This window comes from Arthrobacter sp. UYP4 (assembly GCF_057291175.1).
This window is the reverse complement of sequence record NZ_JBXAVU010000001.1, coordinates 285,011-342,681: the sequence shown is the minus strand read 5'-3', so window position 1 is coordinate 342,681 and position 57,671 is coordinate 285,011. Positions and strand designations below refer to the sequence as shown.

Annotated in this window: 46 protein-coding genes and 1 tRNA gene (2 of these 47 running past the window's edge); 19 read left to right on the top strand and 28 right to left on the bottom strand. The window is 69.0% G+C overall.

Going from position 1 to position 57,671, the window contains the following annotated elements; genetic code table 11:
- The 9 genes from AC0Z9V_RS01530 to AC0Z9V_RS01490 form a co-directional block, all read right to left on the bottom strand.
- Window positions 1-33: the start of a superoxide dismutase gene (locus tag AC0Z9V_RS01530; protein WP_208741084.1), read on the bottom strand. Its footprint begins 597 nt before the window's first position; 33 of the gene's 630 nt are visible here — the first part of the coding sequence; the start codon lies at window positions 31-33; its stop codon lies off the left edge, out of view.
- Between the two features lie 118 nt (window positions 34-151).
- Window positions 152-1,132 (bottom strand): DNA-binding protein WhiA, encoded by a 981-nt coding sequence (gene whiA, locus AC0Z9V_RS01525; protein WP_133081873.1) that lies wholly within the window; start codon window positions 1,130-1,132, stop codon window positions 152-154.
- A gap of 10 nt (window positions 1,133-1,142) precedes the next feature.
- Window positions 1,143-2,168 carry a gluconeogenesis factor YvcK family protein gene (locus tag AC0Z9V_RS01520; protein WP_133081872.1) on the bottom strand — a complete coding sequence of 342 codons (1,026 nt, stop codon included), beginning with the start codon at window positions 2,166-2,168 and terminating at the stop codon, window positions 1,143-1,145.
- Window positions 2,168-3,067, bottom strand: coding sequence for an RNase adapter RapZ (gene rapZ / locus AC0Z9V_RS01515; protein WP_459267845.1), 900 nt, complete (start codon window positions 3,065-3,067; stop codon window positions 2,168-2,170). The genes AC0Z9V_RS01520 and rapZ overlap by 1 nt, the downstream gene beginning before the upstream one ends.
- A gap of 101 nt (window positions 3,068-3,168) precedes the next feature.
- Complete coding sequence (gene uvrC / locus AC0Z9V_RS01510; RefSeq protein WP_485140506.1) at window positions 3,169-5,211, bottom strand: excinuclease ABC subunit UvrC; 2,043 nt, start codon at window positions 5,209-5,211, stop codon at window positions 3,169-3,171.
- A 76-nt stretch (window positions 5,212-5,287) separates the two neighbouring features.
- Window positions 5,288-5,956 (bottom strand): lysophospholipid acyltransferase family protein, encoded by a 669-nt coding sequence (locus AC0Z9V_RS01505; RefSeq protein WP_485140505.1) that lies wholly within the window; start codon window positions 5,954-5,956, stop codon window positions 5,288-5,290.
- On the bottom strand, window positions 5,943-6,599 hold the full coding sequence (locus AC0Z9V_RS01500; protein ID WP_485140504.1) for an HAD hydrolase-like protein: 657 nt from the start codon (window positions 6,597-6,599) through the stop codon (window positions 5,943-5,945). Before AC0Z9V_RS01500 ends, AC0Z9V_RS01505 begins: the two co-directional genes overlap by 14 nt.
- 86 nt (window positions 6,600-6,685) lie before the next feature.
- On the bottom strand, window positions 6,686-9,595 hold the full coding sequence (gene uvrA, locus AC0Z9V_RS01495; RefSeq protein WP_133081867.1) for an excinuclease ABC subunit UvrA: 2,910 nt from the start codon (window positions 9,593-9,595) through the stop codon (window positions 6,686-6,688).
- Window positions 9,596-9,680: 85 nt separating this feature from the next.
- Window positions 9,681-10,058 (bottom strand): GntR family transcriptional regulator, encoded by a 378-nt coding sequence (locus tag AC0Z9V_RS01490; protein WP_485140503.1) that lies wholly within the window; start codon window positions 10,056-10,058, stop codon window positions 9,681-9,683.
- A 108-nt stretch (window positions 10,059-10,166) separates the two neighbouring features.
- Between AC0Z9V_RS01490 and AC0Z9V_RS01485 the strand changes: the two genes are divergently transcribed.
- The gene (locus tag AC0Z9V_RS01485; protein WP_133081866.1) at window positions 10,167-10,817 is read left to right on the top strand and encodes an MBL fold metallo-hydrolase; all 651 of its coding nucleotides are present in this window, start codon (window positions 10,167-10,169) and stop codon (window positions 10,815-10,817) included.
- Window positions 10,818-10,857: 40 nt separating this feature from the next.
- Here AC0Z9V_RS01485 and AC0Z9V_RS01480 read toward each other — a convergent pair whose 3' ends face one another.
- On the bottom strand, window positions 10,858-11,631 hold the full coding sequence (locus tag AC0Z9V_RS01480; RefSeq protein WP_485140502.1) for a trans-aconitate 2-methyltransferase: 774 nt from the start codon (window positions 11,629-11,631) through the stop codon (window positions 10,858-10,860).
- A 51-nt stretch (window positions 11,632-11,682) separates the two neighbouring features.
- Between AC0Z9V_RS01480 and AC0Z9V_RS01475 the strand changes: the two genes are divergently transcribed.
- From AC0Z9V_RS01475 to AC0Z9V_RS01465, 3 genes are all read left to right on the top strand, one after another.
- The gene (locus tag AC0Z9V_RS01475) at window positions 11,683-14,229 is read left to right on the top strand and encodes a DEAD/DEAH box helicase (protein ID WP_485140501.1); all 2,547 of its coding nucleotides are present in this window, start codon (window positions 11,683-11,685) and stop codon (window positions 14,227-14,229) included.
- A gap of 87 nt (window positions 14,230-14,316) precedes the next feature.
- Window positions 14,317-14,793: a GNAT family N-acetyltransferase gene (locus tag AC0Z9V_RS01470; RefSeq protein ID WP_485140500.1), complete on the top strand. Its 477-nt coding sequence runs from the start codon at window positions 14,317-14,319 to the stop codon at window positions 14,791-14,793.
- A 101-nt stretch (window positions 14,794-14,894) separates the two neighbouring features.
- The gene (locus AC0Z9V_RS01465; RefSeq protein ID WP_208741069.1) at window positions 14,895-16,160 is read left to right on the top strand and encodes an alpha/beta fold hydrolase; all 1,266 of its coding nucleotides are present in this window, start codon (window positions 14,895-14,897) and stop codon (window positions 16,158-16,160) included.
- Window positions 16,161-16,262: 102 nt separating this feature from the next.
- Here the strand turns inward: AC0Z9V_RS01465 and AC0Z9V_RS01460 are convergent, their stop codons facing one another.
- The 3 genes from AC0Z9V_RS01460 to coaE all read right to left on the bottom strand — a co-directional run bounded on the left by AC0Z9V_RS01460 (window position 16,263) and on the right by coaE (window position 20,734).
- Window positions 16,263-17,339: a TerC family protein gene (locus tag AC0Z9V_RS01460; protein WP_133081862.1), complete on the bottom strand. Its 1,077-nt coding sequence runs from the start codon at window positions 17,337-17,339 to the stop codon at window positions 16,263-16,265.
- 260 nt (window positions 17,340-17,599) lie between these two features.
- Complete coding sequence (uvrB, locus tag AC0Z9V_RS01455) at window positions 17,600-19,675, bottom strand: excinuclease ABC subunit UvrB (protein ID WP_133081861.1); 2,076 nt, start codon at window positions 19,673-19,675, stop codon at window positions 17,600-17,602.
- A gap of 81 nt (window positions 19,676-19,756) precedes the next feature.
- The gene (gene coaE / locus AC0Z9V_RS01450) at window positions 19,757-20,734 is read right to left on the bottom strand and encodes a dephospho-CoA kinase (protein WP_485140499.1); all 978 of its coding nucleotides are present in this window, start codon (window positions 20,732-20,734) and stop codon (window positions 19,757-19,759) included.
- A 119-nt stretch (window positions 20,735-20,853) separates the two neighbouring features.
- Between coaE and AC0Z9V_RS01445 the strand changes: the two genes are divergently transcribed.
- Window positions 20,854-22,518, top strand: a complete 1,665-nt coding sequence (locus tag AC0Z9V_RS01445; RefSeq protein ID WP_485140498.1) for a RecQ family ATP-dependent DNA helicase — start codon at window positions 20,854-20,856, stop codon at window positions 22,516-22,518.
- A gap of 71 nt (window positions 22,519-22,589) precedes the next feature.
- Here AC0Z9V_RS01445 and AC0Z9V_RS01440 read toward each other — a convergent pair whose 3' ends face one another.
- Entirely contained in the window at window positions 22,590-22,928 is a 339-nt protein-coding gene (locus AC0Z9V_RS01440) for a DUF8129 domain-containing protein (RefSeq protein ID WP_485140497.1), read from the bottom strand.
- Window positions 22,929-23,168: 240 nt separating this feature from the next.
- Between AC0Z9V_RS01440 and AC0Z9V_RS01435 the strand changes: the two genes are divergently transcribed.
- From AC0Z9V_RS01435 to AC0Z9V_RS01425, 3 genes are read left to right on the top strand one after another with little or no spacing between them, the layout of a single operon-like run.
- A complete protein-coding gene (locus AC0Z9V_RS01435; RefSeq protein ID WP_133081858.1) occupies window positions 23,169-23,870 on the top strand; it encodes a GAF domain-containing protein in 702 nt (233 codons plus the stop codon).
- Between the two features lie 10 nt (window positions 23,871-23,880).
- Window positions 23,881-24,294 carry a hypothetical protein gene (locus tag AC0Z9V_RS01430; RefSeq protein WP_347876227.1) on the top strand — a complete coding sequence of 138 codons (414 nt, stop codon included), beginning with the start codon at window positions 23,881-23,883 and terminating at the stop codon, window positions 24,292-24,294.
- Between the two features lie 20 nt (window positions 24,295-24,314).
- Window positions 24,315-25,463 carry a class I SAM-dependent methyltransferase gene (locus tag AC0Z9V_RS01425; RefSeq protein ID WP_485140496.1) on the top strand — a complete coding sequence of 383 codons (1,149 nt, stop codon included), beginning with the start codon at window positions 24,315-24,317 and terminating at the stop codon, window positions 25,461-25,463.
- Between the two features lie 143 nt (window positions 25,464-25,606).
- On the opposite strand, the gene rpsA is transcribed toward AC0Z9V_RS01425, so the two are convergent.
- Entirely contained in the window at window positions 25,607-27,079 is a 1,473-nt protein-coding gene (gene rpsA, locus AC0Z9V_RS01420) for a 30S ribosomal protein S1 (protein WP_133081856.1), read from the bottom strand.
- Window positions 27,080-27,458: 379 nt separating this feature from the next.
- Here rpsA and AC0Z9V_RS01415 point away from each other — a divergent pair, with 379 nt between their 5' ends.
- From AC0Z9V_RS01415 to AC0Z9V_RS01395, 5 genes are all read left to right on the top strand, one after another.
- Window positions 27,459-29,015: an ABC transporter substrate-binding protein gene (locus AC0Z9V_RS01415; protein ID WP_485140495.1), complete on the top strand. Its 1,557-nt coding sequence runs from the start codon at window positions 27,459-27,461 to the stop codon at window positions 29,013-29,015.
- 22 nt (window positions 29,016-29,037) lie between these two features.
- Entirely contained in the window at window positions 29,038-29,979 is a 942-nt protein-coding gene (locus AC0Z9V_RS01410; protein WP_485140494.1) for an ABC transporter permease, read from the top strand.
- Window positions 29,972-30,802 (top strand): ABC transporter permease, encoded by an 831-nt coding sequence (locus AC0Z9V_RS01405; protein WP_485140493.1) that lies wholly within the window; start codon window positions 29,972-29,974, stop codon window positions 30,800-30,802. Before AC0Z9V_RS01410 ends, AC0Z9V_RS01405 begins: the two co-directional genes overlap by 8 nt.
- Complete coding sequence (locus tag AC0Z9V_RS01400; protein WP_485140492.1) at window positions 30,799-32,442, top strand: ATP-binding cassette domain-containing protein; 1,644 nt, start codon at window positions 30,799-30,801, stop codon at window positions 32,440-32,442. The genes AC0Z9V_RS01405 and AC0Z9V_RS01400 overlap by 4 nt, the downstream gene beginning before the upstream one ends.
- 87 nt (window positions 32,443-32,529) lie before the next feature.
- On the top strand, window positions 32,530-33,762 hold the full coding sequence (locus AC0Z9V_RS01395; protein ID WP_485140491.1) for an MFS transporter: 1,233 nt from the start codon (window positions 32,530-32,532) through the stop codon (window positions 33,760-33,762).
- A 113-nt stretch (window positions 33,763-33,875) separates the two neighbouring features.
- Here AC0Z9V_RS01395 and AC0Z9V_RS01390 read toward each other — a convergent pair whose 3' ends face one another.
- A complete protein-coding gene (locus AC0Z9V_RS01390; RefSeq protein ID WP_485140490.1) occupies window positions 33,876-35,177 on the bottom strand; it encodes a GNAT family N-acetyltransferase in 1,302 nt (433 codons plus the stop codon).
- Between the two features lie 261 nt (window positions 35,178-35,438).
- Between AC0Z9V_RS01390 and AC0Z9V_RS01385 the strand changes: the two genes are divergently transcribed.
- A complete protein-coding gene (locus AC0Z9V_RS01385) occupies window positions 35,439-37,637 on the top strand; it encodes an HNH endonuclease signature motif containing protein (RefSeq protein WP_485140489.1) in 2,199 nt (732 codons plus the stop codon).
- A 262-nt stretch (window positions 37,638-37,899) separates the two neighbouring features.
- On the opposite strand, the gene polA is transcribed toward AC0Z9V_RS01385, so the two are convergent.
- A complete protein-coding gene (polA, locus tag AC0Z9V_RS01380) occupies window positions 37,900-40,548 on the bottom strand; it encodes a DNA polymerase I (protein WP_459267885.1) in 2,649 nt (882 codons plus the stop codon).
- A 172-nt stretch (window positions 40,549-40,720) separates the two neighbouring features.
- Here polA and AC0Z9V_RS01375 point away from each other — a divergent pair, with 172 nt between their 5' ends.
- The 3 genes from AC0Z9V_RS01375 (at window position 40,721) to AC0Z9V_RS01365 (ending at window position 42,160) form a co-directional block, all read left to right on the top strand.
- Window positions 40,721-41,209 (top strand): hotdog fold thioesterase, encoded by a 489-nt coding sequence (locus AC0Z9V_RS01375; RefSeq protein WP_133081848.1) that lies wholly within the window; start codon window positions 40,721-40,723, stop codon window positions 41,207-41,209.
- Window positions 41,210-41,462: 253 nt separating this feature from the next.
- Window positions 41,463-41,672, top strand: a complete 210-nt coding sequence (locus AC0Z9V_RS01370) for a hypothetical protein (protein WP_208741039.1) — start codon at window positions 41,463-41,465, stop codon at window positions 41,670-41,672.
- On the top strand, window positions 41,669-42,160 hold the full coding sequence (locus tag AC0Z9V_RS01365) for a hypothetical protein (RefSeq protein WP_485140488.1): 492 nt from the start codon (window positions 41,669-41,671) through the stop codon (window positions 42,158-42,160). Before AC0Z9V_RS01370 ends, AC0Z9V_RS01365 begins: the two co-directional genes overlap by 4 nt.
- A 23-nt stretch (window positions 42,161-42,183) precedes the next feature.
- Here AC0Z9V_RS01365 and AC0Z9V_RS01360 read toward each other — a convergent pair whose 3' ends face one another.
- The 3 genes from AC0Z9V_RS01360 to ligD all read right to left on the bottom strand — a co-directional run bounded on the left by AC0Z9V_RS01360 (window position 42,184) and on the right by ligD (window position 44,397).
- Window positions 42,184-42,567, bottom strand: a complete 384-nt coding sequence (locus AC0Z9V_RS01360) for a response regulator transcription factor (RefSeq protein WP_133081847.1) — start codon at window positions 42,565-42,567, stop codon at window positions 42,184-42,186.
- Between the two features lie 48 nt (window positions 42,568-42,615).
- The gene (locus tag AC0Z9V_RS01355) at window positions 42,616-43,236 is read right to left on the bottom strand and encodes a hypothetical protein (RefSeq protein WP_485140487.1); all 621 of its coding nucleotides are present in this window, start codon (window positions 43,234-43,236) and stop codon (window positions 42,616-42,618) included.
- Between the two features lie 138 nt (window positions 43,237-43,374).
- Window positions 43,375-44,397, bottom strand: coding sequence for a non-homologous end-joining DNA ligase (gene ligD / locus AC0Z9V_RS01350; protein WP_485140486.1), 1,023 nt, complete (start codon window positions 44,395-44,397; stop codon window positions 43,375-43,377).
- Between the two features lie 67 nt (window positions 44,398-44,464).
- Between ligD and arfB the strand changes: the two genes are divergently transcribed.
- Window positions 44,465-44,890 carry an alternative ribosome rescue aminoacyl-tRNA hydrolase ArfB gene (gene arfB / locus AC0Z9V_RS01345; protein WP_485140485.1) on the top strand — a complete coding sequence of 142 codons (426 nt, stop codon included), beginning with the start codon at window positions 44,465-44,467 and terminating at the stop codon, window positions 44,888-44,890.
- 25 nt (window positions 44,891-44,915) lie between these two features.
- On the opposite strand, the gene AC0Z9V_RS01340 is transcribed toward arfB, so the two are convergent.
- Window positions 44,916-44,997, bottom strand: a tRNA-Leu gene (locus AC0Z9V_RS01340).
- A 145-nt stretch (window positions 44,998-45,142) separates the two neighbouring features.
- Between AC0Z9V_RS01340 and AC0Z9V_RS01335 the strand changes: the two genes are divergently transcribed.
- On the top strand, window positions 45,143-45,745 hold the full coding sequence (locus tag AC0Z9V_RS01335) for an ANTAR domain-containing response regulator (RefSeq protein WP_208741031.1): 603 nt from the start codon (window positions 45,143-45,145) through the stop codon (window positions 45,743-45,745).
- An 86-nt stretch (window positions 45,746-45,831) separates the two neighbouring features.
- Here the strand turns inward: AC0Z9V_RS01335 and pyk are convergent, their stop codons facing one another.
- The 7 genes from pyk to trpC all read right to left on the bottom strand — a co-directional run.
- The gene (pyk, locus tag AC0Z9V_RS01330) at window positions 45,832-47,322 is read right to left on the bottom strand and encodes a pyruvate kinase (protein ID WP_133081842.1); all 1,491 of its coding nucleotides are present in this window, start codon (window positions 47,320-47,322) and stop codon (window positions 45,832-45,834) included.
- Between the two features lie 49 nt (window positions 47,323-47,371).
- Window positions 47,372-48,829 carry a glutamate synthase subunit beta gene (locus AC0Z9V_RS01325; RefSeq protein WP_133081841.1) on the bottom strand — a complete coding sequence of 486 codons (1,458 nt, stop codon included), beginning with the start codon at window positions 48,827-48,829 and terminating at the stop codon, window positions 47,372-47,374.
- Window positions 48,822-53,444, bottom strand: coding sequence for a glutamate synthase large subunit (gene gltB, locus AC0Z9V_RS01320; RefSeq protein ID WP_485140484.1), 4,623 nt, complete (start codon window positions 53,442-53,444; stop codon window positions 48,822-48,824). The genes AC0Z9V_RS01325 and gltB overlap by 8 nt, the downstream gene beginning before the upstream one ends.
- A gap of 319 nt (window positions 53,445-53,763) precedes the next feature.
- A complete protein-coding gene (lgt, locus tag AC0Z9V_RS01315) occupies window positions 53,764-55,062 on the bottom strand; it encodes a prolipoprotein diacylglyceryl transferase (RefSeq protein ID WP_485140483.1) in 1,299 nt (432 codons plus the stop codon).
- Window positions 55,059-55,928 (bottom strand): tryptophan synthase subunit alpha, encoded by an 870-nt coding sequence (trpA, locus tag AC0Z9V_RS01310; RefSeq protein ID WP_485140482.1) that lies wholly within the window; start codon window positions 55,926-55,928, stop codon window positions 55,059-55,061. The genes lgt and trpA overlap by 4 nt, the downstream gene beginning before the upstream one ends.
- Entirely contained in the window at window positions 55,928-57,292 is a 1,365-nt protein-coding gene (gene trpB, locus AC0Z9V_RS01305) for a tryptophan synthase subunit beta (RefSeq protein WP_208741023.1), read from the bottom strand. The genes trpA and trpB overlap by 1 nt, the downstream gene beginning before the upstream one ends.
- A 186-nt stretch (window positions 57,293-57,478) precedes the next feature.
- Window positions 57,479-57,671 carry the 3' portion of an indole-3-glycerol phosphate synthase TrpC gene (gene trpC, locus AC0Z9V_RS01300; RefSeq protein ID WP_208741021.1) on the bottom strand. The gene runs 632 nt beyond the window's last position, so the window shows 193 of its 825 coding nt (coding positions 633-825); the start codon falls outside the window, past its right edge; it ends in the stop codon at window positions 57,479-57,481.

Sequence of the window (57,671 nt, the reverse complement as noted above, 5' to 3'; positions counted from 1 at the left end):
GTAATCGAGATCCGGCAGTACGTATTCGCTCACGTAGTCCTCCATGTAGTGGTCCCAGGTGCCGGCGCGCCCGTCGGCTCCAGCGGGAGCCCGGACGGCAGGCGGCCCACCTGATCAGAAGCGGGCTTGTCGTTCCATCCTATGCACTTCTTCACTCGTCGAGCATGTCCGCGGTCACATTCGCATCGGTCCCCGGGATCCCGATGTCCGACGCCCTCTTGTCCGCCATGGCGAGCAGGCGCCGGATGCGGCCGGCGATGGCGTCCTTGGTCATGGGCGGGTCCGCCAGGCGGCCGAGTTCGTCCAGGCTCGCCTGCTTGTGGGCCACCCGCAGCTCCCCCGCGTAGCGCAGGTGTTCGGGCACCGTCTCGCCGAGGATCTCGAGGGCACGCTCGACGCGCGCGCCCGCGGCCACGGCGGCCTGTGCCGACCGGCGCAGGTTGGCGTCGTCGAAGTTCGCGAGGCGGTTCGCCGTGGCCCGCACCTCCTTGCGCATCCGGCGCTCCTCCCACACCATGAGCGCGTCGTGCGCGCCCATGCGCGTCAGGAGGGCGGCGATGGTGTCGCCGTCGCGGATGACCACGCGGTCGACGCCGCGCACCTCCCGCGCCTTCGCGGCGATGTCGAGCCGCCGTGCTGCCCCGACGAGTGCCAGGGCGGACTCCGGGCCGGGGCAGGTGACCTCGAGGGAGGAGGAGCGGCCGGGTTCCGTCAGCGAGCCGTGTGCGAGGAACGCGCCTCGCCAGACGGCCTCGGCGTCCGCCGTCGAGCCGTTGACGACGGCGGACGGCAATCCCCGGACGGGGCGGCCACGGCTGTCCAGGAGTCCGGTCTGGCGGGCGAGGGACTCCCCTTCGCGCACCACGCGCACCACATAGCGGTTGCCCCGCTTGAGGCCGCCGCCCGAGACGACGATGATCTCGCTGTTGTGCCCGTAGACCTCGGCGATGGTCGCCCGGAGCCTGCGCGCCGTCGAGGCGAGGTCCACCTCGGCCTCGATGACGATCCTGCCGGAGATGATGTGGAGGCCCCCGGCGAATCTCAGCAGCGCGGACACCTCGGCCTTGCGGACCGAGGACTTCTTGACGTCGAGGTGGGACAGCTCCTCTTTGACATCGGCGGTCAGGGCCACAGATACACTCCTAGTTCTCCCCGAACATGTCGTTGTAGGACGTCGCCAGCCGCAGGGGATCATGTACGGGCTTACCGGTCGAAACTCCCACTGTACCGAAGACCGCCCGTCCGCCCATTCCTGCGACGGCCCGCTCGAACTCCTCGCGGTCTGTTACCACCGCGGGGTCGGCGAGGACCACGTCGACGGTGAAATCCGGTGCGTAGCGGGAGATCACGCTGAGGTGGTCGACCGCGCTCATGCCCTGGGTCTCCTTGGTGTCGTTCGTGAGGTTCATGGTGAGGCACCGCTTGGCGGAGGTCCGGCACAGAGCGTCCCGGAGCTCGGGAAGCAGCAGGTGCGGCAGCACCGAGGTGTACCAGGACCCCGGCCCGAGGACCACCCAGTCGGCCAGCTCGATGGCTTCCAGGGCGTCCCTGCAGGCCGGTGCTGCTGCCGGGAGGAGGCGCACGTTGCTCACGTTGCCGGTGTCGGCGGCCACGGCCAGTCGGGCCTGTCCCGTCACGGTGGTCACGCGCAGGGACCCCTGCACCTCGCTGAGCAGGTCGCCCTCGATCGTCAGGGGCACGCTGGCCATCGGCAGGACCCTGCCCCGCGCGCCGAGCAGGGCGCCGGCCCACTGCAGGCCGGCGACCGGATCACCGAGGAGCTCCCACAGCGTGACGATCAGGAGGTTGCCCATGGCGTGGTCGTCGAGTGAGCCCTCGACGCCGTCCCGGGAGGTGAAGCGGTGCTGCATCACGTCACGCCACGTGCGCCCCCAGTCCGTGTCGTCGCAGAGCGCCGCGAGGGCCATCCGGAGGTCGCCCGGTGGCAGGACACCGAGTTCGCGGCGCAGCCGCCCCGAGGACCCGCCGTCGTCGGCAACGGTCACCACGGCGGTCAGTTCCTGGGTCAGGAGCCGCAGGGCGGACAGCGACGCCGACAGCCCGTGCCCGCCGCCGAGCGCGACGACGGACGGGCCGGGGCCCGGTCCGTCACCCTTCCTGCGGGCCGCGGGCGGGACGAGAGGGAGGGACCCGGAGAACAGGGCCACTACTCACGCCCGAGGTCTCGGTGGTGAGCAGCGACCTGCACGCCCGGCAGCTGGGCCAGGCGCTGTGCGATCTCCTCGGTCACGGCGACGGACCGGTGCTTGCCACCGGTGCAGCCGACCGCGATGGTGGCGTAGTGCTTGTTCTCGCGGCGGTAGCCGTCCAGGACCGGGACGAGGGCGTGGACGTACCGGTCGATGAAGTCACCGGCGCCCTGCGCGCCGAGCACGTAGTCGCGCACGGGCGCGTCGAGCCCGGTCTGGGGTCGCAGGACCGGCACCCAGTGCGGATTCGGGATGAAGCGGACGTCGGCCACGTAGTTGGCGTCCACCGGGAGGCCGTACTTGAAACCGAAGCTCATGACGTTGAGGCGGAGGACGATGGGGCCGGACTCGGAGAACAGCTCAGTCACACTCGTCGCGAGGGCGTGCACATTGAGCTCGCTCGTGTCGATCACGATGTCCGACGTGTGCTTCAGCTCCCTGAGCACGTCGCGCTCCGCCGCGATGCCGTCGAGGATCCGGCCGTCTGCCTGCAGCGGATGCGGCCGGCGACCCTGCTCGAACCGGCGCACCAGGACGGCGTCGTCGGCGTCGAGGAAGAGCACGCGGTAGCCGACCCCGGCCGCCCGCAGCCCGTCCAGCGATGCCTTGATGTCGTTGAAGAGCTCCTTGCCGCGGACGTCGATGACCACGGCGAGCTTGGGGATGGACTGCGGCGTCCGCGCCACGAGCTCCGTGAGCGTCGTGAGCATCTGCGGCGGGAGGTTCTCCACGACGTACCAGCCATGGTCCTCGAGCGCGTTCGCGGCCGTACTGCGTCCGGCCCCGGACATGCCGGTCACGACCAGCAGCTCGGACTGGGTGGGTTTGACCGGAGTCAGGCTCGTGGCCTCAGTCATCGTGGTGCGTCCGTTCCGGCTCGTCGGGGCAGCCCGGTATGGGGGCATGCCCTGGTGTGTGCGGTCTCAGCGGCGCGCCTGCGGCCGCGTCCTCAGCCTAGCTAATCTTCGATGATCTCGCCCGTGGTCATGTTCACGGCCGGGGCGGGAGCGTCGTCCGCGTCGACGGCGAGGGAGGTGCGGATGGTTTCGGCCAGGGCAGGGCCGATGCCCGGTACCTCCACGAGTTCCTCGATGCTCGCGGCCCGGATCTTCCTGACCGAGCCGAAGTGCTTGAGCAGCGCCTTGCGCTTGGCCGGGCCGAGGCCGGCGATGTCGTCGAGGGCCGAGGCCGTCATCGACTTCCCGCGCTTCTGGCGGTGGAACGTGATGGCGAAGCGGTGTGCCTCGTCGCGGATGCGTTGCAGAAGGAACAGTCCCTGCGACGCGCGGGGAAGGATGACGGGGAAATCGCTGTCCTGGATCCACACCTCCTCGAGCCGCTTGGCGAGACCGATGACGAAGACGTCGTCGATGCCGAGGTCCGCGAGGGCCCGGGACGCGGCCGCCACCTGGGGAGGTCCGCCGTCGACGACGACGAGGCTGGGCGGGTACGCGAACCGGCTGCGCGGGATCGCCGTCGTGGTGTCGCGGATCGGTGCGCCCTGCTCGTCGACGGCGGGGTGCTCGAGGACCGATGCCTCGTCGTCGACCGGCGCGCTCTCCGGGTCGGGGGCCGCGGCGTCCCGGGTGTCGCCGGCCTCGGATGCGAGGTAGTTGCGGAACCGCCGGTAGATGACGTCGTACATGGAGGCGGTGTCGTCCCGGGCGGCGTCGCCCGTGATGGAGAACTTGCGGTACTCGGACTTCCGGGGCAGGCCGTCCTCGACGACGACCATCGAGGCCACCACGTTGGTTCCCTGCACGTGCGAGATGTCGAAGCACTCGATGCGCATCAGCGGCTGGGGCAGGTCGAGGGCCTCCTGCAGTTCCTGCAGGGCGGCCGACCGGGTGGTGATGTCGCCGGCCCTGCGGCTCTTGTGGAGGCGCAGGGCGTCCGCGGCGTTCTGCTCCACGGTGCCCATGAGGGTGGCCTTGTCACCGCGCTGCGGGACCCGGACGTCGACCCGCGCGCCCCGGAGGCCGCGGAGCCATTCGAGCATCTGGTCGGAGTTGCTCGGCAGGACCGGGACGAGGACCTCTCGGGGGATCTGCTCGTTGCTGCTGTTGCCCTCGCCGTACACCTGCTGCAGCAGGTGCTCCACGAGGTCGGGTGTCTCCATGTCCTCGACCTTCTCGACGACCCAGCCGCGCTGGCCGCGGATGCGGCCTCCCCGGACGTGGAAGACCTGGGCGGCGGCCTCCAGTTCGTCCTCCTTCAGCGCGAAGATGTCGGCGTCGGTGTCCTCGCTGAGGACCACCGTGTTGCGTTCGAACACGCGGCGCAGGGCTGCGATGTCGTCGCGCAGGCGGGCAGCCGACTCGTAGTCGAGCTCGGCGACGGCCTCCGCCATCTTCTTCTCGAGTCCGGAGATGAACTTCTTCGCCTCGCCGGACATGAAGTCGCAGAAGTCCTCCGCGAGGGCCCTGTGGTCCTCGGGGGTGATCCGGCCCACGCACGGCGCCGAGCACTTGTCGATGTAGCCGAGCAGGCACGGCCTGCCGGTCCGTTCGGCGCGCTTGAAGACGCCGGCGCTGCAGGTCCGGACGGGGAAGACCCGGATCATGGTGTCGACCGTCTCGCGGATGGCCTTCGCCGGGTAGAACGGGCCGAAGTAGCGGGTGTCCTTCTTCTTGTCCCCCCGCAGGACCTGCACGCGCGGGTACTTCTCCCCCATGGTGACGGCCAGGTACGGGTACGACTTGTCGTCCCGGAACATGACGTTGAACCGTGGGTCGAACTCCTTGATCCACGTGTACTCGAGCTGGAGCGCCTCGAGCTCGCTGCCGACGACGGTCCATTCGACGCTCGCGGCCGTGAAGACCATGGTGCGGGTCTTCGCGAGCAGCCCCTGGGGGTTGGCGAAGTAGGAGTTCAGCCGCGACCTGAGGTTCTTGGCCTTGCCCACGTAGATGACCCGGCCGTGCTCGTCGCGGAAGCGGTACACACCGGGATCGAGCGGTATCTCGCCTGTCTTGGGCCGGTATGTCACTGGGTTCGCCACGCCATTCATCCTAGGGCTGGACGGTGACATGCCCCGACCCCGGAGCGTCCTTTCCGCTGACCGCTGACGGGCGGGCCTAGTCGGTCGCAGGGCTCTGGTTGTAGTGCGGGACGCGCTCCTGGCCGGTGAGGGCGGCGATGCTGTCCATGATCGTGTCCGTCGCGCTGCGGCGTGCGGGCAGGGGGTGTCCGGCCCCGGTCTTCGCGAACACCAGGGGCTCACCGATCCGCAGGGTGAAGTGCTGCGGGCGGACGCCCTTCTTCCCCGCCGGCTGCAGGGCGTCGGTGCCGAGGAGCCCGACCGGCACCACGGGCGCACCGGTGGTGAGCGCGAGCCAGCCGACGCCCGTCCTCCCCCGGTAGAGCCGGCCGTCGCGTGAGCGCGTGCCCTCGGGATAGATGCCGACACCGTCGCCCTGCTCCAGCAGGTCGAGGAGCGTCCGGAGCGCCTGCACGCTGGCGGCCTGCTGCCCGCGCTCCACGGGGATGGAGCCGACGCCCTCGAAGAACGACTTCATCAGGACGCCCTTCACGCCCGAGCCGGTGAAGTACTCCGCCTTGGCGAAGAACGCGACCGGTCGTGGCATCAGCGCCTGGACCAGCACGCTGTCGAGGAAGGACAGGTGGTTGGGTGCGACGATGAAAGGGCCGTCCTTCGGCACGTTGCCGAGTCCCTCGACGGTGGGCCGGCACAGCGTGCTGATCAGGCCGCGGGTCGTGCTGCGCGTCAGGTCATAGACCCCCACGGAGCACCTCCAGCAGGTCGTCGGCGGTGTGCACGACCGCGGCAGCTCCCGCGTCCTCCAGTTCGCCGGGTGCGGCGAAGCCCCACCCGACGCCGATGCAGGCGATCCCGTTGGCGGCCGCGCCCTCGACGTCGTGCCAGCGGTCGCCGACCATCACCGGCCGGAGGGCGTCGGACGCGTGTCGTTCGAGCGCCGCCCGGATGATCGGGGCCTTGCCGCCGACGGTCGCGGCCTCGTCGCGCGGGGATCCGTGGACGGAGGCGAAGAGATGCCGCAGGCCCTGCACATCGAGCAGTTCCTCGGCGAGCCACTCGGGCTTCTGGGTCGCCACGGCGACCACCGCTCCCGCGTCGGTCAGCGCCTCGACGCACCGTGCGATCCCCGGGTAGGGGCGGCTGCGTGCCATGCCGGTCGCGACGTAGCCCGCGCGGTAGGTCGCCATGACCTCCTGGACCCGGGACGCCGGGACCCCTGCGAGGGCGGTGAGGGAGTGGACGAGCGGCGGCCCGACCATGGCCTGGAGGGCGTCGTCGTCGGGCTCGGGGAACCCGTGGCTCACCAGGGCCGAGCTGATGCCTCCGGTGATGGCCCCTGCCGGGTCGACGAGGGTGCCGTCGAGGTCGAAGAGTATCAGCGAATGCATATTTGCCACCGGGCAAGCTTGCCATAGCACCGGGAGGGCATGCATCATGCATGCCCTCCCGGGTATATCAGGCGTGCGGCAGGGCCCTATCCGACCCTGTCGAAGATCTCCTTCAGGAACGTCCCCGTGTAGCTCCGCTCATTGGTCGCCACCTGCTCCGGCGTGCCCGTGGCGATGATCTGACCGCCGCCAGAGCCGCCGTCCGGGCCGAGGTCGATCACCCAGTCGGCGCTCTTGATGACGTCGAGGTTGTGCTCGATGGTGATGACCGTGTTGCCCTTGTCCACCAGGCCCTGGAGGACCAGCAGGAGCTTGCGGATGTCCTCGAAGTGCAGGCCCGTCGTCGGCTCGTCCAGGACGTAGATGCTGCGGCCGTTGGACCGCTTCTGCAGTTCGCTCGCGAGCTTGACGCGCTGCGCCTCGCCGCCGGACAGCGTGGTGGCCGGCTGGCCGAGGCGGACGTAGCCCAGTCCGACCTCCACGAGGGTGTTGAGGTGCCGCGCGATGGGGCTGAAGGCCGCGAAGAACTCGGCCCCCTCCTCGATGGGCATGTCGAGCACGTCCGCGATGGTCTTGCCCTTGTAGTGCACCTCGAGCGTCTCGCGGTTGTACCGGGCCCCGTGGCAGACCTCGCACGGGACGTAGACGTCCGGCAGGAAGTTCATCTCGATCTTCAGTGTGCCGTCACCGGAGCACGCCTCGCAGCGGCCGCCCTTGACGTTGAACGAGAACCTGCCCGGCAGGTATCCGCGGACCTTCGCCTCCGTGGTCTCCGCGAAGAGCTTCCGGATGTTGTCGAACACGCCGGTGTACGTCGCCGGGTTCGAGCGCGGAGTGCGGCCGATGGGGCTCTGGTCGACGTGGATGACCTTGTCCAGGTGCTCCAGCCCGTCGATCCGCTTGTGCCGCCCGGCCACCTGCTTGGCACCGTTCAGCTTGTTCGCCAGCACCTTGTAGAGGATGTCGTTGACGAGCGTGGACTTGCCGGATCCGCTCACACCGGTGACGGCGGTGAGCACGCCGAGCGGGATCGTCGCGTCGACGTTCGTGAGATTGTGCTCGCGAGCGCCGACGACCTTCAGCTGGCGGGAACGGTCGATCTTCCGGCGCTTCTTCGGGATCTCGATCCTGCGCCGTCCCGAGAGGTAGTCGCCGGTCAGGGACTTCTCGTTGGTGAGCAGGTCCTCGAGCAGGCCCGAGTGGACCACTTCGCCGCCGTGCTCGCCGGCACCCGGTCCGATGTCGACGATCCAGTCGGCCTCAGCGATGGTGTCCTCGTCGTGCTCGACGACGATGAGCGTGTTGCCGAGGTTGCGCAGCCGGGTGAGCGTCTCGATGAGGCGGCGGTTGTCACGCTGGTGCAGGCCGATCGACGGCTCGTCGAGCACGTAGAGGACGCCGACGAGACCGGACCCGATCTGGGTGGCGAGGCGGATGCGCTGGGCCTCGCCGCCGGAGAGGGTGCCCGAGGCGCGCTCGAGGTTGAGGTATTCGAGACCGACGTCGAGGAGGAACGTCAGGCGCGCCTGGATCTCCTTGAGCACCTGGTTGGCGATCTGGGCCTCGCGGCCGGTCAGCACGAGGTTGTCGAGGAACTCGGCGCAGTCGCGCATCGGCATGGCCGAGACCTCGGCGATGGAGCGCCCGTTGATCAGCACGGACAGCGACGCCGGGTTCAGGCGTGCCCCGCCGCAGGTGGGGCACGGGATCTCCCGCATGTACTCCTCGTAGCGGTCCCGCGCGTTGTCGGACTCGGTCTCCGCGTGCTTGCGCTGGATGTATTGGATGGCGCCCTCGAAGCCCGTGCTGTACTTGCGCTCCCGCCCGAAGCGGTTCTTGTACTGCACCACGACCTTGTGGTCCTTGCCGTACAGGGCGGCCTCGCGGGCACGGTCCGGGAGCTTGCGCCACGGCGTGGTGATGTCGAACGTCAGCTCGGACGCGAGCCCTTCGAGCAGGCGTGTCCAGTACTCGAGCGTCGCGGTACCGAGCGACCACGGCGCGATGGCGCCCTCCGCGAGGCTCAGGTCCGGATTGGGGACCACGAGCTCCTCGTCGACCTCGAGCTTCGTCCCGATCCCCGTGCAGGCCGGGCAGGCGCCGAAGGGGTTGTTGAACGAGAACGAGCGCGGCTCGATCTCGTCGATGGCGAGCGGGTGCTCGTTCGGGCAGGCGAGGTGCTCGGAGAAGGCGTGGAGGCGCTTCTCGTCGTCCTCCGGGAGGTCCACGAACTCAGCGAGCACGCGACCGTCGGCGAGCTTGAGGGCCGTCTCGACGGAGTCGGTGAGGCGCTGCTGGATGCCGCCCTTGACGACGAGGCGGTCGATGATGACCTCGATGGTGTGCTTGTACTGCTTGCCCAGCTTCGGCGGGTCGCTCAGCTGGATGAGCTTGCCGTCCACCCGGGCGCGCGAGTAGCCCTTCGCGGTGAGCTCCTGGAACAGGTCGACGAACTCGCCCTTGCGCGCCCGCACGACGGGAGCGAGGATCTGGAAGCGTGTGCCCTCGTCGAGCTCGAGCAGCTGGTCCACGATCTGCTGGGGGGTCTGCTTCGCCACCGGCTCGCCGCAGACCGGGCAGTGGGGGCGGCCGACACGCGCCCAGAGGAGCCGCATGTAGTCGTAGATCTCGGTGATGGTGCCGACGGTGGAACGCGGATTCTTGCTCGTGGACTTCTGGTCGATCGAGACGGCCGGCGAGAGCCCCTCGATGAAGTCGACGTCCGGCTTGTCCACCTGGCCGAGGAACTGGCGTGCGTAGGCGGAGAGGGATTCGACGTAGCGTCGCTGGCCCTCCGCGAAGATGGTGTCGAAGGCGAGGGAGGACTTGCCCGAGCCGGAGAGGCCGGTGAAGACGATCATGGCGTCGCGCGGGAGGTCCAGGTCGACGTTCCGCAGGTTGTGCTCGCGGGCGCCCTTGACGATCAGCCGGGACAGGTCCTGGGGAGCGGGCTCCGGATTGTGGGCGTGCTGCTCGAGGGAATTTGCTATAGACACTCATCCACTGTAGGGGAAAAGGGCTTCGAAGACATATTCGAATTCCCTGTTTTCCGCACGGTTGCCGCGGCCTGCGGCGTGCCGTTCACGCTCGGCGCAATGCCGCCCTCGCGATGGCGACCGCATCGGACTCGGACAGCCCGGCGGAGCGCACCACCGCGGCGAATACATCGGCGGCGGCACCCACCTTCTGTCGAGCGGCGTCGCCCCCGGCCGTGACGGTGGTCCCCGCCCGCCCCTTCGTCTCCACGACGCCGGCGTGCTCCAGCTCGCGGTAGGCACGGGCGACGGTGTTGGCGGCGACGCCGAGGTGCGCTGCGAGCGCTCGGACCGGTGGCAGTCTCGTGCCGACGGCGGCCTCGCCCGAGTTGGCCGCGGCCAGGATCGCCTGCTTGATCTGCTCGAACGGCGGCACCGCGCTCTGTGGGTCCAGCGCCAGCCACCCGGGGATGCCCTGCTCCACGCCCTGTTCCTTCCACGGTACGGTGCCGCGGGGAACGTCTCGCGGTGTACTCGAACCCTACCCGCCGTGTCCGCGCGCCCGGTACGTGCGGATGCCTACACTGTGCTCATGACCGGCCCCCTGCACGACCTCGACGCAATGACCATCCGCCGCATCTCCGTGTCGGAGATGGACAACAACGTGTACCTGCTGACGTCGAAGTCCAGCGGCGCACAGGTGCTCATCGATGCCGCCGACGACGTCCCGGCGATCCTCGGGCTCCTCGCGGACGCGCAGGAGGACACGGACGCCGAGGCCCGGGTGGCCCTGATCATCACCACCCACTCGCACTGGGACCACGTACGGGCGCTGGCAGAGGTCAAGGAGGCCACGAAGGCCCGCACGGCTGCCGGCGAAGCGGACGTCCCGGACATCGCGGTACCGACCGAGGTGCCCCTCAGGCAGGGCGACGTCGGGTCCTTCGAGGGGTTCGATCTCGAGGCGATCTCCCTGCGCGGGCACACGCCCGGGTCCGTCGCGCTGCTGTACCGGGACCCCACCGGGCCTGCGCACCTCTTCACCGGTGATTCGCTGTTCCCCGGCGGGGTCGGGAACACGCAGGGCGATCCGCAGCGGTTCGCGTCGCTGTACGACGACGTCGTGACCCGCATCTTCGACCGCCTGCCGGACGACACCATCGTGCACCCCGGCCATGGCGGCGGGACGACCCTCGGGGCCGAGCGGGGCTCGCTGGCGGAGTGGAAGCAGCGCGGCTGGTAGCCGGCGGCAGGACGAGGCGGAGGACGAGGCGGGCGGCCCGTCAGCCGGTCCTGTGCCCGACGGCGAAGATCCGCCGGAAGCCGAACACCGTGCCGTGCTCGCCCCGGGGGTAGGCCTCCCGCAGGAGCGCGCCGTACCCGGCCTCGAACCCGGCGGCCTCATCGTCGGACAGTGCGTCCAGCACGGGCCGCAGGGCCGTGCCGCGCACCCAGTCGAGGACGGCGTCCTCCCCCGGGAGCACCTGCTCGTACGTCGTCTCCCACACGTCCGCCTCGAGTCCGGCGGCCAGGAGGACGCCGAGGTAGTCGATCGGCTCGCCGACGGCGTCGTCGTGGCGGAGCACACCGCGCAGCCGTGACGCCCACTGCCCGCTGCCGGCATGGCTGCGCAGCAGGGCATGGGACGGCGCCGAGAAGTTACCGGGTACCTGCAGCGCGAGCCAGCCGCCGACCGGCAGCGCTGCGGCCCACCGGGCGAGAAGCCCCTGATGGCCCGGCACCCACTGGAGGGCGGCGTTCGTCACCAGGACGTCGTCGGCACCGGGTGCGTAGTTCCGCAGGTCGCCGAGCTGGAACCGCAGGTTCGGGAGCGCCGTCCTCTGCCGTGCGGCACCGACCATCTCCGCGCTGGAGTCGATCCCGACCACCTGCGCGGTGGGCCAGCGGCGTGCGAGGACCTCGGTCAGCTCCCCGGGCCCGCATCCGAGGTCGACGACGGAGCGTGGGGCCTCATGACCCACCCGCGCCAGGAGGTCGAGGAACGGCCGGCCGCGGTGGCCCGCATGCCGACCGTAGAGTCCCGGGTCCCAGCGCATGATCCACCCTAACTCCGCGGGCGACTCCCCCACCGGTAGGCTGAACGGATCATGAGGATCCAAGAGCACCTGCCCCGGCACGACGACGGCGACCTTCCCGCGGACGCGGTCTACGAGGCCTTCACGGGCTGGGCGACGGCGCGGGGCCTGACGCTCTACCCGGCGCAGGACGAGGCGGCGATGGAGCTCGTCTCGGGGAACAACGTCATCCTCGCGACGCCCACCGGCTCGGGGAAGTCCCTCGTCGCGATCGCAGCACACCTGAAGTCGTTCGCCGACGGGCGTACGAGTTACTACACGGCGCCGATCAAGGCGCTCGTCTCCGAGAAGTTCTTCGCGCTCTGTGACATCTTCGGCCCGGAGAACGTCGGGATGATCACGGGCGACTCCGGCGTGAACCAGGATGCCCCGATCATCTGCTGCACGGCCGAGATCCTCGCGAACCTCGCCCTGCGCGAGGGCGCGGCGGCCGACGTCGACACGGTGGTGATGGACGAGTTCCACTTCTACTCCGATCCCCAGCGCGGCTGGGCGTGGCAGGTGCCGCTGCTCGAACTGCCGCAGGCGCAGTTCCTCCTCATGTCCGCGACGCTCGGAGACGTCACGCGCTTCGAGAAGGACCTCACCGAGCGCACGGGGCGGGCGACGGCGACCGTGACCTCCGTCGAACGACCCATCCCGCTCCACTTCTACTATGTCGAGACGCCGGTGCAGGAGTCCCTCGAGGAACTGCTCTCGACCCGCCAGGCTCCGGTGTACGTGGTGCACTTCAGTCAGGCCGAAGCGATCGAGCGGGCGCAGAACCTGATGAGCGTCAACGTCTGCACGCGGGAGGAGAAGGACCGCATCGCCGAGCTGATCGCGACGTTCCGGTTCTCCGCCGGCTTCGGGAAGACACTCAACCGGCTCGTGCGCCACGGCATCGGCGTGCACCATGCCGGGATGCTGCCGAAGTATCGGCGCCTGGTCGAGCAACTCGCCCAGGCCGGCCTGCTGAAGGTGATCTGTGGGACGGACACCCTCGGGGTCGGCATCAACGTGCCGATCCGCACGGTCCTCCTGACGGCGCTCAGCAAGTACGACGGCGTGCGCACGCGCCTGCTCAACGCCCGCGAGTTCCACCAGATCTCGGGCCGTGCCGGGCGCGCGGGCTACGACACGGCGGGGACCGTGGTCGTCCAGGCACCCGAGCACGTGGTCGAGAACGCCAAGGCCATGGCGAAGGCCGTCTCGAAGTTCGGCGACGACCAGAAGAAGCTGCGCCAGGTGGTCCGGAAGAAGCCGCAGCAGGGCTTCGTCTCGTGGGGGAAACCCACCTACGAGCGGCTCGTCGAGAGCATCCCGGATCCCCTGACGTCGTCCTTCTCGGTGAGCCATTCGATGCTGCTGAACCTGCTCGAGCGACCCGGTGATCCCTTCACGGCGACCAAACGGCTGCTGACCGAGAACCACGAGACGCGCGCTTCGCAGCTGCGGCTGATGCGCCGCGCGATCGGCATCTACCGCGAGCTCGTCACGGCCGGCATCGTCGAGAGGCTGCCCGAACCCGAGCCTGACGGGCGCCAGGTGCGCCTGAAGGTGCACCTCCAGGCGAACTTCGCACTGAACCAGCCCCTTTCCCCGTTCGCCCTCGCGAGCCTGGAACTCCTCGACCCCGAGGCTCCGGGCTACGCGCTCGACGTCGTGTCCGTCATCGAGGCGACGCTCGAGAAGCCGCGCCAGGTCCTCAACGCGCAGGAGAAGAAGGCACGCGGCGAGGCGGTGGCGGCCATGAAGGCCGAGGGGATCGACTACGACGCCCGCATGGCGCGGCTCGAGGAGGTCACCTACCCGAAGCCGCTCGAGGAACTGCTGCAGCAGGCCTTCGACGTGTACCGGGCCTCGGCGCCCTGGCTCGGCGACTTCGAACTCGCGCCGAAGTCCGTGGTCCGCGACATGTACGAGAGGGCCATGAGCTTCGGCGAGTACGTCGCCTTCTACGCGCTCACGCGGTCGGAGGGCATCCTCCTGCGCTATCTCGCCGACTGCTACAAGGCCCTGCGTCACACCGTGCCGGTCGAGGCCCTCCGGGAGGACCTCAGCGACATCCTGGAGTGGCTCGGTGAACTGGTGCGCCAGGTGGACAGCAGCCTCCTCGACGAATGGACCCAGCTCGCCGCCGGGATCGACGCGGGTGCCGCTGCGGCTGCCGCCGTCGACCTGCCGGAGGAACCACCCTCGGTGACGTCCAACGAGCGGGCCTTCCGCGTCATGGTCCGCAACGAGATGTTCCAGCGCGTCAAGCTCTTCGCCGACGAGCAGGACGAGGCCCTCGCTGCGCTCGACGCCGACTCGGGCTGGACCGCGGACCGGTGGGCGGACGCCATGGACGGATACTTCGGGGACTACGAGGACATCGACGACGGCCCCGAGGCACGCGGCCCCGATCTGCTCCTCATCACGAAGGTCCCGGGCGCCTGGAAGGTGCGGCAGATCCTCAAGGACCCGGAGGGGAACAGGGACTGGGGCATCAATGCCGAGATCGACCTCGCGGCGTCCGACGAGGCCGGCAGCCCCGTGGTCCGGATCCTCGGTGTCGGGGCGCCCGTCGCTGCCTGACCCCGTTCTCGCCGCCCCGGTCCGCATCGCACAGCGGACACGATGGCCGCGGGCGGAGGGAGGCGGACGGATGGCTACGCTTGGAGCATGACTACCATTCGGGAGGCACGGCCGGCGGACGTCCCGGTCATCCTCCAGCTCATCCACGACCTCGCCCTCTACGAACGTGAGCCGGACGCGGTGAAGAACACGGCGGAATCCCTCGACGCCGCGCTGTTCGGGGACGCCCCCACGATCTACGCCCACGTCGCCGAGGCCCGGGGGGAGGTCCAGGGCTTCGCCCTCTGGTTCCTCAACTACTCCACGTGGGAGGGGGTCAACGGGATCTACCTCGAGGACCTCTACGTGCGGCCCGAGGCCCGGGGTGCCGGTCACGGCAAGGCCCTCCTCACTCATCTCGCGAAGCTCGCCGCGGAGCGGGGCTACGCTCGCGTCGAGTGGACGGTGCTGGACTGGAACGAGCCGTCCATCCGCTTCTACGAGAGCCTCGGCGCCCGGGTGCAATCGGGATGGAGCACCTTCCGGCTGACGGGCGACGCCCTCGCCGCGGTCGCCGCGTCATGAGCGGGCGCGCCCTGCTGCACGACGACGACCACCGGGCCGACCCTGCAGCCGGTCATGCGGCCGACCCTGCCGCCGGGCACACTGTCGGAAGGACGGCCGTCATGCGCGGGCTGCGCGCGACGGGCCACACATTCCGTGTGCCGCTCGACCACGCGGACCCGGCGTCGCCGTCCATCGAGGTGTTCGCGCGCGAGTACTCGTCCCTGGACCACGGCGACGACGAGGTCTCCCGTCTCCCCTGGCTGCTGTTCCTCCAGGGCGGACCCGGCGGGCGGGGGGTCCGCGCCACGCAACTGTCCGGGTGGCTGAAGTCCGCGGCCAGGGAGTTCCGGATCCTCATGCTGGACCAGCGGGGCACGGGGTTGTCCACCCCGGCCGACGCCATGACACTCGCGTCGCTGCCGACGCCCCAGGCCCGGGCGGACTACCTCACGCATTTCCGTGCCGACTCGATCGTGGCGGACGCCGAGCTGATCCGCCACCGCCTGGGCAGCCCGCCCTGGACGGTGTTCGGGCAGAGCTACGGGGGCTTCTGCACACTCACCTATCTGTCGATCGCTCCCGAGGGAATGCAGCGCGCGCTCATCACGGGAGGCCTCGCACCCCTGTCCGGAGCGCCCGACGAGGTCTACCGGGCGACGTTCCGGCGGGTCGAGGAACGCAATGCCGAGTACTTCTCCTGGTACCCCGGGGACCGGGACCTCGTGACGCGGATCGCCCGCCACCTCGACGCCGTCGAGGAACACCTGCCGAGCGGCGAGCGGCTCACGGCGCGGCGCTTCCAGATGGTCGGTTCGTTCCTCGGTGGCAACACGCGGGTCCACGGCCTCCACTACCTGCTCGAGGACGCCTTCACACAGACCCCGGACGGGCCCCGCCTGTCCGCGACCTTCCTCGAGCAGGTCTCCGGCATCGTGAGCAGGGCGTCCCAGCCGCTTTACGCCCTCCTGCACGAATCGATCTACTGCCAGGGCGCCGCCTCCTCCTGGGCCGCGCAGCGCGTCCTCGAGGAGTACCCGCAGTTCCGCGAGGACGCCGACGCCACCCTCCTCACAGGCGAGATGATCTACGACTGGTACTTCGAGGAGGATCCCGCGCTGCGGCCGCTGCAGGCCGTGGCCGGGATCCTCGCGGAGAAGGATGACTGGGGCAGGCTCTACGACGCCGACGTCCTGGCGACCAACACGATCCCGGCCGCGGCCGCGGTCTACCGGCACGACATCTACGTCGATCGGGAGCTCTCCCTGGCGACGGCAGCTGCCGTCCGGAACCTCGAGGTCTGGGAGACGGACGAGTTCCACCACGACGGGATCGCCGACGACGGCGAGGGCATCTTCGAGCGGCTGCTCTCGATGACCCGGCGGTAGCGCCGCCGGTCGACAACGAGCGACGCCGAACGACGAGGGACCCCGCACATCGTGCGGGGTCCCTCGTCGTCCGGAGGCTCGAGGAGCCTCCGTCAGGCGGTGCTAGTGGCGGGGGTTCTTGGTCCCTGCCTCGTCGGCTGCCTCGTCGAGTCCCTCGTCGACCGCGGGGGAGGACTCTTCCTCGACACCGTCGCGCGCTTCGTTGCCCTCGATGACCCTCGAGCGGATGAGGCTCGCGATCACGGCGATGATGATCGTGGCCACGATGACGGCCAGCGACACGAACGTCGGGATCTCGGGCGCCCACTCGATGTGCTCACCGTTGTTGATGAACGGCAGCTCGTTGACGTGCATGGCGTGCAGGATGAGCTTCACGCCGATGAAGGCGAGGATCACGGACAGTGCGTGCTTCAGGTAGATAAGGCGCGTCATCAGGCCGCCGAGCAGGAAGTAGAGCTGACGCAGGCCCATGAGGGCGAAGATGTTCGCCGTGAAGACGATGAACGCGCTCTGCGTGAGGCCGAAGATGGCGGGGATGGAGTCGACGGCGAAGAGCAGGTCGGTCAGTCCGATCGTCACGAAGACGATGAGCATCGGGGTGAAGACCTTCTTGCCGTCGACGACGGTGCGCACCTTGTTGCCGTCGTAGGACTCGGACATCGGGAGGACTGACTTGAGCTTCGAGATCAGCTTGTTGTCGCCCGCGTGCTCCTCGTCCTCGCCGGAGTCGGTGGCCTGCTTGTAGGCCGTGTACAGCAGGAAGGCGCCGAAGATGTAGAAGATCCAGCTGAAGTTCTCGATGACGGCCGCGCCCAGGGCGATGAAGATGCCGCGCAGGATCAGGGCGATGATGATGCCCACCATGAGCACTTCCTGCTGGTACTTCCTGGGTACGGAGAAGCGCGCCATGATGATGATGAAGACGAACAGGTTGTCGATACTCAGGCTGTACTCGGTGATCCAGCCGGCCACGAACTGGCCTCCGTACTCCGGCCCCGTGAAGACGAACATCAGCGCCGCGAACACGAGGGCGAGCCCCACGTAGAAGGCCACCCACAGTCCGGCCTCCTTCATGGAGGGCTCGTGCGGTCGCTTGACCACGAGCAGCAGATCGAACAGCAGGATGATCCCGAGCACGACGAACGTGCCGATCTCAAACCAGACGGGTAACGCGGGCATGGAGTGCCTTCCGGAGGGTGCGGTGAATGGCCGTAAGTCTCTCCGCCGCGGCTCGACGCCGACCGACCGCTACGCCCGGCCGAGCGACGATGCTCAGCGTGTTGACGTCCGTAGCGCTTGGGATACTCCCCTACGTTCGGTCCATGGTACCCGCGGAGCGGGAAAGCCGACGACTAATCACCACAGGATGACCACTCGCCGGCTTCCTTGACGTGCCTCCGCCGCTCGTCCAGCGCCGTCCCGCGCGACTGCCCGCAGGATCAGGCGTGGCCTGCGGACTGCATCTGACGGAGCTCCTTCTTCAGGTCACCCACCTCGTCGCGCAGGCGCCCGGCCAGTTCGAACTGCAGCTCGGCCGCAGCGGCATGCATCTGGTCGGTGAGCTGCTGGATCAGGTCCGTGAGGTCCTCGGCGGGGACCGAGGCCAGCCCCTCGTGGCGGCCCGCGCCCTTCTTCGGCTTCCGGTTCTTGCCCGCTTCCTCGAGCAGGGCGCGCGTATCGGCGTCCTCGCGGTTGATCGTGTCCGTGATGTCCGCGATCCGCTTCCGCAGCGGCGTCGGATCGATGCCGTGCTCGAGGTTGTGCGCGACCTGGATGGCCCGGCGCCGGTTCGTCTCGTCGATCGCGCGTTCCATGGAATCCGTGATGCGGTCGGCGTACATGTGGACCTCGCCGGACACGTTACGGGCAGCACGGCCGATGGTCTGGATCAGGGAGGTGGTGCTCCTCAGGAAGCCCTCCTTGTCGGCGTCGAGGATGCTCACGAGCGACACCTCCGGAAGATCGAGGCCTTCTCGGAGCAGATTGATGCCGACGAGGACGTCGAAGGTGCCCATGCGCAGTTCGCGCAGCAGTTCCACGCGCCGCAGGGTATCGACGTCGGAATGCAGGTACTCCACCTTCACTCCGTGCTCCAGGAGGTACCCGGTGAGGTCCTCGGCCATGCGCTTCGTGAGGGTGGTGACGAGCACGCGCTCGTTGATCTCGACGCGCTTGCGGATCTCGCCGAGCAGATCGTCGATCTGTCCCTTGGTCGGCTTGACCACCACCTCGGGATCCACGAGGCCGGTAGGACGGATGATCTGCTGCACGAAGCCATCGGCCTTGCCGAGCTCGTACTTGCCCGGGGTGGCGGACAGGTACACCGTCTGGCCGATGCGCTCCAGGAATTCGTCCCACTTCAAAGGCCGGTTGTCCATCGCCGACGGCAGGCGGAAGCCGTGATCGACGAGGGTCCGCTTGCGGGAGGAGTCGCCCTCGTACATGGCGCCGATCTGCGGGATGGTCACGTGCGACTCGTCGACGACCAGGAGGAAGTCGTCCGGGAAGTAGTCGAGCAGGCAGTGGGGCGCAGAGGCCGGGTCCCGGCCGTCGATGTGGCGCGAGTAGTTCTCGATGCCGTTGCAGAAGCCCATCTGCTGCATCATCTCGAGGTCGTAGGTGACGCGCATGCGGAGCCGCTGCGCCTCGACGAGCTTGTTCTGGGACTCGAGTTCCGCGAGCCGGACCTGCAGCTCGTCCTCGATGTCCTTGATGGCCCGCGTCATGCGGTCAGGGCCGGCGACGTAGTGCGAGGCGGGGAAGACGTACATCTCCTCCTCCTCGCGGATCACGTTGCCGGTCAGGGGATCGAGCGTGTAGATGTTCTCGACCTCGTCGCCGAAGAACTCGATCCGCAGCGCGTGCTCCTCGTACATCGGGATGATCTCGACCGTGTCGCCGCGCACCCGGAACGTGCCCCGGTGGAAGTCCATGTCGTTGCGCGTGTACTGCATGCCGACGAACTGCCGCAGCAGTTCGTCACGGTTCATCTGGTCGCCCCGGCGCAGCGTGACCATCTTGTTGATGTATTCCTCGGGCGTTCCCAGGCCGTAGATGCAGGAGACGGTCGCGACCACGATCACGTCGCGGCGCGTCAGTAGCGCGTTGGTGGCGGAGTGACGGAGGCGCTCCACCTCCTCGTTGATGGAGGAGTCCTTCTCGATGAAGGTGTCCGTCTGCGGGACGTAGGCCTCGGGCTGGTAGTAGTCGTAGTAGGAGACGAAGTACTCGACCGCGTTGTTGGGCAGGAGCTCCCGGAACTCGTTCGCGAGCTGTGCGGCGAGGGTCTTGTTCTGCACCATCACCAGCGTGGGGCGCTGCACCTGCTCGATGAGCCAGGCGGTGGTCGCACTCTTGCCGGTACCGGTGGCGCCGAGCAGGACGACGTCCTTCTCGCCCGCGTTGATGCGCTCGGCCAGTTCCCGGATGGCGGTGGGCTGGTCACCCGCCGGCTGGTACTCGCTGATGACCTCGAAGGGTGCCACGACACGCTTGATATCCTGCGCAAGACTCATGGCTTAACGGTAGCCCCTTGCTGTGACACTTCTCCTCGGATCTGCTCGCGGCTGAACCCCGCCGACGGCTGGGCCGGAGGCTCAGGCGGAAGCGGGAGGAGCGGTCACGACCACCGTGACGTCGGTGGCCGGATCGGCCCAGCGGTGTGTCGCGAACGGACCGCCCGCGCCCGGCGGGGCAGCCGCTCCGACTCGCGGGAAGCCGGCGGCGGCGATGGCGCCCGAGAGGGCGTCGAACTCCTCCCCCGCCCCTGGCAGCACGGACACGGCGGCGGCGGAGACGTCGTCGGGCGGGTGGCGGGCAGCGCCACGGCGGGATTCCACGATCGAGGCGGCGGACGAGGCCGGGAGCGCGGCCCGGAGCTTCGCCGCGATCCGGCGGCCGAGGCCGCTCGTGCCGGGCAGCCCCGCTTCCGCGGGCTGGACGTTCGCTCCGGGCTCATGTCCGCCGACGTCCAGGGTGTTCCGGAAGGGCAGGATGCGCTGGTGCCACAGGGTATCCGTGGCCGCGAGGAGGTCGGCGAGCCCGCGGTCGTTGGCCAGGACGGCGTCCGCCTCGCGGAGCCGGTCCGCGCGCGACACCTGCGCTGCCATGCGCTGTTCCGCGTCCTCGCGCCGCATGCCCCGCTGATCGACCATCCGCTGGAGGCGGAGCTCGTCCGGGGCGTCGACGACGACGACGAGGTGGAAGCGGGACGCCTGCCCCGTCTCCACGAGGAGCGGGATGTCCTCGACCACGACGGCACCGGCCGGCGCTCCGTCGATCAGCCTCGCCGCCCCCGCACGTACCCGCGGATGCACGATGGCATTGAGGCGTTCGCGCGCGCCGTCGTCGGCGAACACGAGGCGGCCCAGGGCGGGCCGGTCCAGTGCACCGTCGGGCGTCAGCAACCCCGTCCCGAAGGCGGCCACGATCTCGGCGAGGCCTTCGGAACCGGGTTCCACGGCAGCACGGGCGAGGAGGTCGGCGTCGACGACCACGGCGCCGAGCTCCGCGAAGCGGCGGGCCACCACGGATTTCCCCGCGGCGATGCCCCCTGTCAGTCCGATGCGCAGCATGAGGCAAGACTAGTCGTGCCTCTCCGCCCAGCTGTCAAGAAGCAGCGGCGCACGCTTCCGGGGCGGAAGTGTCAGTGCCCCGAAATACGCTAAGGGGACTTACCTTTTCGAGGAGGACCGTGACCGTCACCCTGCAGGATCTCAAGGAAACCGCTGCTTCCACCTTCGGCTGGGACCTTCGCCCCGGCCAGAAGCGGGCCATGGAGGCGGTGCTCGATGGGCACAGCATTCTCTGCGTGATGCCGACAGGGAGCGGCAAATCGGCCATCTACCAGGTTCCGGCGCTCGCGATGCCGGGCGTCGCCGTCGTGGTCTCCCCCCTGATCGCACTGCAGCACGACCAGGCGGACGCGATCAACGAGAGCGCCGGCGCCACCCGCGCCCACGTGATCAACTCGGGGAGAAAGAAGAGCGAGATCGAGGCGGCCTGGGCGGCAGCGGCGGACGACGACGAGTCCTCGCGGGCGAAGTTCCTCTTCCTCGCACCGGAGCAGGTCGCACGCGACGAGGTGGCCGCCCGACTGCGCTCGCTCGACGTCTCCCTCGTCGTCGTCGACGAGGCGCACTGCGTCTCGTCCTGGGGCCACGACTTCCGGCCCGACTATCTTCAACTCGGCCACCTCGTCCGGGACCTCGGTGTTCCCGTCGTCGCCCTGACCGCGACCGCCTCCCACCCCGTGCAGAGGGAGATCGTGGACAGGCTGCACCTGAAGGATCCGGTCGTCCTGGCGGAGGGGTTCGACCGCCCGAACCTCTTCCTCGACGTCGTGCACCACGTCGAGGGAGACGCCAAGCAGCGGGCCGTCCGCGATCAGGTCCTCGGGCTCGAGGGTCCGGGGCTCGTGTACGTCGCGACGAAGAAGGCCGCCGACAGGCTCTCCTCCGAGCTGCAGGAGCGAGGGCGGCGTGCGGACGTCTACCACGCCGGGCGGGTGAAGAAGGAGCGCGAAGCGGTGCACGAGGGATTCCTCGACGGGTCCGTCGACATCGTGGTGGCGACGACGGCCTTCGGGATGGGCATCGACAAACCCGACGTGCGCTTCGTCGTCCATGCGGACGTCTCGGATTCCCTGGACAGCTACTACCAGGAGATCGGCCGCGGCGGACGCGACGGACTCGACGCGCAGGCGACCCTGCACTACCGCCCGGAGGACCTGTCCCTGCGACGTTTCTTCGCCGCGAAGTCCGTCAACCGGAAGCAACTCCGGGAATTGTTCCTGCTCCTCGCCGCGCAGGAGAAGCCGGTGAAGATGAAGAAACTCAAAGAGCTGTCGGACCTGTCCCCCCGGAAACTCAGCGGGCTCCTCAACCTGCTCGAAGGGTCCGAAAGCATTCGGGACGGCGTCAAGGGCTATCGCGCCAGGAGGGTGCCCGCCGACGACGCCGTCAGGAGGGCCGTCGAGTATGCGGAGAACCGTGAGCGGATCGACGAGTCCCGCATCGAGATGGCCCGTCGCTATGCCGAGACGAAGGGGTGCCGCCGCCAGTTCCTGCTCTCCTATTTCGGGGAGGAACTCCCCGGGCCGTGCGGCAACTGCGGCAACTGCGCCCGGGAGGATCTCACGGCGGATCCGGCGTCCACCGGGGAGAAGCCGATGCCCGACGTGGACGTGCCGTTCGACGTCGACACTGACGTGGAGCATCCCGAATGGGGTCACGGGACGGTGATGGGTTACGAGGAGGGCATCATCACGGTGCTCTTCGACTCGGTGGGCTACAAGACCCTGTCGGTAGGGCTCGTGGAGGAGAAGGGCCTGCTGACCGCCGGACCGGCCGCCGGATGACGCGGACGGTCCGGCGGCAGCAGCACAGCCGCCGGCTGTGCAGGGCGGTGGAGCGCCCCGCAGGGCTGCGACTAGCGGGGCTGGGCGGGGTTCGTCGGATCGCCCTGTGAGGGCGGGTTGATCGGCGGGCCGGACGTCGCCGGACTGACCGGCGATCCGCCCGCCGTGCTGCTCACCTCGGGTGTCGAGGTGCCCGCTCCTTCGGACAGTTCGGCACCGCCCTGCACCGCCTCCAGGCGCTGCTGCAGGACGAGTTTCACGGGAAGGCGGTTCCCGTGCGCCTCCTCGTAGTCGATCAGCGCGCGCAGGCCTCCCTCGTCGAGGCCCGTGATGCGCGTGGGCAGGGTGCCGAGCGGGATGTGGTCGTAGTCGGGCAACGGTAGTGCGTCATGGCCTGATGATCCGGTCACGTCAACTCCTAGGCTCATTGGGAAGCATGCTTAGTAAAGCCACCCTAGGCACGGGAGCGACCGACGGGCAAGCAGCTCTTGGGTGCGCCGGAGCAGTGGCAGGACGCCGCCGGTCGTCCTCCCTACACCCTCCGCGGGCCAATGGAACAGCGCATGGAGACCGGGCCGCCGTGTGTATCCTGATACTTTGTATCCGATCCGAACGACTGTGGTGCCGAGGCTGGAACTGTGACTTCTCCGATGGAAGAGCTGACTGTGGTCTTCGCCAGACTCAAGGGCCTCCTGCTCACCGAAGGCAAGGCCGGACGAGCGGTCGAGGACCTTGCCGAGGCCGTGAAGAAGTCGATCCCGGGTTCGCTCGGTGCGGGTGTGTCCCTGATGGACGACCAGGGCCGCAAGCGCAGCACCGGCTACACCGACGACGTGGTGGCCGCCGCCGATGCCCTGCAGTACGAACTGGGCCAGGGCCCCTGCCTGACGGCGTGGGCCGCGGAGACGACCGTGCAGATCGACGACGTCGTATCCGATGACCGATGGCCGCTCTGGCGGAAGGCGGTCGCGGACCTCCCGTTGCGTTCGACCCTCAGCACCGCCCTCGTGCACGACGGCAGGAGCATCGGCGCCCTCAAGGTCTATTCACCCCTCCCGTCCGCCTTCTCGGTCCAGGACCGCAAGCAGCTGGCCCTCCTCGCCTCCCCGGTGGCCACGCTGCTGGGCAGCGCCCAACCGGACAGCGCACCCGCGGCAGCGAGCAGGGCGCTGCAGGCCGCGCTCGGCACCCGGGATCTCATCCACACCGCCCGGGGCATCCTGATGGAACGGCACGGACTGGACGCCGACTCGGCTCTGCGCCGCATGCTGTCGGAAGCATCGACCACGAAGGCGGACCTGCGGGCCGTAGCCCTCTCCGTCATCGACGGCACCGCCGGTAGCTCGCACTAAGGCGTAGCCCGTGGAGAACCATCCAGATCACGAATATCAGCGGATCCACCTCCTCCGGGCGATCCGCCATGCGCAGATCGAGGCCAGTGAGCTGTGGCTGCACTACTTCGGCCTGGGCGGAGACGCCGGCGAGTACGAGGTCGAGGCCTACCTCCACGGCTCCTTCACCCTGCCCCCGCTTCAGCGGGACCTCCTCGCCCACGCGGCCAACGAACTGATCGACCGCCTCCCTCCACCGCCCCGTGCCCCCTACAGCACCGATCCTGCCGAGGACGGGGAGCAGCCCGACGGAGACGCTCCCCTGCAGGCGGGCGGGGGTGGCCATGAGGGAACGGCTCTCGACTGGCTCTTCAAGCCGAGGGCCGGCACGGAACCGGAGGCGGACAGCAACGACTCCGACTCCGGTTCTGCCACCGAACCCTGAGCGCACCTAGGATGGTGCGGGTGACTCCGTTCAGCCCCGACCGCCTGCGCCGCCGCCCCGACATCGAGTCCGCGGAGCTGGTCGCCGTCGACGCGGCGGACCGTCTGCTGCTCGACACCGCTGCGGACCGTCTCGCGCTCGGGGGCGGCGTCGCGACGATCAACGACTCCTACGGGGCCCTCACCCTGGGTGCTGTCGGACTGTCGGGCGGAACGCCGATCCGGGTGTTCCAGGACGGCGTGGTCCACGAGCGGGCACTCGCCCTGAACGCCGCCGACGCCGGCATGGCGGACACCTACCGGCCCTGCCCCCTGGACGGCTCGCTGCTCGACGGCGTCGCGACCGTCCTCCTGCGCCTCCCGCGATCGCTCGACGAACTCGACGAGATCGCCTGGACCATCGCCACGCACGGAGCACCGGACGTACAGGTGATCGCCGGAGGCAGGCTCAAACACATGTCCGTCTCCATGAATGCCGTGCTCGGCCGGTACTTCGGGGACGTCACGGCCGGCCTGGCCCGCCAGAAGTCGCGTGTCCTCCGGGCAGCGGAGCCCCGCCCCACGTCCACGTCCACTTTCCCCCGGGCTGCGAGGTTCGACGTCGGCCTCGACCGTCCACTGGAACTGCGCGCCTACGGCGCGACCTTCGGTGGAGCCGCGCTGGACCCGGGGACCCAGCTCCTACTCCCCCACCTGCGCGGTCTGGCCGACGCCCTGCCGGAGGATCTCCACGCCGGGAAGGTCATCGATCTGGGCTGCGGGAACGGCGCCATCTCGGCCTACCTCGCCCTGACCCACCCGGACCTCGTGGTGCACGCCACGGACCAGTCGGCCTCGGCGACTGCCTCGACGGCCGCAACCGCGGCGGCCAACGGTGTGGCCGACCGGGTCGGGGTGAGCAGGGACGACGCGCTGTCCGCCCTGCCCGACGCCTCGGCGGGCGTGATCGTCCTCAACCCGCCGTTCCATACCGGCAGTACGGTGCATACCGGCGTCGCCCATCGCCTTTTCGACGCCTGCGCCCGTGTCCTGGTCCCGGGGGGCGAGCTGTGGACCGTGTGGAACAGCCATCTCCGCTACCGCCCCGTCCTCGAACGGACCGTCGGCCCGACCCGGCAACTCGACCGCTCCCCCCGCTTCACGGTCACCCGGTCGACGCGGAGGGCATGACCGGTCACCGGCGTGCGGATCTCCCGCGGCTGTCCACCGTCCCGCAACCTCCTGGCCGCCGCGGATGGGGGTGGCATGGGATGAAGGAAGGCCCCCGTCCGGTGGACGGGGGCCTTCCTCGGTCTCAGCTGTAGCGCGGCAGCTTACGCTCCGGTCAGCTTCTCACGCAGTGCTGCGAGTGCCTCGTCGGAGGCGAGCGTGCCGGATCCGGTGTCGGCGGCGACGGGCTCCGAGGAGTAGCTCGTCGCGTTCGACTCGACAGGCTCGTTCGCTGCAGCGGCGTCGTCGGACGCGTGCTGGACGACCTGCTTCTTGTGGGCCTCCCAGCGTGACTGGGCCTCCGCGTACTGGGCCTCCCAGGCCGCACGCTGCGTCTCGTAGCCCTCGAGCCATTCGTTCGACTCGGGGTCGAAGCCCTCGGGGTACTTGTAGTTGCCCTCTTCGTCGTACTCGGCGGCCATACCGTAGAGCGCCGGATCGAACTCGGTGCTGTCGGCGTCGACGCCCTCGTTGGCCTGCTTGAGGCTGAGGGAGATCCGGCGACGCTCGAGGTCGATGTCGATGACCTTGACGAAGAGCTCGTCGCCGACAGAGACGACCTGCTCGGCCAGTTCGACGTGGCGGACTGCGAGCTCCGAGATGTGTACGAGGCCTTCGATGCCGTCCTCGACGCGAACGAACGCACCGAAGGGAACGAGCTTGGTGACCTTGCCGGGAACGACCTGGCCCAGCGCGTGCGTACGGGCGAAGGTCTGCCAGGGATCTTCCTGCGTGGCCTTCAGCGAGAGTGAGACACGCTCGCGGTCCAGGTCGACCTCGAGGACCTCGACGGTGACTTCCTGGCCGACCTCGACAACCTCGGACGGGTGATCGATGTGCTTCCAGGAGAGCTCGGAGACGTGGACGAGACCGTCGACGCCGCCGAGGTCCACGAACGCACCGAAGTTGACGATCGAGGAGACGACGCCCGGACGGACCTGGCCCTTCTCGAGCTTGTTGAGGAACGTGGAACGGACCTCGGACTGGGTCTGCTCGAGCCAGGCACGACGCGACAGCACGACGTTGTTGCGGTTCTTATCGAGCTCGATGATCTTCGCTTCGATCTGCTGGCCGATGTACGGAGCCAGGTCGCGGACGCGACGCATCTCGACGAGGGACGCGGGCAGGAAGCCGCGCAGGCCGATGTCCAGGATGAGGCCACCCTTGACGACCTCGATGACGGTACCGGTGACGACGCCGTCTTCTTCCTTGACCTTCTCGATGTCGCCCCAGGCACGCTCGTACTGAGCGCGCTTCTTGGAGAGGATCAGGCGGCCTTCTTTGTCTTCCTTGGTGAGAACCAGAGCCTCGACCTGATCGCCCACGGAGACGACGTCCCCGGGATCGACGTCGTGCTTGATGGAAAGCTCGCGGGAAGGAATGACACCCTCGGTCTTGTAACCGATGTCGAGCAGGACCTCGTCGCGGTCGACCTTGACGACCGTACCCTCGACGAGATCTCCGTCGTTGAAGTACTTGATGGTGGCGTCGATCGCTGCGAGGAAGTCCTCAGCGGTGCCGATGTCGTTGATGGCGACGACGGGGGCACCTTGCTTCTCGGTGGTGGTGATGGTCATGTAGTTGGGGCTCCGTTGTGGATGTTTACTTGCTCCGGTCAGGACGGACACCGCGATTCCAGCTGGGCCGGGCGCGGGTTCCGATGTCCGGATGTGGACGAAATGGAAAGAACCTCGGAAGGTTCAGGAGAGGTAGCGCGCCGAATGGCCTCCGGCTCGCACCGGAAACCACGAGAGCGCACCACGCGCCTGTCCAGTCTAGCTTCGGGGTCCAACAGCGTCAAAGCAATGCGGTCGGGTCGGGGGTCTCCACCGATCGTCTGCGACCTCTTCAGTGCGAGGCGGAATACCTCGAGTTTCTATCGACCTCAGGTAAGGCTAACCTAAAGAGTCCCCGCTTCACTTCCTGCCTCCGGGCAGCCCTTCAAGGTGGTCACCCGTGCGTTCGTCCTTCCCGTCCCGTGTCCTCGTGGCCGCGGTGGCCGCCCTCTTCCTCACCGGCTGCGGATTCAGTGGCGGTTCGGATCCCTCCGATGGCAGCACCGCAGCGGCCGACACGAGCCAGCGCATCGTGGTCGACAACTTCCGGGCGCCGGTGGCCGACTGGGCGCTGGAATCCGATGCCGCCTACATCCTGTCGCTGTCCGGGTGCCTTGAGACGCTCACCCGGTACGACCAGCAGGAAGGGAAGGTCCAGCCCTTCCTCGCCACCGAGTGGAAGCAGGCTTCCCCCCTGGAGTGGGACTTCACCCTGCGCCAGGGAGTCTCCTTCCAGGACGGCACGGAACTGACCGCGGAGTCCGTGGTATCCGCGCTGAACCACGTCCTGGACGCCGATGTTCCGGCGCGGGCCTTCAACCGGACGGTGATCAGCTCCGTCAGCGCCGTCGACGCCGATACCGTCCGGGTGAGCACCCCGGAGGAGAATCCCCTGGTGCCGTACCGCCTGGCGAGCGTGAATACCGGCATCCTGGCTCCCGCGGCCTACGGGGACGGCCAGGTGGATCCGTTCGGGCACTGCACCGGCCCCTTCACGCCGGTGTCCGAGCAGCCCAAGCAGTCCCTGACGCTCGACCGCAACGAGACGTACTGGGGCGGGGACGTGCAGCTCGCCGGAGCGGAGATCCGCTTCATCACGAACGGTGCCACGCGGGCGGCACAGATCCAGACCGGGGAGGCGGACATCTCCCTGTCGATCCCCGTGTCCAGCCTGGCGACCCTGGAGGGCGCGCCCGGAGTCACCGTCCTCGAGGCGGACTCGCCGCGCACGGCGACGCTCTACCTGAACAACGGGCGCGCGCCGCTCGATGATGTGGACGTGCGCAGGGCGATACGGAAGAGCCTGGACCTGGACGCGCTCGCGGCCAGCGTGTACGAGGGTGCAGCCCTTCCGGCCACCGGTCCCTTCGCCTCCTCCGAGCCGTGGGCGGACGGCGTGGGCGAGGACCAGGAGCAGGACCTGGACGGGGCCCGCGATCTGCTCGCCGCCGCCGGTTACACCGCTGACCGACCCCTGGAGATCATCGCCATCGTGGAACGTGCGGAGTTCAGCGACGTCGCAGCCGTGATCCAGGAGAACCTGAAGAACATCGGCATACCGGTGACCATCGAGGCCAAGGAGTACGCAGCGGCGGAACCGGACGTCCTGGCCGGCGACTACGACATGCTGCTGAGCCAGCGCAACCGACTGATCGACATCGCCGATCCCATCGGCTTCCTCACGGCGGACTACACCTGCGAGGGCACGTACAACCTGAGCCATTTCTGCAGTGCGGAGTACGACGGCGTCATCGCCGAGGCGGCAGCGACCGTGGACCAGACCGAGCGCTACGCGTTGTACGCCGAGGCCGGCCGTATCCTCCAGGACGAGGCCGTCAACGCCTGGCTCGTGAACGAACAGGCCACCGACGCTGTCCGCTCCAACGTCCTCTCCTACTTCCAGGACCCGCTCTCCCGCTATGTCCTGACGGCGAAGACCGCCAAGACCGCACCCTAGCCCTCCAGCAGACAGCCCCTCCATGCTGCACTTCATCACCAAACGCATGGCCACCCTGGTGGCCGCCGTCGCGGTGTCCTCCTTCGCGGTGTTCCTCATCCCCTACCTCACCCCGGGGGACCCCGTGCGGAAGATCATCCGGTCACGGGTGGCCGGGGACGCGGTGGACGAGGCCACCGTCCAGGGCCTGGCCGAGAGCCTGGGCCTGAATGACCCCCTTCCTGCCCAGTACCTGCGGTGGGTGGGCGACGTCGCCGGCGGCAACATGGGGCTGTCCTATGTCAGCAGGACCCCGGTGGCGGAGCAGGTGCTGCCGGCACTGGCCGTCACCCTCAGCCTGGTGGTCCTGTCGCTCGGACTGGCGGTCTCGCTCGCCCTCCCGCTGGGCATCGTCTCCGGGCTCCGGCCGGGAAGTGCGGCGGACAAGGCCATCACCACTGTCACGCAGGCCCTCATCGCCATGCCCGAGTACTGGGTGGCGCCCGTGCTGGTCCTGGTCTTCGCCCTCGAACTGTCCGTGCTGCCCACCGCCGGCTGGAACGACCTGTCGTCCGCCGTGCTTCCCGCAGTGACACTGGCCCTGCGCCCCATCAGCTTCTTCACCTCGGCCGTCCGGGCAGGCATCATCGACAGCGCCGCGGCGGACCATGTCCTGGCCTCGCGTGCCCGGGGCCTGAGCCGGGCCCAGTCCGTGGTCCGCCATATCATCCCGAACGGGCTGGTCCCCCTGTCCACGCTCTTCGCCGTGTGGTTCGCGGGGCTCCTGGGTGGCTCCGTCATCGTGGAGGTCATCTTCGCCGTCCCGGGAATGGGTCGGCTCCTCTTCGATGCCGTCGTCAACGGCGATATCCCGCTCGCGCAGGGCGGAGTGGTGGTGGTCGTGGTCCTCGCGGTCGGCGTCACCACAGCGGCCGACCTCGTCCACCGGTTCCTGACCCCGGCGCTGGGAGCCTCCCTTGCGTAGCCGGATCACCGGAACGACGGTCGCCGCGTACGTACTCGTCCTCATCGTCCTCGTCGTCCTCTTCGCGCCGTGGCTCGCGCCCTATCCGCCCGCGGAGCAGAATCTGACCGAGCGCCTCGCTCCTCCGTCCGCCGGGCACTGGCTGGGCACCGACAACCTGGGCCGGGACACCCTGAGCCGCATCCTCGACGGCGGCCGCTTCTCCATGTCGGTGGCGGCGCTCGCCACCGTGTCGACCTGCCTGCTGGGGGTGGCCATCGGCGTCCTGAGTGCGCGGCGCCGGGGCTGGGTGGACGAGTTCCTGACCCGGACGAACGACGTCCTGCTCGCACTGCCGGAGATGGTGGTGGCGCTGTTCGTCGTGGCGGCGCTCGGGACGGGGTTCGGGCCGTTGCTGCTCGCCCTGACCGTCACGGGATGGACGCCCTTCGCACGGCTGGCACGAGCCCTCGCCTACGACGTCTCCGCCCGTGGCTTCGTCGAGGCAGCGCGCGTGGTGGGCTGCCGGTCGTCGTTCATCGTCCTCCGGCATGTCCTGCCGCACCTGGCAGCTCCCATCCTCGGTCAGGCGGCGCTGCGGTTCGGGCACCTGCTGATCAGTGTGGGAGCCCTGTCCTACCTCGGCCTGGGGGTGCAGCCCCCACAGGCCGACTGGGGGTCCATGATCGCTTCCGCCCAGCCCTTCGCGGACCGCGCTCCGATGGGGATCCTCGCCCCCGGCCTGGTCATCTTCACCGTGGCGCTCTGTGTGACCCTGCTGGGCCAGCGTGCGGCGCGCAGAACGGCACCTCCCCTGCTCCTTCCCGCCCGGGCCGACTCGTGACGGCGGGCCTGGTCCTGGACGGTCTCGACGTCCGCACCGACTCCTCCGGGAGCCGGGGTGCGCCACTGCTCGACGGCGTCTCCCTCTCGGTCGGTCCCGGTGAGTTCGTGGCGCTGGTCGGTGGGTCCGGCTCGGGGAAGACGCTCACCGCGATGTCCTGCCTGCGCCTGCTGCCGCCTCGGCTCGCCATCACCGGCGGGTCCATCCGGCTCGGTGACCTCGACCTGACCCGAGCCGCCGAGCAGGAACTGAACGGTGTGCGCGGCGGCAGGCTGGGGATGCTGTTCCAGCAACCCGGGCGCATGTTCAATCCGAACCGGACCGTCGGACACCACCTCAGGGAACCGTTGCGCCTGCATGCGGGCCTCCGGGGAGTAGGAGCGCGCAGCAGGGCCCTCGAGCTGCTCGCCGAGGTCGGGTTCCCGGATCCGGCCCGGGGCCTCAAGGCCTATCCGCACCAGCTCTCGGGCGGGATGGCCCAGCGCGCCATGACGGCCGTGGCGCTGGCGGGGCAACCGGAGATGCTCCTGGCCGACGAACCCACCTCCGCGCTGGACAAGGTCCTGGAACGGCAGATCCTCCAGTTGCTCGACCGGGAACGCCGGGAACGCGGACTGGGCATCCTGTACATCACCCACAACATCGCGTCCGTCGCCGCATACGCCGACCGCGTCCTGGTCATGAGTGCCGGATCCATCGTCGAGGAGGGCGCCACGGGCGAGCTGCTCGCCCGACCCCGGAACCCGTACACCCGGGAGCTGCTGACAGCCGCCCGCCTCGCGCCCGAGTCCCGACGCCGTCAGCCCTCCGCAGAACGCGAGATCCTGGTCCTTGACGGGGTGGGCAAGAGCTTTCCGGCACCCCGGGGAAAACGCCATACCGCCCTCGAGGACGTCTCCCTCTCACTCAGGCGCGGGGAGATTCTCGGGATCCTGGGCCAGTCGGGGTCGGGCAAGAGCACACTCGCGAAAGCCGTCGTGGGGCTCGAATCCGTCGATACCGGGTCCATCACCCGTTCTCCCGACGGCGCCGGTGGAGACCGGATCACCGCCGTGCAGCTCGTGTTCCAGGAGCCGCACAGCGCCTTCGACCCCCGCATGACCCTGCGGACCAGCCTCCGCGCACCGCTCCACGCACGCCGGGAACTGACGCCCAGGGAACGGGACGACCGGATCAGCGCTGCGATGGAGGAGGTGGACCTGGACGAGAGCCTGCTGGACCGGTACCCCGGCCAGTGCTCGGGCGGTCAGCTCCAGCGAGCCACCATCGCCCGGGCACTCCTCCTGGAGCCACGGATCCTGATCTGCGACGAGGCCACCTCGGCACTCGACGCGCTCTCGCAGCGCACCATCCTGAATCTGCTGCTCCGCCTGCAACGCGAGCACCACCTCTCCCTGGTCGTCATCTCCCATGACATGGACGTGGTGAGGTACATGTGCGACAGGGTCGCCGTCATCCTGCAGGGGCGGGTGGTCGAGGTGGCCAAGACCCGGGACTTCTTCGCCACGCCCCTGCACCCGCACAGCCGGACGCTCGTCGCCGCATCGATCCCCTGTCGCGCCGAAGGACTCTGGGCGGCTCTGCATGCTCCCGGGCTGGTCCGGGCGCCGGACGGAAAGGCATCCCGTGACGAGGCCTGACGCGCCGCTGCCGCGACCGGCTGCGCGCCCGACCCGTGCTCCGGATCACCCCGAGGTGACACGCTCCGCCTCCGGTGATCTCTCCCGATGATCACTGCTCCCTCGACGACCCAGGGCGGCGCATCGGTGCTCCTGTCCACCCAACTGGTCTTCAACATCGGCTTCTACGCCGTCGTCCCCTTCCTGGCGCTCGTCATGTCCGAGGACCTCGGGCTGGGTGCCGCCGCCATCGGCGTCGTCCTCGGTGTGAGGACCTTCGCCCAGCAGGGCCTGTTCCTGCTCGGAGGGGTGCTTGCCGACCGGTGGGGCCCTCGCCGCAGCATCCTGTCCGGTTGCGTGCTCCGGGCAGCGGGCTATTACGGATTGGCCGCGGCCGACAGCTTCTGGCCGTTCCTTCTGGGCGCCGTACTGACCGGCATGGGTGGCGCCCTCTTCTCGCCCGCCGTCGAGGGGCTCGTCGGCGCACTCGATCGAGCCCGCGCAGTGGACGGCAGCCGGCGCCGGAGTCTGTTCGCGTGGCTCGTCCTGTTCGGCGAAGTGGGCGCCGTCACCGGGCCCCTGGTCGGTACCGGCCTCCTGCCACTCGGCTTCCCGATCGTCGCCGGGTCCGCCGCCTGCCTCTTCCTCACGGTGGGAGTGGTCCTCTGGCTGATCATGCCGCGGGGGCTTCCGACGACGGCCCCCTCGCCCCGGGCAGCAGCCGGGGGCCATGACACCTGGGCCTGCCTGCGGGAGCGTCGCTTCCTCGCGTTCTGCGCGTTCTTCGGCATCAACCTCCTCGCGTACAACCAGCTGTACTTCACGCTCCCTCTCGAACTCCAGCAGAGCGGGGCGGGCGCCGGACTTCTGGGCATGCTGTTCACCATCGCCTCGATCCTGACGATCGCACTCCAACTACCGGCGTCGTCCGTGGCAGCGAGGATGGGGACGGTCGCGGCGCTACGGGCCGGGTTCTCGTGCATCGCCGTGGCCTTTCTGCTGATCACGCTGCTCGGTACCACCGGCATGCACCTCGTGCCCGGACTCCCGGCGGCCACTGGACCGGTGTGTCTCGTCGTCCTCCTCAGCCTCGGACGCATGCTCGTCGGGCCCGCCGGGCTGCAGCAGGTGCAAGGTTTCGCCGGGGCACGACCGCTGGGTGCCTACTACGGGCTCCTCGCCAGCTGCGGAGGCCTCGCCGTGGTCTGCGGCAACACGCTGATAGGTGCGCTCCGGGACACCGTGGGCAGCACCTCCGGTTGGGTGCTCCTGGTCCTCCTCAGCGGGGCTGCCGCTGTCTTCCTCCCCCGTTTCCTTCCCCTGCCGTCCACGGCGGCGTGACCTCCGACGGGCATCGGCTCACAACCCCTTCTTCCTGCACCCTCGGATCGGCCGTCGGCGGCGCGCTTCGCAGACACGCTCGGTCCGATCGGACGCTCCGCCTGTGTGCGGATCTAGAAATGCGTGATGCAGTACGGCTCCTCGGATCGTCCGAACAGCGTGTCGAGGAGCTCGACAGCGTCCTCGGCTGCAGCGTCGAGAGCGCCGGCCGCTGCGAGTGCTGAAGCCGACACTCCCCCGAGGTACAGCGAACCGAGCGCATTGATGGTGAGGGTGGCGTCGGGTGCCGCCGCGGCCTCGACGTGCTCCACCTGGGCGACGCCGTCCACGACGGTCAGGACGTAGGAGCCGCCGGCGAGCCCGAGCGCGTCCAGGACCTCCAGGACGATCGTGCCGCTCCCACGGAACGAGCGGCTGCCGAGCGCGGCCGGCACGTCGAGCAGGCGGACCCAGAGGACGTCCTCGGTCCCCTTCACGTCGTAGCAGCGCCGGTCCCGCAGCGCCCAGGGCAGCGGGTCGTCCCGCCGCGCTCCGTCCCAGGTGACGACCTGCACGAGGTCGAGCGATCCCAGGTACCGCCACAGTTCGAGGTAGGCAGAGGGCGTGGCTGCCACCAGATCCACGATCTTCATCGTGTAGGGCGTCGTGTCCCAGCCTGCGAAGCGGTAGGACACGTACCCTGCCGGCGTCCCCTCGGCGTCGTAGTGCACCGCCATCCGCACGTTGCGGTCCTCGACCGGCCGTTCCCTGCCCCACTCGCCCGAGGCGCGGCGCGGGTAGGCGTACTGCCGGTCCACGGAGCCGAAGGTCACGGCGTGGAAGCCTGCGAAGATCTGCTCGGCGAGGCGCACTGCGTGCTCCCGGGCCACCAGCGTCGTCGTACCGGTTCTCGGTGCCGTCACCTCGAACCGCTCGCGGACGTCCACCTCGACGGCCTGCGTGAACGTGGCGCAGCCGAATCCGAAGCGCCCGTAGATCGTCGCCTCCGACGCGGTCAGGATGGCCAGCGGGAGCCCCCGTTCCGCGGCCTCCCGAAGGTCCCTGGTCATCATGGAGCGCAGGATACCGTTACGCCGGTGGCTCGGCCGGACGGTGACAGCTGTGATCTGGTGGGCTTCGATCTGTCCCGCTCCGACGTTGAGCGGATGCACCATCGTGCCGTAGGTGGCCACCGGATGGTCCGCACCGAGGGCCTCGGCGGGCTGGGCACGATCGTGGACGCCCCACAGGACCCGCTGGTCCGCATGGTACGCCCCGAGGAATTTCGGGATGTCCTCCGGATCGAACGTGCCCTCGTGGAACCCGATCCCCTCCGCATCGAGCCACTTCGTGAAGCGGCCGTCCGCCGTGACGTCCTCGTCGGCGGCAGGGCTGAAGATCTCGGTGTGCAGGTCGGGTGCGGTGTTGTGGCTCACTCCACCACCCTAGCCGCGGCGGTCCGGCGTGGACCAGGGGCGCCGTCGGCGCCGACTTCAGGGGTGGCAGGACGACGCCCTCCGGCGGCGGGGCCGGGGCGCCTCTTAGCGCGCTCGCATCGGGAGGAGTACGACGACGGCGCCCCACCTCTGGTCTCGTGAGCGATCGCACCCCGATTCCATGAGAAATAGCGTCCTGTCGTTGTCCACATAGGCCGAGGAGCACGCTGAATAGTACGCGTGTTCGATAAAATTCAGGGTATGGCCATCGCCCCGCTCGAGTGTTCCGCGCAGACCCCGACTGCAGTGGGTCCGCTGAACTCGGCCTTCGCTGCGCTCACGGAGTGTGCCCGAGAGCTGGGCCGGCAAGGCCGTGTCCCGTCCCGGCCGGAGGCACTGCAGCTCATCATCGACATCGAACGTGTCTCGAGGGTCGTGGACCATCTGCAAGTCCTCGCCGCACGCCTCGCCCAGGAACACTACCGGGTCGACGAACCCGATCACGGCAGTACGTCCGGGAGTACGTCCGCACCCGGGTCGCTGCTGGCCCGGGCAGAACAGGCCATTCGCGCCGAGGCTCCGATTCCGGCCGCTTGCAGCACCACCTCCGCGGGTACCGCTTCCTCGAGCACCGCTTCGTGGGGTACCACGTCCTCGAGCACCGCTTCGTGGGGTACCGCGTCGTTGGGTGTCGGCAGCGCCACGGGATCCTTCTGGGGGTCGCGGGCGGGTGCAGCACCGGATGGATTCAGGGATTGCGCGGACTTCCTGCGCGGGACCTTGGGGATCAGCCGTGCCGAAGCCCGACGCCGGCTGGCCCTTGCGGACCTGGTGCTGTGCCGGATGTCGCCAACGGGTGCGGCGCTGCCTGCCCGGCTGGAGACCCTCAGTGCAGTGGTGGAGGCGGGCCTAGTTAGCGGTCGGGCCGCGACGATCGTGTCCCAGGCAGTACAACGGGTGCAGTCCTTCGCGACCCCGGAACAGCTTGAGTCGATGGAGGCCCACCTGACCCGGCAGGCGGTCGAGTCCGACGAGGACATCCTGCGGGTCGTGGCCCGCCGCTGGGAAGGAGTCCTCGATCAGGACGGGCAGGAACCCACCGACAAGGTGCTCCGGGCTCGCCAGGGCGTCTTCCTCAGGGGCCGCCGCCATGGCCTGCACGTCCTCGAGATCGGCGCCACCGACGAGCAGTTCGAACACCTCGCCACCGTCATGAACACCGCCACCAATCCGCGCATGCACGCCGACCGCGCCAGTACGGCCGGTGCCGCTGCCGACGGCCTCGGCCCTGCAGCCGAAGGCGCGGGTGAATCCGGCGCCTCCGGTGCTGCTGCCGAGAGCGAGCCAGGATCAGACATCGGCTACGGCGCATCCTCCGGAGCTGGCTCCGGTGCAGGCTCCGGTGCAGGCTCCGGCTGGGGTGGGGGATCAGATTCAGGCAGAAACACGGATTTGTACGGTGACCCGGAGGGAGCAACAAGGGCTCAGATGTTACTCGAAGGATTGGTCTCCGCGTGCAAGATCGCCCTGAGCACGACTGGTCTTCCCGCAACCGGCGGCCACCGACCTCAGGTGATGGTCACCATCGATTATCAGGACCTCATCGAACATACCCAGAACCTCACCCTGGACCTCCCCGGCAACCTCGCCAGGGGCCTCACCGGTCAGACGCAGCGGGCAGGGCAGCGGCCGGGTCACACGGTCTTCGCCGGCCAGGCCAGTGCCAGAACCATCCGGCGGATCGCCTGCGACGCAGACATCATCCCGATCATCCTCGGCGGTGCGGGTCAGGTCCTGGACCTCGGGAGAGCCCAACGCCTCTTCCCACCCCACCTGCGTCGAGCCCTGGTCGCCCGTGACAAGGGCTGTGCCTTCCCGGATTGCATCATCCCGGCGCCCTGGTGCGAAGCCCACCACATCGACCCCTGGTCCCGCGGCGGGAGAACGAGCATCGGCAACGGAGCGCTGCTGTGCGCACGACACCACCACCTCATCCACCAGGGCATGTGGAGGATAGAGCCCCGAAGCGGCATTCCCTGGTTCCACGCGCCCGGATACCCTGGCCGGGCAGGCGCTCTCCGGACCAACGCCTACTGGCACACCGGACGAATCGTTCGAGACGAACTACTGCACCACGAACAGCTGCACGACGAACCACACCACCAAGGACAACGGCCCCTCGAACCACTCCACGACATGACCGGGGACATCCCCGCCACCCTTGCCTGGAACAGGGCGGAGCAGACGAGGGCAGGCTGGAGCCAACCGGAACAGACGAGGCCTGGCTGGGACCGACCGGAACAGACGAGGCCTGGTTGGAACCGACCGGAACAGACTAGCTTTGGCCAAGACCGACCGGAGCAGACTACCCATGGCTGGAACAGACCGGAACAGACCACCCCTGGCTGCAACAGACTGGACCAGACCCACCCGGGCGGGAACAGAGAGGTACTGACCTGAACCGCTTTGGTCCGACCTGAACCGCCCGGATTGACCTGATCGACCTGATCGACCGAATTGACTCGATCGACTTGATCGACCGTAACGGACGTGAGCAGATCAGCCCTGCTTCGGAAGAACCGATACGGATCCGACAAGACCGTCACAGGCCAGAACGGACCGGACCGGAGCAGGGCAGGCCAGAACGGACCGGACCGGACCGGAGCACCGCAACACCTCGTTCTGGTCCGCGGGCGCTCAAGTCGTCCCCGGCGCACTACACCTAGTGGGCGGCGTCGTGCCAGCTTGCTCCTGTACCCACCGAGACGTCGAGCGGAACGGAGAGATCCGCCGCTGCGCCCATCTGCTGCCGCACAAGCGCCTCGACCTCCTCGGACTCACCCTCGGCGATCTCGAGCACGAGTTCGTCGTGCACCTGCAGCAGCATGCGCGACGCGAGGCCCCGCTGGGTCAGTGCGTCGTCGACGCCGAGCATGGCCTTCTTGATGATGTCCGCAGCCGAACCCTGGATGGGCGCGTTGAGGGCCGCCCGCTCTGCCATCTCGCGGAGCTGCCGGTTGTCGCTCGACAGGTCCGGCAGGTAGCGGCGCCGACCCTCGATGGTGGAGGTGAAGCCGTCCTTGCGGGCCTGCTCCACGATGCCGCGCAGGTAGTCACGCACCGCGCCGAAGCGCTCGAAGTAGTCACGCATGAGGGTGCGCGCCTCGTCGACTGAGATGTTGAGCTGCTTGGAGAGCCCGAACGAGCTCAGGCCGTAGACCAGCCCGTAGGACATCGCCTTCACCTTGGACCGCATGGCGCTGGTGACTTCCTCCGGCGCGACGCCGAAGATGTGCGAGCCGACGAAGCGGTGGAGGTCCTCTCCCTCCTGGAACGCCGAGATGAGTCCCTCGTCACCGGACAGGTGCGCCATGATGCGCATCTCGATCTGCGAGTAGTCGGCCGTCATCAGGCTCTCGAACTTCTCGCCGTTGCGTCCCTGCCCGACGACGAACACCTCGCGGATACGGCGGCCCTCGTCGGAACGGACGGGGATGTTCTGCAGGTTCGGATTGGTCGAGGAGAGCCGGCCTGTCGCCGCGATGGTCTGCAGGTACGTGGTGTGGATGCGGCCGTCGTCGTCCACCGCCTTGCGGAGCCCCTCGACCGTCTGGCGGAGCTTCAGTGCATCGCGGTAGGCGAGAAGCTGCTCGAGGAAGGGGTGCCCCGTCTTGGCGATCAGGTCCGTCAGGGCGTCGGCGTCGGTGGAATAGCCCGTCTTGATCTTCTTGGTCTTCGGCAGCTCGAGCTCGTCGAACAGGACGGTCTGCAGCTGCTTCGGCGAGCCGAGATTGATCTCCTTGCCGATGATCCGGTACGCCTCGGCTCCGGCGGCACTGATCGTCTTCGAGAAGTCGTCGAAGAGCCGGTCGAGCCCGTCGACGGAGACGGCCACGCCGGTGAGTTCCATGCGGGCGAGCACTTCCGCGAGCGGAAGCTCCAGCCCACCGAGCAGCTGGTTGGCCCCGCGCTCGACGAGCTGACCGGCGAAGTGCTCACTGAGGCGCAGTGCGGCATAGGCGGCGACCACGGCCGGCGATGCGACGTCGTTGCCGCCGAGGTCGAGCGCCTGCTGGCCCGACGAATCATTGGCAGACGCCGTGATGGACAGCCGCAGGTGGTACTGGGCGAGGTCGGCGAGATCGTAGCTCCGCCGGTCGGGCTGGATGAGGTACCCGGAGAGGGCTGTATCGTCGATCTCCCCCGCCAGCACGAGGCCCCGGGCGGACAGCAGCTTGAACACTGCCTTGAAGTCGTGGACGATCTTCGGCGCGTCGGTGTCGGACAGCCAGTCCCCCAGCACCTTCTCGGCCTCGGCATCGAGCGCTTCCAGCGGGATGAAGGCTGCGGAGAGCCCGGTGACCACGGCGACCCCGACGACGTCGGTCACCCCGGCTGTCGTCTCGGTGGCCAGCGCCACCGAGGCCTGCGCCTGGTTCGTGGCCCTGAACCATTGCTCGAGTCCGGCGGCGTCGTCGAGCAGCACGTGTGCGGGAGCACTCTGCTCATCGCCCTCGTCAGCGGTCTCCTCCTCGCCGAAGAGGTCGAACAGCCGTTTGCGCAGCGTGTTGAACTGCAGGGAATCGAAGAGGTCCTCGACCGCCGACCGGTCCGGGTGCTGCGAGACCATGGCGTCGAGGTCCACGGGTAGGTCCAGATCGGTGAGCAGCCGGTTCAGGCGCCGGTTCCGCTTGACGTCCTCGATGTTGGCGCGCAGCGAATCCCCGACCTTCCCGCCGATCTTGTCGAGGTTCTCGAGGATCCCCTCGAGGCCCCCGTACAGCTTGATCCACTTCGCCGCGGTCTTCGGGCCGACGCCGGGTACCCCCGGCAGGTTGTCGGCGCTCTCCCCCACCAGCGCAGCGAGGTCCGAGTACTGGTGCGGCGGTACGAAGTACTTCTCCTCGATGGCCTGCGCATCCATCTGCGGGATGTTGGTCACGCCCTGCTTCGGATAGAGCACGGTCACGCGGTCGTTGACGAGCTGGAAGGCGTCCCGGTCCCCGCTTACCACCTGCACGTCCCAATCGGCACTCGCCGCCTGGTACGCGAGGGTGGCCAGGATGTCGTCCGCCTCGTAGCCGTCGAGGGAGATGGTCGGGATGCGCATCGCCTCCATGACCTTGATGATCAGGTCCACCTGTCCGTGGAACTCCTCGGGCGTCTTGGAACGGCCGCCCTTGTACTCCGTGTACTCCTCGGAGCGGAAGGTCGGTGTGTCGAGGTCGAAAGCGACTGCCACGTGGCTCGGCTTCTGGTCCTTGATGAGGTTGATGAGCATCGCCGTGAAGCCGTAGACCGCATTCGTGTGCTGGCCGGTGTCGGTCGAGAAGTTCTCGGGCGGGAGCGCGTAGAAGGCACGGAAGGCCATGGAGTGCCCGTCGATGACGAGGAGCCGGTTGCGTGAACCGTCGCTGCGACGCGCCGGCGCCTGCCCGCCGGCCGGTGCCACAGAGCCGTCCGGAGTGCTCTCCGCGGGCGGTGCGATGGTCAGGGTGGCAGCTGGTTTGGTCGTTTCACTCACAGGTGCCAGCCTAGTTGCCATGACAGACAACCGCACCCGGCCCGACGCCGTCCACGCACCCTCCGGAGACCGGCTGGCCGAGCTCGTCGCCGCGGGCATCCCGCCCGAGATGCACAGCTGGCTCGGCCGCTACGGCGTCGGCGCCCTGACCGTGAAGATGGGCATCGTCTTCTCCGAGATGAGCGCCGAGCGCATGGTCGCCACCATGCCGGTCGAGGGCAACCAGCAGGTCGCGGGCATCCTCCACGGCGGCGCCCACGTGGTGCTCGCCGAGACCCTGGGGTCGTTCGCCGCGGGACTCCACGCCGGCCCGGGCAGGCAGGCTGTCGGCATCGAGGTGGGAGCGACGCACCACCGCAGCATCGATTCCGGCACGGTGACGGGCACCGCGACGGCCATCCACCTCGGCCGGACCCTCACGACGCACGAGGTCGTGATGACCGACGAGCAGGGTCGGCGCCTCTCCACCGCCCGCATCACGAACCTGATCCGGGAGGTCAGGGACTGATCCGGCGTACCGGCCCGGTGCAGCTCCTTCCGAGCCGGGAACGGGACACCGTACCCCGATGCGGAGCCGACCGGATCGGGCAACGATCCGGCCCGTCCGATGAGCACGACGGCGACCTACCGGGCGGGTGCGGGGTCGCGATTGCAAGCTCCGACTGAGCCCGGAACTCCTGTTGCCCCGCCCGAGGGCGCTGCCTACCGTGAAAGAAGGGCGGCACCACCGCCGCCCCGGTAGGAACTCGAACGGAGACCCCGTGGCCGACAAGAAGACGAAGACCATCGCCGCCGTTCTCGCCGCCGGCGCCCTCTTCCTCGGTGGGTGCGATCTCGGCAACAAGGACAGCGACAACTCCGGCACCGACACCGGGAACTACGACGACAACAACGGGATCGACACCGACCTCGGAGACGACAGTCGCGGCAACGACCTCGACGACGCCCCGGACGGCGGGAACGACAAGTGACGGATCGCGGTCCCGTCCTCGCCCGGGCGGCGTTGCGCGGCGTGGCAGCGGGCCTGCTCGGGACGGCCGCGATGACGGTCGGAGAACTCGTGGAGCAACGCATCACGGGTCGTCCGGACTCGCACATCCCCGCCCGGACCCTCCGGATCCTGCTGGGTCGGCCCGCCGACGACGCCGTCCGCTACCCCGTGTGGAACCACGCGATGCACTGGCTGACCGGAGCGACCCTGGGCGCGCTCCGCGGCCTGTGGTCGGTGACGGGGATCCGTGGGGGTTCCGCAACGGCGGCGCACGCCGTCGTCCGCCTCGCGTTCGACCAGACGCTGGAGAACGCGACGGGTGCGGGCGCAGCCCCCTCCCTTTGGCCTGCCGGCGAGAAAACCGCCGACTACCTGCACAAGGGGATCTTCGCCGTCGTGACGGGCGCGGTCTCCGACGCCCTCAACCGGCCCGTGCTCGTGAGCACGGCGGGGGCGCGCAGCCACTGAGCGACGCCCGCCAATGACGCGCGTCAGGCGTCCGCCGCCGCCATGCCTTCCTGGATGTGCCGGCGCAGCTCCGCCGGACGGAACGGCTTGCGGAGATAGCGGTCGGCGCCGGCCTCGAAGCCCCGTTTCTCGTCCGACGGATGGGCGCGCGCCGTGAGCATGACGATGAAGGTTGTCGAGAACCTGCGGATCCGCTCCGCCACTTCGAAGCCGTCGATGTCCGGCAGGCCGACGTCGAGCGTCACCACGTCCGGCATGAGGCGGCGGACCATCTCGACACCGGCGAGACCGGCCGGCGCGGTGTGCACACGGAAGCCCGCGCCGGTCAGCACGGTGTGCAGCAGATCGCGGACGTCATCGTCGTCTTCGATGACCACAGCAGTGCGGGTGTGCTCCTTGCTCGGCATAGCCTGAGTTTACTCCGCAGCGGTGCCCGGCCGGTCGTGCGAACCGGCTCAGGACTCCGGACGGACGGTTGCCTCCACCGGGTCGGCCCCGCCCGTCGGCTGGACCAGAACGCGCTGGACGGTCTCCGGTAGGTCGGGGAACGCCCCGATCATGAGCAGTTCGCTCGTCTCCCCGGGCAACGCTCCCCCGCTGTACTGCTCCACCAGGTCGACGACCTCTGGGGAGGACTCCCCGCCGTTCGCCGCCGCACCCCATTCCTCGAGGACGGTCGCCGCCGGCCTCAGCTCGAGGTCCTGGCCTTCCGGAGTGGAGACGGTGATGGTCTCTAGGTCGAGGGTCACTCCCCCTTCGGGATTCTGCACGGTCACCAGTGAATAGGTCACCGCCTCCTGGCCCAGCTCCTCGCGCACCGCCTCGACATCCTCGGGCGCCTCGGCCGGCAGGACGACGTCGCCCCTGGCCTCATCGATCAGGAACGAGAACGTACCGCTGTTGGCATCTGCGAGGCCCTCGACGGACGGCGCATCCGAGGGTGCTGCGGCCTGCTCGGTCGCCGTCTCGGCGGGGTCGGGCGTGGGACCGGGAAGCTCGGCATCGGTGGCGGGATTTCCGCCGCACCCGGTGACCAGGATGAGCAGGAGGGTCGAGAACAGCACGGTCTTCTTCATGGGTCTCCCGATGGCCGGGCAGCGGCCGGAGTCAGGCCCGGCTCCTGCCGGGCGCGGCAACGTTCCCTCCCGTTCTACCAGCGCGGGCAGGGGCTCGCGCCGGGAACCGCTCGTCCGGCCTGTCGTTGACAGGGCGGCTCAGGCGCGGTTACGTGCGCGGCTGGGCTGCACGCGCAGAGGTTCCCCTGGCATCTTCGGGAAGTCCGGCGGGAACGGCAGCTCGCCCAGTCCCGCCTCGACGTCGCGGTCCCACCATTCGCGGAGGACGTCCATGCTGCCCGGATCGGCATGCAGCCCCTCCCAGGGGTCACCGGTCGTCGCCAGCCTCTGGGGCACGGTCGTGATGGTGAAGGCTGCCGGGTTGACGCCGGTCAGTTCGTCCCAGCTGAGTGGGCACGACACGGGGGCGTGGGGCAGGGCGCGCGGGCTGTACGCGCCGGCCATGGTGCGGTCGCGGTTCGCCTGGTTGTAGTCCACGAAGATGCGGGCACCGCGTTCCTCCTTCCACCAGGCCGTCGTCACCCGGTCCGGCATGCGCCGCTCGAGTTCCCGTGCCGCGGCGATCACGGCCCGGCGGACCTCGAGGAACTCGTGGGTCGGCTCGATCGGCGCGAAGACGTGGAGCCCGCGGTTCCCCGACGTCTTCACGAAGCAGGTCAGTCCCGCCTCCCGCAGGACGGCCCGGAGTTCGTGGGCGGCCGCCACCACGTCCACGAACGTCGTCCCGGGCTGCGGGTCGAGGTCGATCCGCAATTCGTCCGGCAGGTCGGGGGCATCCGCGCGGGACGCCCACGGATGGAAGACCACGGTGTTCATCTGCGCGGCCCACACGGCGGACGCCGGCTCGTCGAGGACGAGCTGAGGGTGTGCACGGCCGCTGGGATAGACCACCGTCACACTCCGCACGTAGTCCGGCGCACCCTTCGGCGGGTTCTTGCTGAAGAAGTGCTCGCCGTCCACGTCGCCGCCGAAGCGCTGCAGGGAGACCGGGCGTCCGCCGTTGGCGCGCAGGAAGGCAGGCGCGACGGCGACGAGATAGCGCGCGAGGTCCAGCTTGGTCAGCCCGGCCTGCGGCCAGAGCACACGGGACGGGCTGGACAGGCGGACGGCCCGGGAACCGTCCGGACCGTCGACATCGAGGATCATCGCTTCGCTGGCCATGGACCCAATCTACCCCCGGCACCTTCGAGCGGGACTTCCCTGCTCCTGACCGTGCGACGCTGGGTACATGGACCTCGAGGTGACACCTGCACTCACGATTCCCGCATCGGAACTGGGCTGGCGGTTCTCGCGTTCGTCCGGGCCGGGGGGCCAGCACGTCAACACCTCCGACAGCCGCACGGAACTCTCGTGGGATGTCGCGCGCTCGGCCGCGCTCTCGGACAGCCAGCGCCAGATGCTGCTCACGCGTCTCGGACCCCGTCTCGTGTCCGGGGTGATCACTGTGACGGCCTCGGAGCGCCGGTCACAGCTGCGCAATCGCGAGATCGCCCTGGCCAAACTCGCCGCTAAGGTGGCAGAGGCGCTCGCACCCGAGCCGGCAGCCCGCCGGGCGACGAGACCCACCAGGGGCTCGGTCCGCCGGCGACTGGCTGCCAAGGAACGACGGTCGGCCACGAAACGTCAGCGGCAGCGACCCGCGACCGAGCAGTGACGTCCCCGGACCCGCTGAAGACCGGTGCCCGAAGTGGGACTCGAACCCACACACCTCTCGATACTGCATTTTGAGTGCAGCGCGTCTGCCAATTCCGCCATTCGGGCCGTTCGCGCCCGGGCGGGGCGGAGGTACAGGGACTTCATTCGCCTCCGGTGCGCGAATCCACTCTACATGCCGATAGGCTGTTTCCGGGAACGGGAGCATGCCCTCTCCGGGCCCATCGGAACGCCACATCATCAAGGAGCAACAGTGTCTGAACCCACCGAATCCACGCCCGCCGGACCCGCACGCCGGGTCATCGTGGCCGAGGACGAGACGCTCATCCGACTCGACATCATCGAGATCCTGCGTGGGGAAGGGTACGAGGTCGTCGCGGAGGCCGACAACGGCGAGAAGGCCGTGGCCCTCGCCGAGGAGCACAAGCCGGACCTCGTCCTCATGGACGTGAAGATGCCCGTCATGGACGGCATCACCGCCGCGGAACAGATCGTCAAGGCACGCATCGCGCCGGTGGTCCTGCTGACGGCCTTCAGCCAGAAGGAACTCATCGAGCGCGCCCGCGACGCCGGTGCAATGGCCTACGTGGTCAAGCCCTTCACACCGGCCGACCTCATCCCCGCCATCGAGATCGCCATGTCGCGCCACGAGGAGATCAAGGCCCTCGAGGCAGAGGTGTCCGACCTCCAGGAGCAGTTCGCCACCCGCAAGCTGGTGGAGCGTGCCAAGAGCCTCCTGACCACCAAGATGGGCCTCACCGAACCCGAGGCCTTCCGCTGGATCCAGAAGACCTCCATGGACCGCCGCCTCAGCATGCGCGAGGTCGCCGAGACGATCATCAACCAGGTCAACTGACCCCTGGCCGAGGACCCTCCGGTCCGCAGACGCGAAGAGCCCCATCCTCACGGATGGGGCTCTTCGCGTCTGACCGGTGGGTCGGCCTACTTCTTCTTGGTGGGCCAGGGACCCACGTCCTCCTTGATGTAGGACGTGTGGCTGTCGGGAAGCTGGCCGGCGTCGGTGATGTCGCCGACGCGGTGGACCTTGATCGAGTTGGTCGACCCGGCCTGTCCGGGAGGGGAACCGGCGGCGATGACCACGAGGTCGTCGACCTCGACGAGGCCCTGCTCGAAGAGGACACGGTCCACCTGCGAGGTCATCTGGTCGGTGTGTTCCACGAACTCGACGAGCTTGGGCTGGATACCCCAGATGAGCGACATCGTGTTGAGCGTCGACTGCACTGGGGTGAACGCGAAGACCGGCTTCTTCGGGCGGAGGCGCGAGAGGCGTCGGGCGGAGTCACCGGACTGCGTGAAGGTGCAGATGTACTTGGCGTCGAGCTGGTCCGAGATCTCGACGGCGGCACGGGTGATCGCACCACCGCGGGTCTTCGGCCTGCTGCCCAGCGGCGGGACGCGCTCGAGGCCGTGGCGCTCCGTCGATTCAATGATGTCCGCCATGGTGCGGACGGTCTCGATCGGGTACTTGCCGACGCTCGTCTCGCCCGAGAGCATCACGGCGTCAGCACCGTCGAGGACGGCGTTGGCGCAGTCCGACGCCTCGGCGCGCGTGGGGCGGGGGTTGTCGATCATGGATTCGAGCACCTGCGTGGCGACGATGACCGGCTTGGCCCAGCGGCGGGCCAGCTCGACGGCGCGCTTCTGGACGATCGGGACGTCCTGCAGGGGAAGCTCGACGCCGAGATCGCCGCGGGCCACCATGATGGCGTCGAAGGCGTCGATGATCTCCTCGAGGGCGTCGACGGCCTGCGGCTTCTCGATCTTCGCGATGACGGGGACCCTGCGGCCTTCCTCGTCCATGATCTCGTGCACGCGCTTCACGTCACCGGCGTCGCGCACGAAGGACAGCGCCACCATGTCGACGCCGATCTGGATGGCCCAGCGGAGGTCCTCCTCGTCCTTGTCGCTGAGGGCGGGGACGTTGACGGCGACGCCGGGCAGGTTGATGCCCTTGTTGTTCGACACCATGCCGCCCACGACGACCTCGGTGGTGACCTTGACGTCGTCGACCGCGGTGGCGCGGAGCGAGACCTTGCCGTCGTCGATCAGGAGCATGTCGCCCACGTTGACGTCCTGGGGCAGTCCCTTGAACGTGGTGGAGCAGATGTCCTGCGTGCCTTCGACGTCCTCGACGGTGATCGTGAAGACGTCCCCGGGGGCGAGGGCGTGGGGGCCGTCGGCGAACCGGCCGAGACGGATCTTGGGACCCTGGAGGTCCGCGAAGATGCCGACGGGCTTGCCGAGTTCCTCGGACGCGCGGCGCACGTTCTCGTAGGTGCTGCTGTGCACGGCGTAGTCGCCGTGGCTCATGTTCATCCGGGCTACGTCGACGCCCGCCTCGAGCACCGCGAGGGTGTTCTCATAGCTGGCGATTGCGGGGCCGAATGTTGCAACGATTTTTGCGCGTCTCATAAACCTAGCCTAGTCGTGTTTGGGTCGTGGGGATTCTGTGCGGAGCCGGTCAGAGCACGGCGATCGAGCGGTCGGTCGGCGCCACGGGCGCGGGGAGCTTGGTGGAACCCATGAGCCACTGGTCCACGGCGGCAGCGCAGGCGCGCCCTTCCGCGATGGCCCAGACGATCAGCGACTGGCCGCGGCCGGCGTCGCCCGCCGAGAAGACCCCCGGCGTGTTCGTCATGTAGTAGCCGTCCCGTGCCACGTTCCCGCGGTCGTCGAACTCGGCCTGGACCTGCTCGGTGATGCCGGCGGGCTCAGCCCCCGTGAAGCCCAGGGAGAGGAAGACGAGGTCCGCGGGGATCTCGCGCTCCGTGCCCTCCTTCGGCACCCGTCGGCCGTTCACGAACTCCGTCTCGGCGACCTTGATGCCGCGCAGTACGCCGTTGTCGCCGACGAACTCGACGGTGGAGGCCAGGTAGCGCCGCTCCCCGCCCTCCTCGTGGGCGCTCGCGATGTCGAACAGCGTGGGGAAGGTGGGCCAGGGCTGGTCCGGGCGGCGCTCGGTGGGCGGCTGCTGGCCGATGGCGAGCGTGGTGACCGACGCCGCGTGCTGCCGGTGGGCCGTGCCCAGGCAGTCGGCACCGGTGTCGCCGCCGCCGAGGATGACGACGTGCTTGCCCTCCGCATGGATCTGGTCCTCGATCGCCTCGCCGGCGACGACGCGGTTGGCCTGTACCAGGTAGTCCATGGCGAAGTGGACGCCCTCGAGGTCCCGGCCCGGGATGGGGAGGTCGCGCGGCACGGTGGCACCGGTGGCGACGACGACGGCGTCGTACCGCCGCTTCAGCTGGCCCCAGCTGATGTCCTTGCCGACGTCGACGCCGGTCCGGAAGCGCGTGCCCTCGGCCTTCATCTGGTCGAGGCGGCGCTCGAGGTGGATCTTCTCCATTTTGAAGTCGGGGATGCCGTAGCGGAGCAGGCCGCCGATGCGGTCGTCGCGCTCGTAGACGGCCACCGTGTGGCCCGCCCGCGTCAGCTGCTGCGCGGCGGCGAGCCCCGCAGGTCCCGAACCGACGACGGCGATGGTGCGGTCGGTCAGGCGCTCCGGCGGATGCGGTTCCACCCAGCCCTCGTCGAAGGCCAGGTCCGCGATGGACACCTCGACCTGCTTGATGGTCACGGGCGGCTGGTTGATGCCAAGCACGCACGAGGACTCGCACGGTGCGGGGCAGAGCCGGCCGGTGAACTCGGGGAAGTTGTTCGTGGCGTGCAGGCGATCGATCGCCTCACGTCCCTTGTCGCGGAACGTCAGGTCGTTCCACTCCGGGATCAGGTTGCCGAGCGGGCAGCCCTGGTGGCAGAACGGGATGCCGCAGTCCATGCAGCGGCCCGCCTGGCTCTTGAGGACGCCCTTCTCCTGCGCCTCGTACACTTCCTTCCAGTCCATGATCCGCACCGGAACGGGCCGGCGTGGCTGGGTCTGGCGCTCGCGCACCTTCATGAATCCGCGTGGGTCAGCCACCGGTTACCTCCAGGATCTTTGTCCACGCCTCTTCGCCGTCAGGGTCGAGGCCCTGCTCGACGGCGGTGGCGCGGGCGTCCAGTACCGCGGCGTAGTCGCGCGGCAGGACCTTGGTGAATCGGGGGACGGTGTCCTCGAAGGACGCCAGCAGGCTCTCGGCCAGGTTCGACTCGGTCTCCTCGACGTGCTGGATGAGCAGCCGCCGCACGATCTCGACGTCCTCGGCGTCCAGCCCGACGAGCAGGAGCTCGCCGTTCTCGAGGCTCTGCTTGTTGACACGCGCGCGGTCGAGGTCCAGTACGTAGGCCGTGCCACCCGACATGCCCGCACCGAAGTTGCGGCCCGTGCGGCCGAGGATCAGGGCCTGGCCGCCCGTCATGTACTCGCAGCCGTGATCGCCGATCCCCTCGGCCACCGCCGTCGCCCCGGAGTTCCGGACGAGGAACCGCTCCCCCACCTGGCCGCGCAGGAACATCTCGCCACTCGTGGCACCGTAGCCGATGACATTGCCGGCGATCACGTTGTGATCCGCGCGGAACACGTTGGAGCGGTCCGGGCGCACGATGATGCGGCCGCCGGACAGTCCCTTGCCGACGTAGTCGTTCGAGTCGCCGAGCAGCCGCAGCGTGATCCCGGCGGGCAGGAACGCGCCGAGCGACTGCCCCGCCTGTCCCGTGAGGGTGACGTCGATGGTGTCGGTGGCCAGCGTGTCCAGTCCGAAGGTCCGGGTGACCTCGTGACCGAGCATGGTGCCCACCGACCGGTCCGTATTGACGACGTCGACGGAGATGCGGACCGGCGAGCGGTGGTGCAGTGCGTCGGCACTCATCTCGATGAGCTTGTTGTCGAAGTGCTGGTCCAGCTCGTGGTTCTGCGGGAGCATGTTCCGCATCGGCTCGCCGGAGTCGGACTCGTTGCCCCGCAGGATCGGGTCCAGGTCCAGGCCGTCGGCCTTCCAGTGCTCGATCGCCTCGCGGGCGTCGAGCAGCTCGCTGTGACCGATGGCCTCCTCGAGCGTCCGGAAGCCGAGCTCCGCGAGGATCTCGCGGACCTCCTCGGCGATGAACTCGAAGAAGTTGACCACGAACTCGGGCTTGCCCGTGAAACGGCTGCGCAGCTCCGGGTTCTGCGTGGCCACGCCGACGGGACACGTGTCGAGGTGGCAGACGCGCATCATGATGCAACCCGACACCACGAGCGGTGCCGTGGCGAAGCCGAACTCCTCACCACCGAGCAGTGCTGCGATGACGACGTCGCGCCCGGTCTTGAGCTGGCCGTCCACCTGGACCACCACGCGGTCGCGCAGCCCGTTGAGCATGAGGGTCTGCTGCGTCTCGGCGAGCCCGAGCTCCCACGGGATGCCCGCATGCTTGAGCGAATTGAGCGGGCTCGCGCCGGTCCCGCCGTCGTGGCCCGACACGAGGACGACGTCGGCCTTGGCCTTCGTGACGCCCGCGGCGACCGTGCCGATACCCACCTCGGAGACCAGCTTCACGTGGACGCGTGCGCTCGGGTTGGACCTCTTGAGGTCGTAGATGAGCTGTGCGAGGTCCTCGATGGAGTAGATGTCGTGGTGCGGCGGCGGCGAGATGAGCGCGACGCCCGGGGTGGAGTGCCGGGTGCGCGCGATCCAGGGGTACACCTTCTGGCTCATGAGCTGGCCGCCCTCGCCGGGCTTGGCTCCCTGGGCCATCTTGATCTGAATGTCGTCGGCGTTCGTCAGGTACAGGCTCGTGACGCCGAACCGGCCCGAGGCGACCTGCTTGATGGCCGACCGACGCTCGGGATCGAGCAGGCGCTCGACGTCCTCGCCGCCCTCACCCGTGTTGGACTTCGCACCGAGGCGGTTCATCGCGATGGCGAGCGTCTCGTGGGCTTCCTTCGAGATGGAGCCGTAGCTCATCGCGCCCGTGGAGAAACGCTTGACGATGGACGAGACCGGCTCGACCTCGTCGATGCCGATGGGTTCGCGTGCGTCACCGCGCAGCCTGAGCAGCCCGCGGAGCGTCATCAGGTCCCGCGACTGGTCGTCCACGCCCTGGGTGTACGCCTTGAAGATGTCGTAGCGGCGCTCGCGCGTGGCGTGCTGCAGCCGGAAGACGGTCTCGGGGTTGAAGAGGTGCGGCGGTCCCTCGCGGCGCCACTGGTACTCGCCGCCGTTGTCGAGGCCGCGATGGGGATCCTCGATGCCGTCCTGCGGGTACGCGCTCTCATGGCGAGCGGCGGTCTCGGCCGCGACGACGTCCAGCCCGACGCCGCCGAGCTGGGTCTGCGTGCCGTGAAAGTATTCGTCGACGAGCTCCTGCGACAGCCCGAGCGCCTCGAAGGTCTGGGCACCGCAGTAGGAGCTGACCGTCGAGATGCCCATCTTGGACATGATCTTCAGGACACCCTTGCCGAGGCCCTTGATGAGGTGCGCGACGGCGGCTTCGGCCGTGACGCCGGTGATGTCGCCGTTGCGGACGAGTTCCTCACAGCTCTCCATGGCCAGATAGGGGTTGACCGCGGAGGCTCCGTAGCCGATGAGCACCGCCACGTGGTGGACCTCGCGCACGTCGCCGGCCTCGACCACGAGCGAGGTCTTGGTGCGGTTGGCGCTCTTGAGGAGGTGGTGGTGCACGGCGCTGGTCAGGAGCAGGGACGGGATGGGGGCCCACTGTGCGTTCGAGTCGCGGTCGGACAGCACCACGTATTCGACGCCGCGGTTCAGCGCGCTGGACACCTGCTCGCAGATCTCCGCGAGGCGTGCCCGCAGGGCGGCCTCGCCGCCGTCGTGCCGGTACAGGCCGCGCACCCGGACCGTGAGCCGGTCGCCGTCGTCGGTCTCGAGGTTGGCGATCTTCGCCAGCTCGTCGTTGGTGATGACGGGGAACTTCAGGGCGATCTGCTTGGATCGCACCTGCCCGGTGGAGAGCAGGTTGCCGTCCGGTCCGATCGTGACGCCCATCGAGGTCACGAGCTCCTCGCGGATCGAGTCCAGCGGCGGGTTCGTCACCTGCGCGAAGGACTGGACGAAGTAGTCGAACAGGAGGCGCGGGCGCTTGGACAGCACGGCGATCGGGGTGTCCGAGCCCATGGCTCCGAGCGGCTCGGCGCCGTTCTTGGCCATGGGACCGAGCAGGATGCGCAGTTCCTCCTGCGTGTACCCGAAGGTGCGCTGGCGGCGGTTGATCGACGCCTTGGTGTGGATGACGTGCTCGCGCTCCGGGAGGTCCTCGAGCTGGATCAGGTTCTCCTTGACCCACTCACCCCACGGGTTGGCGGCGGCGACCTCGGCCTTGATCTCCTGGTCCTCGATCAGGCGGCCTTCCTCCGTGTCGACGAGGAACATCTTGCCCGGCGAGACACGGCCCTTGCGGACCACGCGGGAGGGCTCGACGTCGAGAACACCCACCTCGGAGGCGAGGATGACGAGGCCGTCCTCGGTCACCCAGTAGCGGGCGGGGCGCAGTCCGTTGCGGTCCAGCACGGCACCGACGAGGCGGCCGTCGGTGAAGGACACGGCCGCCGGTCCGTCCCAGGGCTCCATCAGCATGGAGTGGTACTGGTAGAACGCGCGGCGGGCGGGGTCCATGGTGGCGTGGTTCTCCCACGCCTCCGGGATCATCATCATGATCGAGTGCGTGATCGGGCGGCCCGAGAGCGTCAGCAGCTCCGCGACCTCGTCGAACGACGCCGAGTCCGAGGCGCCCGGGGTGCAGATCGGGTACAGCTCCTCCGGCGAGTCCCCGAGCAGCGGGTTGGACAGCTGCGACTGACGGGCACGCATCCAGTTGCGGTTGCCCTTGACCGTGTTGATCTCGCCGTTGTGGGCGATGGTCCGGAAGGGCTGCGCGAGCGGCCAGGACGGGAAGGTGTTGGTGGAGAACCGGGAGTGCACGATGCCGAGGCGCGTCTTGAAACGCTCGTCGGACAGATCCGGGTAGAAGGGCTCGAGCTGCGCCGTGGTGAGCATGCCCTTGTAGACGATGGTCTTCGAGGACAGCGAGGGGAAGTAGACGCCGTACTTGTTCTGGGCACGCTTCCGCACCCGGAACGCGCGTCCGTCGAGATCGGCCGTGCTGCCGTCCGCCGGGGCCAGGAAGAGCTGCACGAAGTGCGGCATGCAGGCACGGGCCATCGCACCCACGAGGTCGGCGACGACGGGGACGACCCGCCAGCCGAGCACCTCGAGACCTTCGGACTCGGCGATGGACTCCAGCCCGGCACGCGCCGTCTCCTCCTCCTTCGCCTCGGCCGGCAGGAACGCGGTGCCGACGACGTAGGAGCCGGCGGGCGGCAGCGGGAAGTCGACCACGGCGCGGAAGAACTCGTCGGGGACCTGGGTCAGCAGGCCCGCACCGTCCCCGGTGCCCTCGTCCGCGCCCACGGCACCTCTGTGCTCGAGGTTGCGCAGCGCTGTCAGGGCGGCGTCGACGATGTCGTGGCCGGGCTCACCCCGCAGGGTCGCGATCACGGCAAGGCCGCACGCGTCCTTCTCATTCTCCGGGTTGTAGAGCCCGGTCGCCTTCGGCAGGGAGGCGAACCGCGTGAAGGGGGATTGCACGGTCGCAGCCGTGGATGGTGTCGTTCCGGAGTCCGTCCCGGTCGACTTTCCTGGCGTCAAAGCAGTCATAGAAAGGATCCTTCCCCCATGATGGAGCGTCGGGAGGGGACAGCCCTGGCCCCGGGGGCACCGCTGTCTGGAAGCGGGCACCGTCTATCGATCTCGTGCACATCGTCCGGCCGACGTTGCCCGGCGCTCTTGGCGGGCAATCGCAGAAGTGGTCCTGCGCCGGCTGGGGACGGTGTCGGTGCGGGCAGGAAGGTGATCCGGCCGTCGCACCTGGAGTCCACAACTATGTGGTGTTGCGTCCTTTAGGGGCGGTGGCCCGGGGACTGCTATCGGGAGCCGGAGACCGCGGCCCCGCTTGCGCGGAGTCCTGGAACGGTACTCAGGCGCCGTTTGTTTCGGAAAGATTACCACGATCGTTCCGCGTGCCCAGCCCGGTGTCCGCTGCGTGGGCACCTGTGGCTGAAGCGTTATCGGATGCACCCGACCGGCCTGCCACAGGAGCCTCAGCCGGCCCTGTGCCGTCGCCTCCTGGGACGGGACCCGCCGCTGCGACACGCCGAGTCCCGGCCTCGGATGCCGCAGGTGCATCGGCCTTCGCCGCTCCACCGGCCTTGCCCGTGTCACCGGCCTCGCCTGTGTCGGCAGCCTTCGCTGTGGCGGCGGCCTGTGCCTCGGCACCGGTCCTGCCCGTGTCGGCAGCGTTCGATCCGACCCCCGGATCGTCTGTGCCTGCGGTCTTGGCCGTGCCACCGGCCGTAGCGCCGGGCGCGGTGCCGTCCTGCAGCCCGGTGCCGTCCTGCGGCTCGGGCTCGCGACCGGGGAGATACACGGACGGGTCGTCAGCGGGACGGCGCTTGACCGCGAGGAACACGAGCACGGCGAGCGACACGAGGAACACCGCGATGCTCGTCCAGACGTTGAGCCGCTGCGTCACGCCGAACAGGGTGACCATCTCGGCGTCGTCGATGCGCAGCGTCTCGATCCAGACGCGTCCGAGCGTATAGTACGCGGCGTAGAGCCAGAACATGCGCCCGCCGCGGAGCCGGAAACGCCGCGCGAGCAGGAGCAGGAGCGCGACGCCTGCGAGGTTCCACAGGAGCTCGTAGAGGAACGTCGGGTGGAACAGGGTGCCCGGTTCCTGGTCGAGCGGGAAGTTCGCGTTGTCGGCGTCGATCTCGAGGCCCCACGGAAGGGTGGTGGGCGCACCGAAGAGTTCCTGGTTGAACCAGTTGCCCAGGCGGCCGACGGCCTGCGCGAGGAGGACGCCCGGGGCTGCCGCATCGGCGAAGGCCGAGAGCCTCACTCCTGCGCGTCGGGCACCGATCCACGCTCCGACGGCGCCGAGTGCGATCGCACCCCAGATCCCGAGGCCGCCCTGCCAGATCTGCGGGATCCGGGCGAGGTCCCCCTCGGGCCCGAAGTAGGCATCGGGCGAGGAGAACACGTGGTAGAGCCGGCCGCCGATGATACCGAACGGGATGGCCCAGATCGCGATGTCCCACACGGTGTCGGCGGAGCCGCCGAACGACACGAAGCGCCTCTGCGTCAGGATGAGCGCCAGGATGATGCCGGCGAGGATGCACAGCGCGTAGGCATGGATGGTCAGCGGTCCGAGGTCGAAACTGGCCCAGGCTGCGGGTGGGCTCGGGATCGAGGCCGCGAGGCCGCCGCCGATCATGCCGGGGCCTTCGCCGTGCCGGTGCTGAGCTCCCGGGTGAGTTCGGCGACGGCTTCCACGCCGCCGTCGCGCAGTGCGGCGACGAGGGCCGTACCGACGATGACGCCGTCCGCATAGGCACCGATCTCGCGCACCTGGGCCGAGGTCGAGACACCGAGGCCCACGCAGGCACGCTCCGCGCCGGCAGCATGGGCGGCATCCACCACGGCGCGGGCGGCGGCGCCGACCGAGGTACGGGCGCCGGTCACGCCCATGACGGACACGGCGTAGACGAAGCCGCGGCTCGCGTCGACGGTGTCCTGCATGCGCTGCGGAGACGTGGAGGGGGCGACCAGGAAGACGCGGTCGAGGCCGAATTCCTCGGATGCCTCGAGCCACTCGGAAGCTTCGTCGGGAATGAGGTCCGGGGTGATGAGTCCGGCGCCGCCTGCTGCGGCGAGGCGCTCGGCGAATGCACGGACTCCCATCCGCATGACGGGGTTCCAATAGGTCATGACCAGGACGGCGACGTCCGTGCTGCGGGTGATGCCCTCGACGACGTCGAAGATCCGGGGCACGGTGAAGCCGTTGGCGAGAGCCTCGACGGTCGCTTCCTGGATGACGTGGCCGTCCATGACGGGATCGGAGTAGGGGATGCCGATCTCGATGAGGTCCACGCCGTTCTGGGCCATGGCGATGCCGGCGTCGATGGTGGTCTGGACATCGGGGAACCCCGCGGGCAGGTAGCCGATGAGTGCTGCGCGGCCCTCGCTGCGCGCCTTCTCGATCGCGGCGGCGGCCTTCGAACCGCCGGCGGCCGATCCGGTCCCGGAGCGAGCGGGATCAGGGACATCCACGGGAGGCGTCGGTCCGGTCGAATGCGTCATCACAGTTGTTCACCCTCCTGGGCGATCTCCTGCTCGGCGCTGTCGTCCGGCAGCAGGTCGAAATAGCCCGCGGCGGTCGCCACGTCCTTGTCCCCGCGACCGGAGAGGTTCACGACGACGATCTTGTCCGACGCCTGCTCCCCCGGCCCGAGGTCCGCAGCGAGGCGCCGACCCACCTTCATGGCACCGGCGAGGGCGTGCGCCGTCTCGATGGCAGGGATGATGCCCTCGGTCTGGCTGAGGAGGCGGAACGCCTCCATGGCCTCCGCGTCGGTGATGGGTTCGTAGTGCGCCCGTCCGATGTCGGCGAGGTACGCGTGCTCCGGTCCGACGCCGGGGTAGTCGAGGCCCGCGGAGATGGAGTGGGACTCCATCGTCTGGCCGTCCTCGTCCTGCATGAGGTAGGACCGCGCGCCGTGCAGGACGCCGGGGCGTCCCAGGGTGATGGTGGCCGCGTGGCGGCCGGTCTCGACGCCGTCGCCGCCCGCCTCGAAGCCGTAGAGTGCGACGTCGCGGTCGTCGAGGAAGCCGTGGAACATTCCGATGGCGTTCGACCCGCCACCGACGCAGGCGCAGATCGCGTCGGGGAGCCTGCCGGCCTGGTCGAGGATCTGCTCGCGCGCCTCCTCCCCGATGACCTCGTGGAAGTAGCGCACCATCGCGGGGAACGGGTGCGCTCCGGCTGCCGTCCCGAGGAGGTAGTGCGTGGTCTCGACGTTGGCCACCCAGTCGCGGAGGGCGTCGTTGATGGCGTCCTTCAACGTCTGCGAACCGTTGGTGACGGGGATGACCGTCGCCCCGAGCAGCTGCATGCGCGCGACATTGAGGGCCTGGCGCCGCGTGTCCTCGGCGCCCATGTAGACGACGCACTCGAGGCCGAGCAGGGCCGCCGCGGTGGCGCTCGCGACACCGTGCTGGCCGGCACCGGTCTCCGCGATCACGCGGGTCTTGCCCATGCGCTTAGCGATCAGGGCCTGACCCAGCACGTTGTTGATCTTGTGCGAGCCGGTGTGGTTCAGGTCCTCGCGCTTGAGGAACACGCGGACGCCCCCGCAGTGCTCGGCGAAACGCTGCGCCTCGGTGAGGAGCGACGGCCTGCCGGCGTAGTTCCGGTTCAGGTCGGCGACCTGCGCGGTGAACTCGGGGTCGGCCTTGGCCTTGTCGAACGTGTCCTGCAGTTCGTCGAGCGCGGCGATCAGTGATTCCGGCATCCAGCGTCCGCCGTAGGCGCCGAAGTAGGGGCCGGGAGCATGGCGGAGGCTCTGGTCGTGGCTGAGGAAGGCCTCGGCCGTCCCCGCGTCGATGGCGTCCGCTGCTCCGTCGCCGGCTCCGGGGTTGCCCGTGTCCTGGTGCGTGTCGGTCATGACTTCAGCTGTCCCGTCCTGTTGGTCCTGACCCGGGTGGCTCTGCCGTCCGGGTCCGTCTCGGACCGGCGATGGCCGGCCCCTGTTTCGTGCTCGCTGTACTGCTGCCGGCTGAACTGCCGGCCGCGTCGGCGCCGGATTCCGGGCCTGCCCGTGTGCCCGGCCGGCCGCGGGTCCCGGCGTCGGTCAGGTGTGCGCTGCGGCCCTGTCCTGCAAGGCCGTGCGGCCTGACTCCTTGAACGCGTCGATCGTGGCGGCCGGATCGTTGTGCCGGACGAGTGCCTCCCCCACCAGGACGGCGTGCGCGCCGTGTCCTGCGTAGTCGGCGACATCGGCGGCGTCCCGCACGCCCGACTCGGCGATGACGACCGCGCCGGCG

What these genes read in the sequence shown, in the direction of transcription:
- rapZ (WP_459267845.1), bottom strand. Translation starts at nt 3,067, where the DNA reads ATGACTGAGGCCACGAGCCTGACTCCGGTCAAACCCACCCAGTCCGAG.
- AC0Z9V_RS01500 (WP_485140504.1), bottom strand. Translation starts at nt 6,599, where the DNA reads ATGCATTCGCTGATACTCTTCGACCTCGACGGCACCCTCGTCGACCCG.
- AC0Z9V_RS01485 (WP_133081866.1), top strand. Translation starts at nt 10,167, where the DNA reads ATGACCGGCCCCCTGCACGACCTCGACGCAATGACCATCCGCCGCATC.
- AC0Z9V_RS01480 (WP_485140502.1), bottom strand. Translation starts at nt 11,631, where the DNA reads ATGCGCTGGGACCCGGGACTCTACGGTCGGCATGCGGGCCACCGCGGC.
- AC0Z9V_RS01475 (WP_485140501.1), top strand. Translation starts at nt 11,683, where the DNA reads ATGAGGATCCAAGAGCACCTGCCCCGGCACGACGACGGCGACCTTCCC.
- AC0Z9V_RS01470 (WP_485140500.1), top strand. Translation starts at nt 14,317, where the DNA reads ATGACTACCATTCGGGAGGCACGGCCGGCGGACGTCCCGGTCATCCTC.
- AC0Z9V_RS01465 (WP_208741069.1), top strand. Translation starts at nt 14,895, where the DNA reads ATGCGCGGGCTGCGCGCGACGGGCCACACATTCCGTGTGCCGCTCGAC.
- AC0Z9V_RS01460 (WP_133081862.1), bottom strand. Translation starts at nt 17,339, where the DNA reads ATGCCCGCGTTACCCGTCTGGTTTGAGATCGGCACGTTCGTCGTGCTC.
- uvrB (WP_133081861.1), bottom strand. Translation starts at nt 19,675, where the DNA reads ATGAGTCTTGCGCAGGATATCAAGCGTGTCGTGGCACCCTTCGAGGTC.
- coaE (WP_485140499.1), bottom strand. Translation starts at nt 20,734, where the DNA reads ATGCTGCGCATCGGACTGACAGGGGGCATCGCCGCGGGGAAATCCGTG.
- AC0Z9V_RS01435 (WP_133081858.1), top strand. Translation starts at nt 23,169, where the DNA reads ATGGAAGAGCTGACTGTGGTCTTCGCCAGACTCAAGGGCCTCCTGCTC.
- rpsA (WP_133081856.1), bottom strand. Translation starts at nt 27,079, where the DNA reads ATGACCATCACCACCACCGAGAAGCAAGGTGCCCCCGTCGTCGCCATC.
- AC0Z9V_RS01410 (WP_485140494.1), top strand. Translation starts at nt 29,038, where the DNA reads ATGCTGCACTTCATCACCAAACGCATGGCCACCCTGGTGGCCGCCGTC.
- AC0Z9V_RS01395 (WP_485140491.1), top strand. Translation starts at nt 32,530, where the DNA reads ATGATCACTGCTCCCTCGACGACCCAGGGCGGCGCATCGGTGCTCCTG.
- AC0Z9V_RS01385 (WP_485140489.1), top strand. Translation starts at nt 35,439, where the DNA reads ATGGCCATCGCCCCGCTCGAGTGTTCCGCGCAGACCCCGACTGCAGTG.
- polA (WP_459267885.1), bottom strand. Translation starts at nt 40,548, where the DNA reads ATGGCCTTCCGTGCCTTCTACGCGCTCCCGCCCGAGAACTTCTCGACC.
- AC0Z9V_RS01375 (WP_133081848.1), top strand. Translation starts at nt 40,721, where the DNA reads ATGACAGACAACCGCACCCGGCCCGACGCCGTCCACGCACCCTCCGGA.
- AC0Z9V_RS01360 (WP_133081847.1), bottom strand. Translation starts at nt 42,567, where the DNA reads ATGCCGAGCAAGGAGCACACCCGCACTGCTGTGGTCATCGAAGACGAC.
- AC0Z9V_RS01355 (WP_485140487.1), bottom strand. Translation starts at nt 43,236, where the DNA reads ATGAAGAAGACCGTGCTGTTCTCGACCCTCCTGCTCATCCTGGTCACC.
- ligD (WP_485140486.1), bottom strand. Translation starts at nt 44,397, where the DNA reads ATGGCCAGCGAAGCGATGATCCTCGATGTCGACGGTCCGGACGGTTCC.
- arfB (WP_485140485.1), top strand. Translation starts at nt 44,465, where the DNA reads ATGGACCTCGAGGTGACACCTGCACTCACGATTCCCGCATCGGAACTG.
- pyk (WP_133081842.1), bottom strand. Translation starts at nt 47,322, where the DNA reads ATGAGACGCGCAAAAATCGTTGCAACATTCGGCCCCGCAATCGCCAGC.
- gltB (WP_485140484.1), bottom strand. Translation starts at nt 53,444, where the DNA reads ATGACTGCTTTGACGCCAGGAAAGTCGACCGGGACGGACTCCGGAACG.
- lgt (WP_485140483.1), bottom strand. Translation starts at nt 55,062, where the DNA reads ATGATCGGCGGCGGCCTCGCGGCCTCGATCCCGAGCCCACCCGCAGCC.
- trpA (WP_485140482.1), bottom strand. Translation starts at nt 55,928, where the DNA reads ATGACGCATTCGACCGGACCGACGCCTCCCGTGGATGTCCCTGATCCC.
- trpB (WP_208741023.1), bottom strand. Translation starts at nt 57,292, where the DNA reads ATGACCGACACGCACCAGGACACGGGCAACCCCGGAGCCGGCGACGGA.